Source organism: Pararhizobium sp. LjRoot238 (assembly GCF_964252955.1).
In the GTDB taxonomy this organism is placed as follows: domain Bacteria; phylum Pseudomonadota; class Alphaproteobacteria; order Rhizobiales; family Rhizobiaceae; genus Pararhizobium.
Genome location: NZ_CAXUPP020000001.1, coordinates 1,562,629 through 1,616,797 on the forward strand (window position 1 = coordinate 1,562,629; position 54,169 = coordinate 1,616,797).

At 62.2% G+C, this 54,169-nt stretch carries 55 protein-coding genes, 1 tRNA gene and 2 riboswitches (1 of these 58 cut by a window edge); of the genes, 18 read left to right on the forward strand and 38 right to left on the reverse strand.

What is annotated here, in order from left to right; translation table 11 throughout:
* From ACSQ3F_RS07715 to tesB, 5 genes are all read right to left on the reverse strand, one after another.
* Positions 1 to 354, reverse strand: the 5' portion of a protein-coding gene (locus tag ACSQ3F_RS07715) for an outer membrane lipoprotein carrier protein LolA (RefSeq protein ID WP_436099682.1). 315 nt of this gene lie to the left of the window's left edge; 354 of the gene's 669 nt are visible here — the first part of the coding sequence; it begins with the start codon at positions 352 to 354; the stop codon falls past the left edge of the window.
* Between the two features lie 137 nt (positions 355 to 491).
* Positions 492 to 3,167, reverse strand: coding sequence for a DNA translocase FtsK 4TM domain-containing protein (locus tag ACSQ3F_RS07720; protein ID WP_436099683.1), 2,676 nt, complete (start codon positions 3,165 to 3,167; stop codon positions 492 to 494).
* Positions 3,168 to 3,412: 245 nt separating this feature from the next.
* Positions 3,413 to 4,837 (reverse strand): ammonium transporter, encoded by a 1,425-nt coding sequence (locus ACSQ3F_RS07725; RefSeq protein ID WP_436099684.1) that lies wholly within the window; start codon positions 4,835 to 4,837, stop codon positions 3,413 to 3,415.
* 30 nt (positions 4,838 to 4,867) lie between these two features.
* Positions 4,868 to 5,218, reverse strand: coding sequence for a P-II family nitrogen regulator (locus tag ACSQ3F_RS07730; protein WP_037128337.1), 351 nt, complete (start codon positions 5,216 to 5,218; stop codon positions 4,868 to 4,870).
* Between the two features lie 223 nt (positions 5,219 to 5,441).
* A complete protein-coding gene (gene tesB, locus ACSQ3F_RS07735; protein WP_436099685.1) occupies positions 5,442 to 6,320 on the reverse strand; it encodes an acyl-CoA thioesterase II in 879 nt (292 codons plus the stop codon).
* 102 nt (positions 6,321 to 6,422) lie between these two features.
* Here tesB and ACSQ3F_RS07740 point away from each other — a divergent pair, with 102 nt between their 5' ends.
* The gene (locus ACSQ3F_RS07740) at positions 6,423 to 7,637 is read left to right on the forward strand and encodes a ubiquinone biosynthesis hydroxylase (RefSeq protein ID WP_436099686.1); all 1,215 of its coding nucleotides are present in this window, start codon (positions 6,423 to 6,425) and stop codon (positions 7,635 to 7,637) included.
* A 39-nt stretch (positions 7,638 to 7,676) separates the two neighbouring features.
* On the opposite strand, the gene ACSQ3F_RS07745 is transcribed toward ACSQ3F_RS07740, so the two are convergent.
* The 5 genes from ACSQ3F_RS07745 to ACSQ3F_RS07765 all read right to left on the reverse strand — a co-directional run bounded on the left by ACSQ3F_RS07745 (position 7,677) and on the right by ACSQ3F_RS07765 (position 10,618).
* Positions 7,677 to 7,907, reverse strand: a complete 231-nt coding sequence (locus ACSQ3F_RS07745; RefSeq protein ID WP_436099687.1) for a hypothetical protein — start codon at positions 7,905 to 7,907, stop codon at positions 7,677 to 7,679.
* A 142-nt stretch (positions 7,908 to 8,049) separates the two neighbouring features.
* Positions 8,050 to 8,238: a Trm112 family protein gene (locus ACSQ3F_RS07750; protein WP_018328586.1), complete on the reverse strand. Its 189-nt coding sequence runs from the start codon at positions 8,236 to 8,238 to the stop codon at positions 8,050 to 8,052.
* 9 nt (positions 8,239 to 8,247) lie between these two features.
* The gene (locus ACSQ3F_RS07755; protein ID WP_436099688.1) at positions 8,248 to 8,928 is read right to left on the reverse strand and encodes an LON peptidase substrate-binding domain-containing protein; all 681 of its coding nucleotides are present in this window, start codon (positions 8,926 to 8,928) and stop codon (positions 8,248 to 8,250) included.
* Between the two features lie 131 nt (positions 8,929 to 9,059).
* Positions 9,060 to 10,043 carry a thioredoxin gene (gene trxA / locus ACSQ3F_RS07760; protein WP_436099689.1) on the reverse strand — a complete coding sequence of 328 codons (984 nt, stop codon included), beginning with the start codon at positions 10,041 to 10,043 and terminating at the stop codon, positions 9,060 to 9,062.
* 65 nt (positions 10,044 to 10,108) lie between these two features.
* On the reverse strand, positions 10,109 to 10,618 hold the full coding sequence (locus ACSQ3F_RS07765) for a prolyl-tRNA synthetase associated domain-containing protein (protein ID WP_436099690.1): 510 nt from the start codon (positions 10,616 to 10,618) through the stop codon (positions 10,109 to 10,111).
* A gap of 243 nt (positions 10,619 to 10,861) precedes the next feature.
* On the opposite strand from ACSQ3F_RS07765, the gene ACSQ3F_RS07770 reads away from it, so the two are divergent.
* Positions 10,862 to 10,936, forward strand: a tRNA-Gly gene (locus ACSQ3F_RS07770).
* Between the two features lie 194 nt (positions 10,937 to 11,130).
* On the opposite strand, the gene ACSQ3F_RS07775 is transcribed toward ACSQ3F_RS07770, so the two are convergent.
* Both ACSQ3F_RS07775 and ACSQ3F_RS07780 read right to left on the reverse strand, forming a co-directional pair.
* Positions 11,131 to 11,703: an ImmA/IrrE family metallo-endopeptidase gene (locus ACSQ3F_RS07775; protein ID WP_436099691.1), complete on the reverse strand. Its 573-nt coding sequence runs from the start codon at positions 11,701 to 11,703 to the stop codon at positions 11,131 to 11,133.
* 4 nt (positions 11,704 to 11,707) lie between these two features.
* Positions 11,708 to 12,046, reverse strand: a complete 339-nt coding sequence (locus ACSQ3F_RS07780) for a helix-turn-helix domain-containing protein (protein WP_436099692.1) — start codon at positions 12,044 to 12,046, stop codon at positions 11,708 to 11,710.
* A gap of 428 nt (positions 12,047 to 12,474) precedes the next feature.
* Here ACSQ3F_RS07780 and ACSQ3F_RS07785 point away from each other — a divergent pair, with 428 nt between their 5' ends.
* Positions 12,475 to 12,753, forward strand: coding sequence for a hypothetical protein (locus tag ACSQ3F_RS07785; protein WP_436099693.1), 279 nt, complete (start codon positions 12,475 to 12,477; stop codon positions 12,751 to 12,753).
* 5 nt (positions 12,754 to 12,758) lie between these two features.
* On the opposite strand, the gene ACSQ3F_RS07790 is transcribed toward ACSQ3F_RS07785, so the two are convergent.
* From ACSQ3F_RS07790 to ACSQ3F_RS07830, 9 genes are all read right to left on the reverse strand, one after another.
* Complete coding sequence (locus tag ACSQ3F_RS07790; protein ID WP_436099694.1) at positions 12,759 to 13,094, reverse strand: hypothetical protein; 336 nt, start codon at positions 13,092 to 13,094, stop codon at positions 12,759 to 12,761.
* A 23-nt stretch (positions 13,095 to 13,117) separates the two neighbouring features.
* Positions 13,118 to 13,498 carry a hypothetical protein gene (locus tag ACSQ3F_RS07795; RefSeq protein ID WP_436099695.1) on the reverse strand — a complete coding sequence of 127 codons (381 nt, stop codon included), beginning with the start codon at positions 13,496 to 13,498 and terminating at the stop codon, positions 13,118 to 13,120.
* A gap of 158 nt (positions 13,499 to 13,656) precedes the next feature.
* On the reverse strand, positions 13,657 to 14,424 hold the full coding sequence (locus ACSQ3F_RS07800) for an SDR family oxidoreductase (protein ID WP_436099696.1): 768 nt from the start codon (positions 14,422 to 14,424) through the stop codon (positions 13,657 to 13,659).
* Positions 14,425 to 14,515: 91 nt separating this feature from the next.
* Positions 14,516 to 15,532 carry an aldose epimerase family protein gene (locus ACSQ3F_RS07805; RefSeq protein ID WP_436099697.1) on the reverse strand — a complete coding sequence of 339 codons (1,017 nt, stop codon included), beginning with the start codon at positions 15,530 to 15,532 and terminating at the stop codon, positions 14,516 to 14,518.
* 144 nt (positions 15,533 to 15,676) lie between these two features.
* Positions 15,677 to 16,603: a homoserine O-acetyltransferase MetA gene (gene metA / locus ACSQ3F_RS07810; protein WP_436099698.1), complete on the reverse strand. Its 927-nt coding sequence runs from the start codon at positions 16,601 to 16,603 to the stop codon at positions 15,677 to 15,679.
* Between the two features lie 73 nt (positions 16,604 to 16,676).
* Positions 16,677 to 16,754, reverse strand: a riboswitch (SAM riboswitch).
* A 77-nt stretch (positions 16,755 to 16,831) separates the two neighbouring features.
* Positions 16,832 to 17,314 (reverse strand): SRPBCC family protein, encoded by a 483-nt coding sequence (locus tag ACSQ3F_RS07815; protein WP_436099699.1) that lies wholly within the window; start codon positions 17,312 to 17,314, stop codon positions 16,832 to 16,834.
* A 31-nt stretch (positions 17,315 to 17,345) separates the two neighbouring features.
* The gene (locus ACSQ3F_RS07820) at positions 17,346 to 17,813 is read right to left on the reverse strand and encodes an SRPBCC family protein (protein WP_436099700.1); all 468 of its coding nucleotides are present in this window, start codon (positions 17,811 to 17,813) and stop codon (positions 17,346 to 17,348) included.
* Positions 17,814 to 17,833: 20 nt separating this feature from the next.
* Complete coding sequence (locus tag ACSQ3F_RS07825) at positions 17,834 to 18,307, reverse strand: SRPBCC family protein (RefSeq protein WP_436099701.1); 474 nt, start codon at positions 18,305 to 18,307, stop codon at positions 17,834 to 17,836.
* Positions 18,304 to 18,654, reverse strand: a complete 351-nt coding sequence (locus ACSQ3F_RS07830; RefSeq protein WP_436099702.1) for an ArsR/SmtB family transcription factor — start codon at positions 18,652 to 18,654, stop codon at positions 18,304 to 18,306. The genes ACSQ3F_RS07825 and ACSQ3F_RS07830 overlap by 4 nt, the downstream gene beginning before the upstream one ends.
* Positions 18,655 to 19,524: 870 nt before the next feature.
* Between ACSQ3F_RS07830 and ACSQ3F_RS07835 the strand changes: the two genes are divergently transcribed.
* Entirely contained in the window at positions 19,525 to 19,920 is a 396-nt protein-coding gene (locus ACSQ3F_RS07835; RefSeq protein ID WP_436099703.1) for an Ohr family peroxiredoxin, read from the forward strand.
* Between the two features lie 248 nt (positions 19,921 to 20,168).
* Here ACSQ3F_RS07835 and ACSQ3F_RS07840 read toward each other — a convergent pair whose 3' ends face one another.
* The 6 genes from ACSQ3F_RS07840 to ACSQ3F_RS07865 form a co-directional block, all read right to left on the reverse strand.
* Entirely contained in the window at positions 20,169 to 20,660 is a 492-nt protein-coding gene (locus tag ACSQ3F_RS07840; RefSeq protein ID WP_436099704.1) for a MarR family winged helix-turn-helix transcriptional regulator, read from the reverse strand.
* A 172-nt stretch (positions 20,661 to 20,832) separates the two neighbouring features.
* Positions 20,833 to 23,301: a PAS-domain containing protein gene (locus ACSQ3F_RS07845; protein ID WP_436099705.1), complete on the reverse strand. Its 2,469-nt coding sequence runs from the start codon at positions 23,299 to 23,301 to the stop codon at positions 20,833 to 20,835.
* Positions 23,302 to 23,381: 80 nt separating this feature from the next.
* Positions 23,382 to 24,479, reverse strand: coding sequence for a branched-chain amino acid ABC transporter substrate-binding protein (locus ACSQ3F_RS07850; RefSeq protein WP_436099706.1), 1,098 nt, complete (start codon positions 24,477 to 24,479; stop codon positions 23,382 to 23,384).
* 437 nt (positions 24,480 to 24,916) lie between these two features.
* Positions 24,917 to 26,743 carry an ABC-F family ATP-binding cassette domain-containing protein gene (locus ACSQ3F_RS07855; protein WP_436099707.1) on the reverse strand — a complete coding sequence of 609 codons (1,827 nt, stop codon included), beginning with the start codon at positions 26,741 to 26,743 and terminating at the stop codon, positions 24,917 to 24,919.
* Between the two features lie 2 nt (positions 26,744 to 26,745).
* Positions 26,746 to 27,396 (reverse strand): thiamine diphosphokinase, encoded by a 651-nt coding sequence (locus tag ACSQ3F_RS07860; RefSeq protein WP_436099708.1) that lies wholly within the window; start codon positions 27,394 to 27,396, stop codon positions 26,746 to 26,748.
* A gap of 280 nt (positions 27,397 to 27,676) precedes the next feature.
* On the reverse strand, positions 27,677 to 28,225 hold the full coding sequence (locus ACSQ3F_RS07865) for a MarR family winged helix-turn-helix transcriptional regulator (RefSeq protein ID WP_436099709.1): 549 nt from the start codon (positions 28,223 to 28,225) through the stop codon (positions 27,677 to 27,679).
* 124 nt (positions 28,226 to 28,349) lie between these two features.
* Here ACSQ3F_RS07865 and ACSQ3F_RS07870 point away from each other — a divergent pair, with 124 nt between their 5' ends.
* Complete coding sequence (locus ACSQ3F_RS07870) at positions 28,350 to 29,852, forward strand: MDR family MFS transporter (RefSeq protein ID WP_436099710.1); 1,503 nt, start codon at positions 28,350 to 28,352, stop codon at positions 29,850 to 29,852.
* A 248-nt stretch (positions 29,853 to 30,100) separates the two neighbouring features.
* Here ACSQ3F_RS07870 and ACSQ3F_RS07875 read toward each other — a convergent pair whose 3' ends face one another.
* The gene (locus ACSQ3F_RS07875; protein ID WP_436099711.1) at positions 30,101 to 31,102 is read right to left on the reverse strand and encodes a DUF2806 domain-containing protein; all 1,002 of its coding nucleotides are present in this window, start codon (positions 31,100 to 31,102) and stop codon (positions 30,101 to 30,103) included.
* Between the two features lie 329 nt (positions 31,103 to 31,431).
* Positions 31,432 to 31,549: riboswitch (TPP riboswitch) on the forward strand.
* A 41-nt stretch (positions 31,550 to 31,590) separates the two neighbouring features.
* On the opposite strand from ACSQ3F_RS07875, the gene thiB reads away from it, so the two are divergent.
* From thiB to ACSQ3F_RS07900, 5 genes are all read left to right on the forward strand, one after another.
* On the forward strand, positions 31,591 to 32,601 hold the full coding sequence (gene thiB / locus ACSQ3F_RS07880; protein ID WP_436099712.1) for a thiamine ABC transporter substrate binding subunit: 1,011 nt from the start codon (positions 31,591 to 31,593) through the stop codon (positions 32,599 to 32,601).
* 31 nt (positions 32,602 to 32,632) lie between these two features.
* Positions 32,633 to 34,252 (forward strand): thiamine/thiamine pyrophosphate ABC transporter permease ThiP, encoded by a 1,620-nt coding sequence (thiP, locus tag ACSQ3F_RS07885; protein WP_436102075.1) that lies wholly within the window; start codon positions 32,633 to 32,635, stop codon positions 34,250 to 34,252.
* Positions 34,239 to 34,961, forward strand: a complete 723-nt coding sequence (locus tag ACSQ3F_RS07890; protein WP_436099713.1) for a thiamine ABC transporter ATP-binding protein — start codon at positions 34,239 to 34,241, stop codon at positions 34,959 to 34,961. Before thiP ends, ACSQ3F_RS07890 begins: the two co-directional genes overlap by 14 nt.
* 286 nt (positions 34,962 to 35,247) lie before the next feature.
* Positions 35,248 to 36,759, forward strand: coding sequence for a M48 family metalloprotease (locus ACSQ3F_RS07895; RefSeq protein ID WP_436099714.1), 1,512 nt, complete (start codon positions 35,248 to 35,250; stop codon positions 36,757 to 36,759).
* A gap of 355 nt (positions 36,760 to 37,114) precedes the next feature.
* Positions 37,115 to 38,173: a LacI family DNA-binding transcriptional regulator gene (locus ACSQ3F_RS07900; RefSeq protein WP_436099715.1), complete on the forward strand. Its 1,059-nt coding sequence runs from the start codon at positions 37,115 to 37,117 to the stop codon at positions 38,171 to 38,173.
* A gap of 74 nt (positions 38,174 to 38,247) precedes the next feature.
* On the opposite strand, the gene ACSQ3F_RS07905 is transcribed toward ACSQ3F_RS07900, so the two are convergent.
* The gene (locus ACSQ3F_RS07905) at positions 38,248 to 39,114 is read right to left on the reverse strand and encodes an RNA polymerase factor sigma-32 (RefSeq protein WP_436099716.1); all 867 of its coding nucleotides are present in this window, start codon (positions 39,112 to 39,114) and stop codon (positions 38,248 to 38,250) included.
* A 507-nt stretch (positions 39,115 to 39,621) separates the two neighbouring features.
* Between ACSQ3F_RS07905 and ACSQ3F_RS07910 the strand changes: the two genes are divergently transcribed.
* Positions 39,622 to 40,128: an N-acetyltransferase family protein gene (locus ACSQ3F_RS07910; RefSeq protein ID WP_436099717.1), complete on the forward strand. Its 507-nt coding sequence runs from the start codon at positions 39,622 to 39,624 to the stop codon at positions 40,126 to 40,128.
* A 12-nt stretch (positions 40,129 to 40,140) separates the two neighbouring features.
* Here the strand turns inward: ACSQ3F_RS07910 and ACSQ3F_RS07915 are convergent, their stop codons facing one another.
* A complete protein-coding gene (locus ACSQ3F_RS07915; RefSeq protein ID WP_436099718.1) occupies positions 40,141 to 40,755 on the reverse strand; it encodes a hypothetical protein in 615 nt (204 codons plus the stop codon).
* A 148-nt stretch (positions 40,756 to 40,903) separates the two neighbouring features.
* Between ACSQ3F_RS07915 and ppa the strand changes: the two genes are divergently transcribed.
* The gene (ppa, locus tag ACSQ3F_RS07920; RefSeq protein ID WP_436099719.1) at positions 40,904 to 41,437 is read left to right on the forward strand and encodes an inorganic diphosphatase; all 534 of its coding nucleotides are present in this window, start codon (positions 40,904 to 40,906) and stop codon (positions 41,435 to 41,437) included.
* 103 nt (positions 41,438 to 41,540) lie between these two features.
* Here ppa and ACSQ3F_RS07925 read toward each other — a convergent pair whose 3' ends face one another.
* Complete coding sequence (locus ACSQ3F_RS07925) at positions 41,541 to 41,834, reverse strand: YggT family protein (RefSeq protein ID WP_220373665.1); 294 nt, start codon at positions 41,832 to 41,834, stop codon at positions 41,541 to 41,543.
* A gap of 133 nt (positions 41,835 to 41,967) precedes the next feature.
* On the opposite strand from ACSQ3F_RS07925, the gene ACSQ3F_RS07930 reads away from it, so the two are divergent.
* Positions 41,968 to 43,224, forward strand: a complete 1,257-nt coding sequence (locus ACSQ3F_RS07930) for an MFS transporter (protein WP_436099720.1) — start codon at positions 41,968 to 41,970, stop codon at positions 43,222 to 43,224.
* A 194-nt stretch (positions 43,225 to 43,418) separates the two neighbouring features.
* On the opposite strand, the gene ACSQ3F_RS07935 is transcribed toward ACSQ3F_RS07930, so the two are convergent.
* The 6 genes from ACSQ3F_RS07935 to hemC form a co-directional block, all read right to left on the reverse strand.
* On the reverse strand, positions 43,419 to 44,162 hold the full coding sequence (locus ACSQ3F_RS07935; protein ID WP_436099721.1) for a glutamine amidotransferase: 744 nt from the start codon (positions 44,160 to 44,162) through the stop codon (positions 43,419 to 43,421).
* Between the two features lies 1 nt (position 44,163).
* Positions 44,164 to 44,649, reverse strand: coding sequence for a TerB family tellurite resistance protein (locus ACSQ3F_RS07940; RefSeq protein WP_436099722.1), 486 nt, complete (start codon positions 44,647 to 44,649; stop codon positions 44,164 to 44,166).
* A gap of 28 nt (positions 44,650 to 44,677) precedes the next feature.
* Positions 44,678 to 46,330 carry a heme biosynthesis HemY N-terminal domain-containing protein gene (locus ACSQ3F_RS07945; protein ID WP_436099723.1) on the reverse strand — a complete coding sequence of 551 codons (1,653 nt, stop codon included), beginning with the start codon at positions 46,328 to 46,330 and terminating at the stop codon, positions 44,678 to 44,680.
* A 10-nt stretch (positions 46,331 to 46,340) separates the two neighbouring features.
* On the reverse strand, positions 46,341 to 47,666 hold the full coding sequence (locus ACSQ3F_RS07950; protein WP_436099724.1) for a COG4223 family protein: 1,326 nt from the start codon (positions 47,664 to 47,666) through the stop codon (positions 46,341 to 46,343).
* 137 nt (positions 47,667 to 47,803) lie between these two features.
* The gene (locus tag ACSQ3F_RS07955; protein WP_436099725.1) at positions 47,804 to 48,514 is read right to left on the reverse strand and encodes a uroporphyrinogen-III synthase; all 711 of its coding nucleotides are present in this window, start codon (positions 48,512 to 48,514) and stop codon (positions 47,804 to 47,806) included.
* Positions 48,515 to 48,517: 3 nt separating this feature from the next.
* Positions 48,518 to 49,447 (reverse strand): hydroxymethylbilane synthase, encoded by a 930-nt coding sequence (hemC, locus tag ACSQ3F_RS07960; RefSeq protein ID WP_436099726.1) that lies wholly within the window; start codon positions 49,445 to 49,447, stop codon positions 48,518 to 48,520.
* A 76-nt stretch (positions 49,448 to 49,523) separates the two neighbouring features.
* Between hemC and tsaD the strand changes: the two genes are divergently transcribed.
* The 5 genes from tsaD to ACSQ3F_RS07985 all read left to right on the forward strand — a co-directional run bounded on the left by tsaD (position 49,524) and on the right by ACSQ3F_RS07985 (position 53,291).
* Positions 49,524 to 50,621, forward strand: a complete 1,098-nt coding sequence (gene tsaD, locus ACSQ3F_RS07965) for a tRNA (adenosine(37)-N6)-threonylcarbamoyltransferase complex transferase subunit TsaD (RefSeq protein WP_436099727.1) — start codon at positions 49,524 to 49,526, stop codon at positions 50,619 to 50,621.
* Positions 50,621 to 51,628, forward strand: coding sequence for an NAD(P)H-dependent glycerol-3-phosphate dehydrogenase (locus ACSQ3F_RS07970; RefSeq protein WP_436099728.1), 1,008 nt, complete (start codon positions 50,621 to 50,623; stop codon positions 51,626 to 51,628). Before tsaD ends, ACSQ3F_RS07970 begins: the two co-directional genes overlap by 1 nt.
* Positions 51,629 to 51,676: 48 nt before the next feature.
* Positions 51,677 to 51,970 carry a YciI-like protein gene (locus ACSQ3F_RS07975; protein ID WP_436099729.1) on the forward strand — a complete coding sequence of 98 codons (294 nt, stop codon included), beginning with the start codon at positions 51,677 to 51,679 and terminating at the stop codon, positions 51,968 to 51,970.
* A gap of 1 nt (position 51,971) precedes the next feature.
* Positions 51,972 to 52,403 carry an EVE domain-containing protein gene (locus tag ACSQ3F_RS07980; RefSeq protein ID WP_436099730.1) on the forward strand — a complete coding sequence of 144 codons (432 nt, stop codon included), beginning with the start codon at positions 51,972 to 51,974 and terminating at the stop codon, positions 52,401 to 52,403.
* A 240-nt stretch (positions 52,404 to 52,643) separates the two neighbouring features.
* The gene (locus tag ACSQ3F_RS07985) at positions 52,644 to 53,291 is read left to right on the forward strand and encodes a class I SAM-dependent methyltransferase (protein WP_436099731.1); all 648 of its coding nucleotides are present in this window, start codon (positions 52,644 to 52,646) and stop codon (positions 53,289 to 53,291) included.
* 108 nt (positions 53,292 to 53,399) lie between these two features.
* Here ACSQ3F_RS07985 and ACSQ3F_RS07990 read toward each other — a convergent pair whose 3' ends face one another.
* Positions 53,400 to 53,972, reverse strand: coding sequence for a hypothetical protein (locus ACSQ3F_RS07990; RefSeq protein WP_436099732.1), 573 nt, complete (start codon positions 53,970 to 53,972; stop codon positions 53,400 to 53,402).
* Positions 53,973 to 54,169: the final 197 nt, after the last annotated feature.

Here is a 54,169-nt window from a genome sequence, read left to right on the forward strand (position 1 = left end):
CCAGGTCTTCATTTTCTGATTGCCGATGACAACAGACTTGCCGTCGGCGATCACGCGCATCGGCGAGGGGGCTTCGTAGTTGAAGCGGATCTTGCCGGGGCGGCTGATATAGAACTTGCCGCCCGTCTGCTCGCCACGCGGGCCGAACTGCACGAACTCGCCGCTCATCGTCTTCACGGAGGCGAAATGATCGGCGATTTTCTGAGCGACGGCCGCCTGTGCCCGGGCGGGTTCGATCGGCAGGCCGATGAAGGCGAGGGCAGCGACAATGGCAAGACCACCGGCGAAGGATCGGCGGGACAGGGGCGAAAACGTGCTTTCCTGTTCGCTGCGGCCGGTTTCGGTGTCTGTCATGGCAATCTCCTTCAATTCCAGTCTCATGTGGAGCGCAAGTGCGGCGCCTTCAAGGCGTTGCCTGCGCCCGTCTTCAATTCCCCGTGAGGTCGCGCAGGCCTTCCGTCCGGCAGGCTCGACAAGGGGCACACACGGTTTTACCGGCCGGTGATTTCGCTTTCGGTGGGCACCAGAATCTCGCGCTTGCCGGCGTGGTTGGCCGCGCCGATGATGCCTTCCTGTTCCATCCGCTCGATTAGCGAGGCGGCGCGGTTGTAGCCGATGCCGAGGCGGCGCTGGACGTAAGATGTCGAGGCCTTGCCGTCGCGCAGCACGATGGCGACCGCCTGGTCGTAAGGGTCGTCGGATTCGGCGAGATTGGAGGTGCCGGCCGGGCCGCCGCCTTCGCCGTCCTCGTCGTCATCCTCGGTGATGGCGTCGAGATATTGCGGCGCCCCTTGCGTCTTGAGGTAAGCGACCACGTCCTCGACCTCGGTGTCCGAGACGAAGGGACCGTGGACGCGCTGGATGCGGCCGCCGCCGGCCATGTAGAGCATGTCGCCCATGCCGAGCAGCTGTTCGGCGCCCTGTTCACCAAGGATGGTGCGGCTGTCGATCTTCGAGGTTACCTGGAAGGAGATGCGGGTCGGGAAGTTTGCCTTGATCGTGCCGGTGATGACGTCGACGGAGGGGCGCTGCGTTGCCATGATGACGTGGATGCCGGCGGCACGCGCCATCTGGGCCAGACGCTGGACGGCGCCCTCGATGTCCTTGCCGGCGACCATCATCAGGTCGGCCATCTCGTCGATGATGACGACGATGTATGGGATCGGGGCCAGGTCGAATTCTTCCGTCTCGTAGACGGCCTCGCCGGTCTGGCGGTCGAAGCCGGTCTGGACAGTGCGGCTGATCTGCTCGCCCTTGGCCAGCGCCTGCTCGACGCGGCTGTTGAAGCCGTCGATGTTGCGCACGCCGATCTTCGACATCTTCTTGTAGCGCTCTTCCATCTCCCGCACGGTCCATTTCAGCGCGACGACGGCCTTCTTCGGATCGGTGACAACGGGCGAGAGCAGATGCGGAATACCGTCATAGACGGAGAGTTCGAGCATCTTCGGGTCGATCATGATCAGGCGGCACTGTTCCGGTTTCAGGCGGTAGAGGATCGACAGGATCATGGTGTTGATGGCGACCGACTTGCCCGAGCCGGTGGTGCCGGCGACGAGCAGATGCGGCATCTTGGCAATGTCGACGATCACGGGCTCGCCACCGATCGTCTTGCCGAGTGCCATGGCAAGCTTGGTCTTGCTGGTCTCGAAATCACGGGAACCGATCAATTCGCGCAGGTAGACGGTCTCGCGGCGCTGGTTCGGCAGTTCGATGCCGATGGCGTTGCGGCCGGGCACGACGGCGACGCGGGCGGCGATTGCCGACATCGAGCGGGCGATATCGTCGGCCAGGCCGATGACGCGCGACGACTTGATGCCGGGGGCTGGCTCCAGCTCGTAGAGCGTGACGACGGGGCCGGGGCGGACATGGATGATCTCGCCCTTGACGCCGAAATCTTCCAGCACGCCTTCCAGCATGCGGGCATTCTGTTCCAGCGCATCGGCCGACAGGGTTGCGTCACGCGCGACATTTTTCGGTTCGGCGAGGAAATGCAGCGGCGGCAGGATGAAATCGTCGTCGTCCGAAACGAAGGAGCTTTGCGCCTCGCGCTCGACGCGCTGACCGGTCTTCGGGCGCGGGGCGGCGGGAACGACGCGTGCGTTGAGCTGAGCCGGCGGCTGCCTGCGTGGTGCGGGCACCGGCGCCCAATCGGCGGCGGCATCGATGTCGCCGTCCTCATCGTCTTCCGGCATGATGCCGGCCGGCCGGTAGCCGGCGTCGAGGAAATCATCGTCATCATCATCGTCGATCGACATGGGCGGTGCTGCGACGACGCGGCGCTCGCTGCGGTCGAGCGACGGTTCGACCCGCTCCGAGCGGGCAACGGCCTTCGGCCGCACCGGTTCGTTCAGCGTGCCGAATTCGTCGGTGTTGAAGTCATAGGGCTCGTCATAGTGGCGCGTGGCCGGCTTGCGGCGGCCGCTGAGGCCGAACAGGCGGCGGAAACGCGCCTGGGCGGTGAAGCGCATATGGGTGAGCGCTCCGGCAATGACCATGACGATGCCTTCGGAATCGTCGTCCTCCATCTCGTCGCTGACGGTGCGCGCCTTGCTTGGCGCCTGCGCAGGCACCGGCATATCGTCTTCCGGATCGGTAACCCCGATCAGGCCGGCGCTGTAGACCAGGAAATAGGTGGCCGGCAGGGCAAGCAGGACACCAAGCACCAGGCCGAACGTGCCGGACGGAAAGGCGCCGGTAAAGAGCGCCGGGAACCTCAGGATCATGTCACCGAAAACACCGCCGAGGCCGCTCGGCAGCGGCCAGGTGACGGGCGCTGGAATGCAGCCGAGAGCGGCGGAGGCGAGTACCGATCCGCCGAACCAGGAGGCGGCGCGCTTGAGGATGTGGTCGAAGGGTTTGCTGGAGATCAGCACCAGCGCCCAGGCAACGACGGGAAGCAGCGCCACGACGCTGGCAATACCGAAGAACTGCATGAAGATATCGGCGAAGGCCGCACCCGTGTAACCGAGAATGTTGGTCGGGGCGTCCGCGGTCGCATAGGAGAAGCTCGGATCGGAGACGTTCCAGGTCGATAGTGCAGCGACGGCGAAGCCGAGCGCAACGAACAGCGAAAAGCCCGCCAGCGCGGCCACCTGCCGCCAGACAAATGTGGAAAGCACAAACCGGTTGGAACGGTTGTCGAATACCGCCTGATTGCTTCTGCTCATGGTGACCTGCTGCCCGTTCGTCTGCAAAGCGCAATGCGCACATGCTTCCACCGTAAGCAGAGGAGGGTTAAAGCCCTATTAACCTTGATGCTTCGTTTACGGGAAACGCTGCAGCCGCACTGGTTTTCCACGGCCGGGGCATCACAAAAAAAGCCCGGATACGAGATCCGGGCCAAGGGCGGCTTCGCGCAAGGCGAAACCGCGACGGGACTGTTAGGGAGCCGTTTTCCCGGCTCCGCAATTTCTTAGTAGTGGTAGGCAGCTTCGCCGTGGGACGAGAGGTCGAGACCTTCGCGTTCGGCTTCGACCGGGACACGCAGGCCGATGATCACATCGACGATCTTGTAGAGGATCGCCGAGCCGATGCCCGACCACAGGAGCGTGACGATGACACCCTTGAACTGCGACCAGACCTGCGCCGCCGTTCCGGCATAACCGGCCGCGAAATCGGCGGTCGAGTAATCGACGATGCCTGCGCCGCCGAGGGCCGGGTTGACGAAGACGCCGGTCAGCAGTGCGCCGAGGATACCGCCGATGCAGTGAACGCCGAAGACGTCAGCCGTATCGTCGTAACCGAACTTGTTCTTCACGGCGGAAACGAAGAAGTAGCAGATCGGCGAAACGACGAGACCCATGATGATGGCACCCATCGGGCCGACGAAGCCGGCAGCGGGGGTGATGACGACGAGGCCGGCGACAGCACCCGATACCGCACCGAGGATCGACGCCTTACCGCGGGTGAAGGTTTCGACGACCGACCACGAGACGACGGCGGCAGCCGCGGCAACGAAGGTGTTGATCATTGCGAGCGCGGCATAGCCATTGGCTTCAAGGTTGGAGCCGGCGTTGAAGCCGAACCAGCCGACCCACAGAAGAGAGGCGCCGACCATGGTGAGCGTCATGGAGTGCGGAGCCATCATGTCCTTGCCGAAGCCGGTGCGCTTGCCGATCATGATGCAGCCGACGAGGCCTGCGATACCGGCATTGATGTGAACGACGGTGCCGCCTGCGAAGTCGATCGCGCCGAAGCCGAAGATCAGGCCGGACGGATCGGCATAGAGGCTCGGGCCGCCCCAGAACCAGACCATGTGAGCGATCGGGAAGTAGATGAAGGTCAGCCACAGGATCATGAACAGGATCACGGCGGAGAACTTCGCGCGTTCGGCGAAGGCGCCGACGATGAGGCCGGGGGTGATCGCGGCAAAGGTCATCTGGAAGATGACAAATGCCAGTTCCGGAATGACGACGCCCTTCGAGAAGGTTTCAACGACGGTTGTCGTGTCGACACCGGCAAGGAACAGCTTGGAGAAGCCACCGACGAAGGAATTCAGGCTGCCGCCGGCTGTGAAGGCCATGGAATAACCATAAGTCACCCAAACGACCATCGCGACCGAGGCGATCATGAGAACCTGCATCATAACGGACAGCATGTTCTTGGAGCGTACGAGGCCGCCGTAGAAGAGGGCAAGGCCAGGAACAGTCATCAGGAGCACGAGCGCCGAGGACACGAGCATCCAGGTGGTGTCGCCCTTGTCCGGAACCGGCGCTGCGGCCACGACTTCAGCGGCGGCGGGCGCCGTTTCCTGCGCAAAGGCAATGGCCGGGGCGAGGAAGGCTGCGGCGGCAGCGCTCACGCGTCCGAGAGAGGTGGAAAGTTTGAATGAGGACATTTGCAATATAGCTCCCTGAACGGCCGTGACTTACAGCGCTTCTGAATCGGTTTCGCCGGTACGAATGCGCACCGCATGGTCAATCGAATAGACGAAGATCTTGCCATCGCCGATCTGACCGGTCTTGGCCGCGGATGCGATCGCCTCGACGGCCTTGTCGACGATCTCGGAGGCGACGGCGATTTCGATTTTCAGCTTCGGCAGGAAGCTGACGGCATATTCGGTGCCGCGATAGATTTCCGTGTGTCCCTTCTGGCGCCCGTAACCCTTCACTTCAGTCACGGTCAGGCCTTGGATGCCAACAGCGGTGAGGGCTTCGCGAACCTCATCGAGCTTGAACGGCTTGATAATGGCCATCACAATTTTCATCTGGTTTCCCATCCTTGTTCATGTTCGGCTCGGGGCCGTCTCTCCTTGCCGCCGAGCACAAAATCCCAACGACCGCGCAATACTATTCAAGGCGCGTGCCAGTTTCTAGCGGGGCTGTTAACCCCATGAAAAGACATGGAAATGCCACATTTTTCCGGATGCGGTCGGCGAAATGTTAAAAAATCGCCAGTTTAAACGATGAAAAAATAGGCAAAAATTAAAAAATGACGCTTTTTTATTCAAATGCCTTTTTCCGGATCAAGCCTTCCTGGGCAACAGAGGCAATCAGCACGCCGGAGCGATCAAAGAGGCTGCCGCGGGTCATGCCGCGTGCACCAAACGCGCTCGGGCTATCCTGGGTATAGAGCAGCCAGTCATCCATGCGGCACGGCCGGTGGAACCACATGGCGTGATCGAGGCTCGCCACCTGAAGGTCGCGGTCGAAGACCGAGGTGCCATGTGCGTAGAGCGCCGTGTCGAGCAGGGTCATGTCGGAGATATAGGCAAGCACGGCCGCCTGGATATGGCGCTCGTTCGGGACTGCGCCGACCGCCTTCACCCAGACGTCCTGTACGGGCTCGAGTTTGTCGCGCGAGAAATAATGCTTGAGCGAGACGGGGCGGATCTCGATCGGCCGCGGGCGCTCCCAATAGCGGCGGATTGCCTCGGGCGCATTGACCAGGAATTTCTCCTTGATGTCCTGCTCGCCCATCAGGTTTTCCGGCGGCGCCACGTCCGGCATGACGATCTGGTGGTCGAAACCGTCCTCATCGAACTGGAAGGACGCCGACAGGGCAAAGATCGCCTTGCCGTGCTGGATGGCGACGACGCGGCGGGTGGCGAAGCTCGATCCGTCACGGATACGGTCGACATCATAGATGATCGGCACTGCCGGATCGCCGGGCCGCATGAAATAGGCGTGCAGCGAATGTACATAACGGCCTTCGCTGACGGTGCGCTGTGCCGCCACCAGCGCCTGGCCGATGACCTGTCCGCCGAAGACGCGCTGCCAGCCGACCTGCGGCGAGCGGCCGCGAAACAGGTTCTCCTCGAGCTTCTCCAGGTCCAGCGTCTGCAGGAGGACATCCATCGGGGCGGGGGTGGGGCGCGACATTTCGGCAATCTCCAGCGGTAGAATGGCGCCGGTGGTAGGAAGGGGCGCAGCAATGATCTATATAGGCAGCAAGCAATGCTCAAGAGCGACGGGAGATGAGAGATGATCGATGTGCTGATTGCGGGCGGCGGTTACGTCGGCCTGTCGCTGGCCGTGTCCATCAAAAAGGCAGCACCCCATCTTGCCGTGACCGTGATCGACGGCGCGCCCGAGGACGCCTGGAAGAAGGACGAGCGCGCCTCGGCGATCATCGCCGCCGCCTCGCAGATGCTCGACGTGCTCGGCATCTGGAGCGAAATCGAGCCGGAAGCAGAGCCGATCAAGCGCATGGTGATCACCGATTCGAAGACCGCCGATCCGGTCCGGCCGGTGTTTCTGACGTTTGAAGAGGGCGGTGTCGATGGGCGGCCCTTTGCCCATATGGTGCCGAACCTGGCGCTGGTCGGCGCCTTGCGCAAGGCAGCCGGCGCCCTTGGCGTCGATATCCGCCAGTCGACGACAGCAGATGATTTCAAGAGCGGCGATCATGCGGTCTCCGTCACGCTTTCGAGCGGCGACGTGCTCGATGCGCGGCTGCTCATCGCCTGCGACGGCGTGCGCTCGAAGCTGCGCGATGCCGCCGGTATCAAGACCGTCGATTTCGACTACGGCCAGTCGGGCATCGTGGCCACCGTCGAGCACGAGCGCCCGCATGACGGCACGGCCGAGGAGCATTTCCTGCCGGCCGGTCCCTTTGCGACGCTGCCCTTGAAGAACAACCGTTCCTCGCTGGTCTGGACGGAGTGGTCACACGACGCGGAACGCCTGATCGCCAGCGACGACCTCGTCTTCGAGGAAGAGCTGGAACGGCGCTTCGGCCACAAGCTCGGCACGCTGAAGGTTGTCGGCGGACGGCAGGCCTTCCCGCTCGGCCTGACGCTGGCGCGGGATTTCATCGCTCCGCGCTTCGCACTCGCGGGCGATGCCGCACACGGCATCCATCCGATTTCCGGCCAGGGTCTCAATCTCGGCTTCAAGGATGTGGCCGCGCTGGCCGAGACCATCGTCGATGCCGATCGCCTCGGTCTCGATATCGGCTCGCTCGCGGTGCTCGAACGCTACCAGAGCTGGCGGCGCTTCGACACGTTCCGCATGGGTGTGACGACGGACGTACTGAACCGGCTGTTTTCCAACGACATCACGCCGGTCAGGGCGCTGCGCGATTTCGGATTGGGGATCGTCGATCGCATGCCGTCGCTGAAGTCGTTCTTCATCCGGCAGGCATCGGGGCTTGGCGGCGAAGCCAATCCGAAGTTGCTGGGCGGGCAGCCGATCTGAACCATGGCTCTGGAAATGACCGAGCCACATGACGCAACCTCATCGACCGGCCTTGAAGTTCTTCAACCGGCGTTTCGGGTTGACGATTAGCACGACCATCGTAGCCGCCATTGCGGTGTATAAAGGGTGCAATCCGAAAGCGGCACTTATAAACGCGGAAAGCAACATCGCTGCGGAAACATAAAGGCCTGTGGCGAAGGGGCCAATCAAAAAGCTCCAAAAGAAATCGTGGAAATGCTTCTTCCAGCGGATACGTTCAAAAGTGCTCATGTCAGGCCTTCAGGCTGTGCCGACCTCCGATCGGCGGGGTACCCGAGGTTTATCGATGAAACCGCCTAAATTTACGTGAATGGGCTCTGTAAGCGGAGGGGATAAAAGGTGTCAGCGCAAACAGACTGCGCAGTTGACGCAACTAGTCCTCGATCTTGCGCGCCTCGGAAATCAGCATGATCGGAATGCCGTCGCGGATCGGGTAGGCGAGCTTTGCCTTTTCCGAGATCAGTTCATTGTCGGCGGCGTTGTAGCTGAGGCGACCCTTGGTCAGCGGGCAGACGAGAAGTTCGAGCAGTTTCGGGTCCACGCGGCTGGTCCTGTCTTCCATGGCGCTAGCCTACTGCAGAATGTTTTCGATATCGCCGAAACTGCGGGCAAGCACGATTTCGGTGATGGCGATCAACGTTTCGGCGCGGGTCTTGAGGTCCGGGGCTTCCAGAAGTGCCTGCTTCTCGGCCGGGCCATAGGGCGACATCATCGCCATGGAATTGACCAGCGTGGCATTGCTTGCCCGCTCGACGCTTTCCCAGTCCGCCTCCAGTTTGTTGGCGTCGAGATAGGCCTTGAAGGCGGCAAGCAAGGCGTTCCGGTCGACCTGGGCCTCGTCGTCCGGGCCGTTGAGATCGGTCGCGAAGGGCGCGATGCGGAAATTGCGATAGCCCTTCGTCGGATGCTGTTCGTCGAACAGGCGGAAGCGGCAGATGCCGGTGAGAGACGTCAAATAGCGGCCGTCCTCCATCTCCGCGAAGGAGGTGATTCGGCCGATACAGCCGACCTGGCAGAGTGCCTGCATATGCGCCTGCCCCGCTTCCTCGCGCGATTCACCGAAGAAGGGCTGGATCATGCCGATCAGGCGGTTTCCCGCCAGCGCATCGTCGAACATGGCAAGGTAGCGCGGCTCGAAAATGTTCAGCGGCAATTGCGAGCCGGGAAGCAGGAGCACGCCCGTCAGCGGAAATACCGGAAGCATATCCGGCAGGTCCTGTGGCCTCAGATAACGTGCATTTCCGACTTGCATTTCTGACCATACCCCGTCGCTGTCAGGCGCTTTCCTGGTAATTGCGGCGCCGCCGCCGCTTATGGGCCGCCGCTTATGGACAAGAAATGGTGCGCCAACCTGGAATCTCAAGAGTGAGCGTCACAAAGGCGTCACGAGAACAGGATCGACGACAGTTTGCGCCGCGCAGAGAGCGTCGCCGGGTCCATCGGACCCCAGACGTCGAAGAACTGCAGCAGTTCGCGCCGGGCGCCGTCGTCCTCAAAGGCCCGGTCGCGCTTCATCACCTTCAGGAGGTGATCGGCCGCCGCCTCGCGGTCGCCCTCGACATTGCGGATCTTGGCAAGCTTGATGCGCGCGGCGTGATCGTCGGGATCGGCGGCGAGCAGTTGCTCCAGCTCGTTGGGGTCACCGAGCTTGCGGGCTTCCTCGATCTGGTCGAGCTTTTTCAGCACGGCAATGATGGCGGCATCCTTGGCCAGCGCCTCTGAGAGATTGGACAGCACGTCGCGCGCCTGCTGCGGATCGCCGGCGGCGATCATGCAATTGGCAAGACCGGCGAGTGCCGCGGCATTTTCCGCATCCGCCTGCAGCACCGCGCCGAAAAGGCCGGCGGCGTTCTCAAGGTCGCCCTGGTCGAGCAGCGTCTTTGCCTCGGTGAGCGCCGCCTCGATCTCGGCCGCCTGGTCATCGACCAGCGGACCGGCGATCTTGTCGATGAACTGGCGGATCTGGCTTTCAGGCACCGCACCCATGAAGCCATCGACCGGACGGCCGGCCGAAAAGGCGATGACGGCGGGGATCGACTGGATGCCGAGCTGGCCGGCGATCGACGGATGATCGTCGATGTTCATCTTGACGAGCTTGACGCGGCCCTTTTCCTCGGTGACGACCTTCTCGATCACCGGCGTCAGCTGCTTGCAGGGACCGCACCAGGGCGCCCAGAAATCGACGAGCACAGGCTGGTGGCGCGATGCTTCCAGCACGTCGCGGGCAAAGTTGGCGGTCGTCGTCTCCTTGATCAGGTCGGCGCCAGGCGCTGCCGCGGTGACTTGAGCCGGTGCGCCGCCATAGCTCGCCGTCGCCGTCATTTGGCTGCCGTAGGAACCTGCATAGGGATTGTCGCTGCCGCTCATCGTGTCTCCTCGCGGACATCCTCGTGCCCGTCATACTGCTTCGCTTTCCCGTCAAAGATCGTATGTCAGGCCGTCACTTTCAAGACAAGCGGTTCGTGTCCTGTCGCTTCGATAAAGCGCAAGAGATCCTTGGAGGCGATCGAGGTCGTCGCGTCATTGGCGAGCGGATGGCAGTTGACGATCTCGTCCTTCATCAGGTTCTCATCGACAACGATCTTCACTTGTTTGTCCGTGTCGTTGATCACGCCGAAGGCGGTGACCGCGCCGGGAATCACGCCCAGATATTCCATCAGCTTTTCCGGCCTGCCGAAGGAGACCTTGCTGGCACCGCCGATGATCGTGTGCACGGTCTTCAGGTCGACGGTCGCGTTCTCCTCGACAGTGAGCAGGAAATAATTGTCCTTCTTGTCCTTCACGAACAGGTTTTTTGTATGTCCGCCGGGAATCTCGTCGCGCAGCGCCACCGATTCGGCGACGGTAAAGACAGGCTCGTGCCGCTTGGTCGTGTGCTCGATGCCGAGGTTGTCAAGAAACTCGAACAATTCATCCTGCGTCTTCGGCTGCACTTCACTCATGGCGCGTTCCTTCGGCTTGAAAATGGAGGTCCTCATTTACGGCGAAGGGCAGACAAGCGCAATGATTCTCCTTTTGCAGGCTGCAAAACGCCTTGTTTTCAGGGGCTTGCGACATGTGCGCAAAAATTTCTTGGTTTCTTCGTCATTTCCCTGTTGCATTTGGAAAACGGCTGGGCCATATAGCGCCCGTCGCCGCAACACAGCGACCTTCGGCCACCGACTACCCCAGGCCGTCGACGATGAGCGGGTGTAGCTCAGGGGTAGAGCACAACCTTGCCAAGGTTGGGGTCGGGCGTTCGAATCGCCTCACCCGCTCCATTTTTCCGAAGAAAATCAGCATATTGTAAGCGGTTGCCATAAGGTGACTTTGCTGTTTGAAATCTGTGTCGCACGGATGGAAATAGGCAGTGAGGGTAGTTGGCTTTCCACGGGCCGCTCTCGCGCCCTCATACGGGGTAGTGAGTGGGCAGCGGGAAGGGAATGGCTACATGGCGGACGGTGCGAAATAGAAGTTACTTATAATATTGCCCTCTTGCTTGCATCTGCCTCTCTACGCCAGTCATGCGTAGACGCCATGTTGCAAGCTCCAGACTGACGCCATATTGTCCCGCGATGTCGTCGTTACTCATACCGCGCCCCCTAAAATGCACTAGACCGTCGCGAGGCATAAGGACAGCGCCAGCAAGCCAATCTGCCTCCTCCTCAAAATCAGGCGGATAGTCGCTAAGAAGAAGCAATCCAGCTTCGGACCTATCGACCCTATTGGGCTTGTGTCGTAACTCGATGTGCGCCCACTCGTGCATTAACGTGTTGGCTTGTCGTGTTGGCGGATGCGTAGAATTTATAATAATCGCGGTGGCACCTTCCTCTCGAATGGTAACGCCGGACCAACTATCACGATCATGAATTGTCAACTGTGCCAAATGATCTGGGCCAATGCCGGGAACTTCAGCGGGTGTCCATACGAAAAAACCAAGAGATTCTAGAAAGCTCTTTGGATCGATCTTGTCACGTACGGATAGATTTAATTTTTCTCTAAGAGATTGCGAAATTTTCTCTGCCTGTGTTTTAAAACCGCGCCGCATCCTGTCACAAATTCTCGCGGTCTCGCAGTGCTTTCTGCACAGCAACAATCATCCCACCTAATGCGATCGCAGTGTCAATCGATGTCGTCTTTTTCTTTCGTAGATGGACGCTAGCAACGGAGTCGCTCGATTCCGCTGGCTGCATTCCTAAAAACTTAGACGGGTCTTCGCCCAGCCATTTGCAGATCGCAGCAAAGGTTACGAGGTCGGGAACATGGCTATTCTCGATTCGCGATAACGTAGCCGAACTGATCCCGATCTCCTTCGCAGCAGCACGCACGCCAAGTGTTCCTCGCCGAGCGACAATCATTTCGCCAAGTTTTTCAATGTTCAAGCCCATCATTCATCCAAGACGGTTTTAGCAGTTGACGAAACATCCCGAGTCGGCTTATCGTTTCACAAGTGAGACGATAAAAACTTCATATTCGAGACGTCCTATTTGTGAAACACAGAATCACGATTGGATTCGACGGTCAAGTCAAATGATTTCTGGCAATCGATCATTCAAGTTTGAATGGATCGTGTCGCACTGGAAATCGCAGCAGAACTTTGAAAGGAGGTGATTCATATGGCGAATAAGGAAGTTACGAGCGCGAAGGCGGCTTCAGCCGCCGCAAAGGTGCTCAGCAACCCCAATTCGAGCAAAGCCGCCAAGACTGCGGCAGCGTCAGCTCTCACGCAGCGTCCCAACAAGAAGTAGGGCGAATAACATGACAGGCCGGGCATTTCCGGCCTGTCATTCCAAAGATAATGGGCTCAAGGAGGCCAAACGTGATTTATGCGATTAATTACGACATGAAGCGTCCGGGGCAGAATTACGAGGCGCTACATGAGGCTATCAAGAACTGTGGGGATTGGTGGCACTTTCTTGGATCGACATGGCTCGTTGATACCGGGTTGACAGCTGAGGGTATCTGGAGCCGACTCGAACCCCATGGCGACAAGAACGACTTCTTCCTCGTGATCGGCGTGACCCGTGACTATGAGGGTTGGCTTCCGCAAGAGGCTTGGAACTGGATAAACAGCCGGTACACAAAAATGGCGGCTTAAGTCGCCTAACCCGCTCCATTTTTCCCGAGGAAATATAGCTCGCTCACACGGGTCTGCAGGTTCAGTTTTGTACCTCCTGCTGTTCCCGTGCCTCCAGCAGCAGCGGCTTGGTTTCGTGCCCGGCGCTCGTGCATTTTTGCGCGCAAATCTCTCGCGATCTCGCGCAAGCCGACCTTTCCGGCCCGTCCCAAACCGGCAATGACGAGATCGGCGGCAATCCATGGGTGGTTGCGCATGAGGCGCAGGATGATGTGGGCGACGGCTGCGGCAGCCGCGCGGTCGGCGACGGAGGCACCGAAGCGCTTTTCAAGGAAGCGCTCCAGCCGTCTTTCCTTTCTCACGGGCTCACTGCGCGGCGCCTGCCTCAGTGGACGACGGCGCCCCGGCGAGGGCCCTTGTTTGCGTCCTTGCGCACTTTCGCTTGCTTGAGCATTTTTTCTGGCATGGCCGACTGGGCTGCATCCCTGACGACCTCGGTCGCTGCATGGGTGGCGCTGCGGATGGCTTCGGTGGCGATGCCGATTGCCTTGGCGCCCTTGCGTGCGCCTTTCTTCGTCGCGTCGGCAATTTCGTCGCGTTCGGCGACGAGAACGGCGGCGGCGGCGCCCGCACCTGCGGTCAGCGCATTGGCGAGCACGTCGCGGCCAATATCGCTGGCGAGCAGCGACCGGATAACGGACGACTTGCGGATGGTTTTCGGGACCTTGTAGCCCGCAACCTTCCTCGGAATCCTGTTTTTTGCCATGTCGGTTCTCCTTCCTGGCAGTGAACGCAGGAGACGCGCTGGCTGTTCCAAAATATCTTTAGCCGGCAGTAGAGTTTTGCTGAGAAAACGCCTTGCAGAGCCGGTAAATCAGCGATCGGGCCCGGCCGCTTATCTATCGATTGCGCCGTGATTTCCGCTCAACCCCGGCCCACATACGGCATCTTCGTTGCCATGACGGTCATCGTCAGCACGTTTGCGTCGAGCGGCAGGCTCGCCATGTAGACGACGGCGTCGGCGACGAGTTTGGCGGGGATGGTCGGTTCGCTGGCGATCTCGCCATTGGCCTGCAGCACGCCGCCGCTCATGCTGGCGGTCATTTTGGTCGAGGCGTTGCCGATATCGATCTGGCCGCAGGCGATGTCGAAGGGGCGGCCGTCGAGCGCGGTGGATTTGGTGAGGCCGGTAATGGCGTGTTTGGTCGCGGTATAGGGCGCCGAGAAGGGACGCGGCGTCGAGGCGGAGATCGAGCCATTGTTGATGATCCGGCCGCCGCGCGGCGTCTGCGCCTTCATCAGCTTCATCGCCTGCTGGGTGCAGAGAAAAGCGCCGGTCAGGTTGGCAGCGACGATGGCGTTCCACTGTTCGAAGGTGATGTCTTCCATCGGCACGGCGGGCAGGCCCATGCCGGCATTGTTGACGAGCAGGTCGAGACGGCCGAAATCGTGGCGGATGGTCTGAAAAAGGGTGGCGACCGATTGCGGATCGCCGACATCGGCGGCGAATGCCCGCACCGTGCCGGTGGTATGCGCGGCCATTTCTATTGCGGTGGCCTGGAGAACGTCGGAGCGGCGGCCGGAGATGACGACGGTGAAGCCGTGCTCCAGCAGAGCCTCGGCAATTGCGCGGCCGATGCCGGTGCCGCCACCGGTCACCAGTGCGATCTTTCCTCTTGCCGTTCCCGCCATCGTTTCCACTCCTCCGCGGCTCAGGTCACCGCGGCTGCGTCAAAGACGAACGCGCCGCGAGCCTGCCATTGAGCCGTATCTGAGCAGGATGTCAGCTCCTGGTAAAGACGTAGTCTGTTTCCTGCCGCAGTGTCTCGCCGGGCCGCAGCACGGCTTGCGGGAAATTCGCGTGGTTGACGGCGTCCGGCCAGATCTGTGTTTCCAGGCAGAACCCGGCGAAGGGGCCGTAGCGGCGGCCTTCAAGGCCGGGAACGGGCACGTTCATCTTGAAACCGGTATAGAACTGCACGCCGGGCTCGGTGGTGCGGACCTCCAGCGAAACGCCGGAATTGATGCTGCGCACCAGGGCGATGGACTGCTTGGGGCCGCGCGCATCCGCCAGGCAGAAATTATGGTCGTAACCGATCCTGTCGCCTTCCATCTGGCGGCGCATCGGCGTCATGGCGCGCAGGTCGAAGACGGTGCCCTCGACGGCGCGGATTTCGCCGGTCGGCACCTGCCGCTCGTCCGTCGGCAGATAGTGGTCGGCGGCGATCATCACGTCGTGGCCGAACGTATCGGCCGTGCCGTCAAGATTGAAATAGCTGTGCTGGCAGACATTGCAGATCGTGGCACGGTCGGTCGTGCTCTCGTAGACAACATTAAGCACGCCGCCATCGCTTAACGTATAGGTGCAGGTGACGGTGCAATTGCCGGGATAACCGGCGCGGCCATCGGGATCGGCGATCTTGAGGACGAGACGATCTTCGGTCTTTTCGACGATCGTCCACAAGCGCTTGGCAATGCCATCGCTGCCGCCATGCAGGTGGGTCACGCCCTTTTCGTTGCATTCGAGCTGGTAGGACGTGCCGTCGATCGAGAAGCGCCCGCCGCCGATGCGGTTGGCGTTGCGGCCGGGCGTCGCGCCGAAATAGGGAGAATGGGAAAGATAGTCCTGAAAATTCTCGAAGCCGAGGACCAGCGGTGCTGCGTGTCCGTCGAGGCGCAGGTCCTGGATGACTGATCCCCAGGTGAGGATATGCGCCGTCAGCCCGCCGCCCCGGATGGTCATACGGTGAACCGGCTCGCCGGAGGGGAGATGGCCAAATATTTCAGTTTCTGTCTGCACGGTCATTTTCCTCCACTGGCTCGGCGGCAAACTGCGTCATTTCGGGCGAGGCGGCAACCGAAAAGTCATACAATTCACCGGGTTGATCGCAGGTCAAACACGGTGCGTTGGTGCGTTCAAGCGGCCGGATAACCAGACTTGCCGTCATTTCCGGTCTTTGCCGATATCGGCCGGATCATAAGGTGTCGTCTGGTAGATATCGTTGATCCAGTTGCCGAACAACAGATGCGCGTGGCTGCGCCAGCGGTTCTGCGGCGGCAGTTCCGGATCGTTATGGGGAAAGTGGTTGTGCGGCATCTTGATCGGCACGCCGGCATTCACGTCGCGGAAATATTCGTCCGACAGCGAGGTCGAATCATATTCGACATGGTTGAAGACGTAGAGGCGGTTGCCGGCCTTTTCATGCACGAAGCAGACGCCCATCTCGTCGGATTCCATCAGGATCTCAAGGTCCGGCACCTTCTCGATGTCGGCGCGGCGGACTTCGGTCCAGCGCGATACCGGAATCTGGAAATCATCTGAGAAGCCGTTGAGATAGACCGAGGCCGGGTTGAGATTGTGGTGGCGATAGACGCCGAAGGCCTTTTCCTTCAGCGTGTATTTCGGCACGCGGTGGAAATGATAGATCGCCGCCATGGCGCCCCAGCAGATGTTGAGCGTCGAATGGACATTGGTGTGGGTCCAGTCGAGGATCTGCTGCATCTCCTCCCAATAGGTGACGTCCTCATAGTCCAGCGTCTCGACAGGCGCGCCGGTGATGATCAAGCCGTCGAACTTGCGGTGCTTGACCTCGTCCCAGGTTTCGTAGAAGGCGAGCAGGTGCTCTTCCGGCGTGTTCTTGGCCTTGTGGCCGCCGAGACGGATGAGGGAGAACTCGACCTGCAGCGGCGTCGCCCCGACAAGGCGGGCCATCTGCACCTCGGTCTTGATCTTGTTCGGCATCAGGTTCAGGAGCCCGATCTGCAGCGGGCGGATGTCCTGACGGATCGCCGCGGTTTCGGTCATCACCCGCACGCCCTCTTTGACGAGGGTTTCGAAGGCGGGCAGCGTATCGGGAATCTTGATGGGCATGGGCAACACTCGATCACGGACAAGCCGGCAGAAAGAAAAAAACCGGCAACGAAAAATCGCTACCGGCCCGCTTGCTTGCGCATGCACGGCCCTTTAGCGATTTATTTAACGTGGCTGCAAGCCGGCCGGCCAAATCACCACGAGACGTCTAAATAGCGCCTGTCTGCGCTGGAATCAATATGGGACGCCCGGCTCTGCAAAACGGGCGCCCGATCGCATGTCCTCTGCTCAAGCTGAACGCTTCGCCGGCTCGTCGGCGGCGAGCGAGGCTGCGAGGTTGTCAAGCAGGGACTGGGTCCCGGTCTCGCGCTGGCCGACATTGTCGTGGCCGTCGAGGAAGGCGCCCTGTTCGGTGAAGACGAGCCTCGTTCCCTTGCTGCCCGGCTTGAACTCAACGGTCGCGAGCGACACCGAGAAACGCGTCTCATTGAGGTGCATGTCGTAGCTATAGACGATGCGCTCTTCGGGCACGATATCCTGATAGCGCGCATCGAACGTGTGCACGACGCCATCGGCTGCAGTGATGCTCAGGTGCTCGCCGCCGCCGGTGCGGAAATCGAAGCTATAGCTCTGCGATGTCCAGCCTTCGTGACTGCTGAACCACTGCGCCTTGCGGTCTTTTTCCGCAAAGGCGGCGAAGACGCGGGCCGGTGACGCGTCGTAGTGGCGCGTGATGGTGAAGGTGGCATGGGTTACCGAGCGTTCGGTCATGATGATCTCCTTGCCTGTTTGTCCGTCGTCGTTAGGCTGCGTTGCGCAGCACCTCGATGGCGAGGTTGTCGAGCATTTCGTTCCAGCCGGCCTCATGGTTTTCGGGCCGGTCGTGGCCGTCGAAGAAGACGCCCTGTTCGGTCAGGACGAGCCGGCAGGCCGTGCCCGCCACGATGAACTCGACCGTCAGAAGGCCGGCGAAAAGGCGTTTTCCCTCCGACGTCATGTTTCCGGCCGAGACGATGCGGGCGTTCGGCACGATGTCCTGGTAGACCGTCTCGTTGACGAAGACCGGTCCGTCCTTCGGACCGAAGCGGCTGATGTCGCTGCCGCCGGTGCGGAAATCGAAGCGGTCGTAGGAGACGTCCCATCCCTCACCGGGCGAGCCCCAGCGCAGCAGCGCTTTCGGGTCCGACCAGGCGGCGAATACCCGGAAAGGAGAGGCGTCGTATGTGCGTTCGACGACGATGGTGGAATGTCTGGTGGATCGTTCGGTCATGACAGTTTCCTCCTCTCCGCTCAGGCGGCTGCCGCGTCGCGTTCGAGTTCGCGGGCGAGATGGCCAAGGAGTTCGCGCCAGCCTTGTTCGCGGTCTACCACCTGGTCAAGCCCGTCGAGAAAGGCGCCCTGCTCGGTGAAGACGAGCCGTGTCCGCTTGCCTTCGGGCTTCAGTTCCACAGTGGCGAGCGAGGCGGAAATGCGGTTTTCGCCGATCGTCATCGCGTAGGCGAAGATCATCCGGCTGTCGGGCACGATGTCGTGATAGACGGTGTCGTTATAGATCATCGTCGTGCCGTCCTGGCTGAAACGGCCGGTCTCGCGGCCGCCGACGCGGAAGTCGAACGAATATTCGGCGATCGGCCAGCCATCGGATTTGACGAACCAGCGGTCGCGGGCGGCCGGGTCGGAAAAGGCCTGGAAGACGCGGGCGGGCGCGGCGTCATAGACGCGCTCGATGATGAATGTGGCGTGGGTAACGCTGCGTTCGGTCATGTCTTGCTCCCTTCGGTTTCTTTATTGTCTTCGGCGAGATACTCCCCCAGCGCATCGAGGCGGCGTTCCCACAATGCGCGGCGATCGGAGATCCATTGTTCCGCGAGGCTTAAGACCTGGCGGTCGATCGTGCAGGTCCTGACCCGCCCGATCTTCTTCGACTGGACGAGGCCGCTCAGTTCCAGCACCTGCAGGTGCTGCATCACCGAGGGCAGCGACATGGTGAGCGGTCCGGCAAGCTCGCTGACCGAAGCCGGTCCGCGGCAGAGCCGTTCCACCATCGTGCGGCGCGCCGGATCGGCAAGCGCCTGAAACATGAGATCGAGCTGGTTCGAATGGTTAAGCATATACCTAAGTATCACGATATGGCGAAACGTGCAAGGGATAGTTAAGTGGATTGCTAACTATTGTCAGACGGGACGCGGCCGCTGGCGGGACGTGGTTTTTGCGTGGGAGGTCGCAGCGTAGCTGCGGGTGGGGGTGAACCATTAGATGTCTCGGAGGGTCACCCCACCCCGGACCTGCGGTCCGACCCTCCCCCTCAAGGGGAGGGTGTTCGCCCTCGATCTCTGTGCATGCGCCTGCGATCACGCGGCGCGAAACGTCCGTGTCTTTTCGGAATTTCCAACCATGCCGGCCTTTCGGCATGGGTATCGGCCGGGGCACATCGGGTGCCTCAGTAAGTAAGTGTAGGTGACACGCGACGTGCCCCGTCTCGGCGGTTTTTACCTGCAACTGCGGTTTCTCTGCGCGGATGATCGGCACCTTTACCAGGGTGGGGCTCGCGGGCCTTCGTTATTGTTTACCCGCCGCGCCACGAAAGATCGGCCTTTCGGCAGACCAGTCGCCGGTCCTCATGTGTGCCTCACAGGCACGCCCCGCCCTGTTTCAGGCGAGAGGGAAACCATTTTCTGCAGGCCCCTGCGGCCGCGCCTGCGTTTCAAACACAGACCGAAGGCACCGGCCCCGCCTCGCCGGCAACGCTTTCCGGTGTATCCGATGGCGGGACGAGAGGAGTATGGCACGGGTGCAAAGGGCGGGGATTTGCGGGGATGGAGGAGGCGCCGGTTTCCAAATCGATCTCACGTCAGCGCGCCCGAATATAAATCGTATCCGATTAAATCGGAATAGTATTGACAAGGGTTCGCGCTGAGCGTATTTAGCTCGCATCCGATTAGATCGGATACGAGAAAAAGCGAACGGAAAAGGATATCGCTATGACTGAGAAGCTTCTCTTCACCGGAAAGACCCACAACAAGGGTGGCCGCGACGGTTTTGCACGCAGCAACGACGGCAAGCTGGACCTCAAGCTGACGCAGCCGCACCCGGCCGCCGAAAACCTGTTCGGCGCCGCCTGGTCGGCCTGCTACATGGGAGCGATCGAGGTCGCCGCCGCCCAGCGAAACATCAAGCTTCCGGCCGGTGCCGAGGTCCATGCCGAGATCGATCTGAACGTCGACGACGGCTCCTACTTCCTGCGGGCGCGCCTCAATGTCAGCCTGCCGGGCATCGAGCCTAAGGTCGCGCGCGAACTGCTCGAGGCCGCACACGGCATCTGCCCCTACTCCAAGGCGGTACACGGCAACATCGACGTTACGACCAACCTTCTCTAAAACCGGATCGGCCGGGTCTGCCTGCCGGCCGGCAGACCCGACGCTCTTCGGGCGAGGCGTTGACCTCGCACCGGCAGGCCGGGTGCATTTTCCGGACGGAATGGGCGGCGGCTATGCCATGGCCGCGGACATGATCGAGACGCGGCCGTTTGGGCACAGGCTCGATCGATCTCCCATGCGGCGCACGGCGTCGTGGCGTCTGGAAGCCGCTGCGCAAAATTTCAGGAGAGACGAGAACGCCCTGTCGATCATGCCTTCTGCCGCTGGGTGGCGGCCCGCAGGAGATTGTCGCGCAGCCTTGCCACGGCCTGCTGCACCACGGCAAAGTCGTCGCCGAGCCCGGTCGCGTCGACCAGGGATGCGGCGGGGTCCGTTTCAAGAAGACTGCGCCCGGCCGGCGTCAGGCTTACCCGCACCTGCCGTTCGTCGGCGGGATCGCGCTTGCGCTGGAGATAGCCGGTCTGCTCCAGCTTCTTGAGGATCGGCGTCAGCGTATTGGATTCCAGGAAGAGCTTTTCGCCGAGCGCCCCGACGGTCTGATCGTCCTCTTCGGACAGCGCCACCATGGCGATATACTGGGTGTAGGTCAGGCCGAGCGCATCCATGATCGGCTTGTAGGCGCGACCGAAGGCCAGGTTCGCCGAGTAGATCGCAAAGCAGAGAAAATTCGAAAGCTTCTTGCCGCCGGTCTGCGAGGAAGGATCGGAGCTTGTCTTTGTTTCGAATGCGGTCACGGGCATGATCCTTTGAAGGGCCTTTGCTGTTATATAGATCGCATCCGATTAAATCGCAATAGTGGAGTTAGGCGGGCCGCCCGGCGAGGTGACCGCCCGTGGCATGCCCGGCACGCCATCTCCGAGTCGGACGAGAATCGCCTTTCACGCAGACCCGCGCGCGTGGCTGCGAAGCCTGCTACCCTGGCTTGTGACAAAGTCGATCGAGCGCCTCGCGAAGCGCGGTTGCGGCCTGGTTGCGTTCGTCGACAGACATCAGCTCGGGTTCAGCCTCCAGCCTGAGATGCGGCAGCTCGGTTCGAACGGCGCTGCGGGCGGCGACTAGATTGGCCTTCAGATCGAGGACGCGAAAGGTGGCGACGGGATAGGCGATGCCCCTGATCTGGACGTGCCCCAGCTCCACGCAGGCGATCGTGTCCTTCACTTGCGCAAACGTCTCATAAGAAATGAGCACGGCGCCCGGCGGTGCCTCCTGCTCGAGGCGCGAGGCGAGGTTCACGGCGCCGCCGATGATCGTGTAGTCCATCCGATCCTCACTGCCAAAGTTGCCGACAGTGCAGTAGTCGGTGTGGATGCCGATGCGGCATCGCAGCGGTGCTTCAATTCCGATGTCGCGCCAGATTTCGGCAAGTTCGCTCATCCGCTCCTGCATGGCGAGAGCCATCTGCACGCAGGCGAGCGCATCCTCCCTGACGCCGCGGGTCTCCGGATCGCCGAAAAACATCAGGATCGCGTCGCCGACATACTTGTCGATCGTGGCGCCGTGTTCCAAAGCAATCTTCGACATTTCCGTCAGATAGTGATTGATGAGCTGGGTGAGATCCTCGGACTCCATCTTGTCGGTGGTCTCGGTAAAGCCGGCAATATCGGAAAAGCATATTGTCAGCTTCTTCCGCTGGCTGGCGATCCTGACGTCCTGACGGCCGGTGAATATCGAGTTGTATACTTGCGGCGCCAGATACTTCGCCAGCTTGCTCGAGAGCGCCTCGAGCGCTGCGGATTTCTCGGCGAGATTCTGTTCCCGTTGCTTCAGCTCCGTGATGTCCGAATAGACGGCGACGGTGCCGCCGCCGGTGATCCGCCGCTCGCTTATCAGGACCCACCGCCCGTCGCCTCGCCGCTGCACCCACGGTTCGCCGGGATTGCTGTGCCGGGAGAGGCGCTCGGCCACCCATTCCTCGAACCGGCCCTCAGCATCCCTGATGTAGCCGCGCTCAGCGGATCGGCGAATGATGTACTCGAATGTCGTGCCGGGCGTCAGTTCGATCGCAAGGTCGCTATAAAGCAGCTCGCGGTACCGGCTGTTGCTGAGGACGAGCCGGTCCTCCTTGTCGTAGAGAGCAAACCCCTCGGAGATGCTCTCGATGGCATCGACGAGCCGTTGGCGCGCCTCGGCAACCTCGCGCAGGTTTTTTTCCTCGACCTCGACTGCGGTGTCCCGGAACAGCCTGAGCGCCTCGGCCATGCGGCCGATTTCGTCACGGCCCGCGGCAGGCAGCGGCGCACGAAGATTGCCGCCGGCGATTGCGAACATGCCTTGGCTCACCGCTCCCAGACGCGCGAGAAGGCTACGGTCGACATAGAGCCAGACAATCAGAACCGAGCTCAGGAGGCTGAGAAAGGCGGAGCCAAGGACAACTCCCGTGCCGTAGCGCTGGACGACCGCGGCTTCGAGACCGGACGCGGCGATCTCGCGATCTGCCGTGGCGACCAGGTGATCGACGGCAGCGGTGAGATTGCGGGACAGCCGATTGTTTTCGGCCAGAAGCTTTTCGCCCTCAGCCAGGACGGCAAACTCGTCCTGTCGCGCCTTTGGGATGCTGTTGTCACCATCGATCAACGCCTTGAACTCGCCCACCCGCAGTTGAAAGCGGGTCCGTAGCTTCTCGTCGATCTCAGTTGAAACCGTTTCGAGGACGGCGAGCGACCGGCGCAGCGGAAAGAGCATCAACGCAAGATCGCCTGGCGTCGGTGCGTTCGCCAACTTGACCAGAGCGTCGTTGACGGCGGATATCTCCTGGTGTGCCCTCTGCTGGGGGATGTAGGCCGTAATCGCCTCGACCAGGTTGGCAGTCGCCGCCGCGCGTCGGTCTGGGGCGAGCGACGCGTCGGCCGCGACCGTCCTCGATTGCGCAAGTTTGGAATTCATCACTAAGATGCCAGCCGCCAGGAGGCGCTGGCCTGCAATTGTCGTAGCCGACAAGCGGCGTAACAACTCCTCCTTGCGCGCGACCACGGTGAGGCGGGTGGCGACAAGGCCGTCGAGTGCGTCGAGGTTGCGCCGCAGACCAAGCACCGCCGCCTCGATCTCGGCCACCGCCGCCGTGCCAAGCGTGGCGCCCTTGAGCGCGGCAAGCAGTTCTTCGAGGCGCGTCATCTCGACCCCGATCGCAGCCGAGACCTCGTTGTGTCGTGCCTTGCTCGTCGAAGTCAGTACAGACGGCGCAGTTGCCGCGACCCGCTCGGCCTGGCGCGACAGCTGGAGGGACGCCAGCGCCGACGGCACCCGACCCCTGGTTATGCCGTCGACGACCGCTCCTACCTGGAGGAAGGCATAAAGAGCAGCTGCCGTCGCGAGCACCGCGAAGGTGCTGATGCCGAAGAAAGCCAGCAGCAGGCGGCCGCGTATGCCTAGGCGTTCAAGCATCGCAGCGACGCTTAATCTGGACGATCGCGCTGACTTGATCTGCAAAAGATGCCTCAAGCGACGCGTGTGGCTGGCTCCTCCTATTCAACCGGCACATACTCTCCACCCCGCCAGACGTACCACACCCAGCTTTGGTTCGTGAGGTCGCCCTTGTCGTCGAAATCGACCGGGCCGAGCACAGTGTCGAACTCCTGTCCGCGCAGTGTCGTGATGACCGCCGGCAGCTCGAGCGAGGCTGCCTTCTCGACCGCCTGCGCCCAGAGCTGGACGGCAGCGTAGCTCAGCAATGTGTAACCTGCGGGCTCGAAGTTTTCGGCACGGAACCGCTCCACGACCGGGGCCGCTTCGGGGTTTCGCCGTGGGTCCGCGGAGAACGTAAAGCGGGTCCCCTCGGCGGCGGGACCGGCGATTAGGGCAAATTCTTCGGTCGCCAGGGCGTCGCCCGAGATGACCTGAAGCGCGTGGCCGCGGTCGCGTGCAGCACGAGCGATCAGCGCAACCTCGGCATGATACCCGCCGACATATAACGCGGCGATGCCAGCCGCCTGTAACGTAGCGATCTCCGCCGAATAGTCGTTCTTACCAGGGGTGTATGCGTCGTAGACAGATTCGGTCACGCCCCGCTTGTTCAACTGCTTTCTGGTCTCATCGGCGAGCCCCTTACCATAGATCGTGCCGTCGTGAAGGATCGCGATTTTCTTGTCGCCCCATTCATCGGCCAGGTAGTTGCCGGCCACGATCCCCTGCGTATCATCGCGACCTATGACCCGAAAAACGTTGTCACGGCCCTGTTCGGTCAACAGCGGATTGGTCGATCCTGGTGAAATTTGCAGAACTGCCGCCGCCTCGTACACCTTGGATGCCGGGATCGAGGCCCCGGAGCAGTAATGTCCGACGACGAACACCACTCCGTCAGCCACCAGCTTCTGGGCTGCCGCCACGGCCTGCTCGGGCTCGCAGAAATCGTCGACGTTGATGAGCCGCACCTGCTGGCCAAGGACGCCGCCCGCCGCATTGATGTCGGCTACGGCCATCTCTGCCCCACGCTGCCCCTGCTCGCCGATCCAGGCGAGCCGTCCGGTCATCGCGGCCGAAACCCCGATCACTACCTCCGCCTGCGCGGGGCAGATGATTAGGGCCGCGAGCGCGGCGATAGCAATGGTGACCACGCGGTGCATGACTACATCCCAACCTTTAGCTTACGCTAATCCAGCCGGCGCCGACAGTCCTTTCCGCAAGCGCGGATACCTCGGCTGGTTCTGCGGCTGGTTCTGCGGCGCACCCGGCTCTTTTCTGCACGAGCGACCAGGGACCAGGATTCGCCATCTGGCGTTGTGCCGTACGAAATTCCTGACGACTGGCTGAAGCGCTGGCTTGCTGAGCTCTCAACAAAATCGGTGACCGAGCGGTGGTTCCTGCCTCTCACGACAAGCCGAATTGTCCCCCTTTGCAGACCTTCCGGCCTGACCTATGAAGGTCGCCTACGGGTCAACTTGAGCCGTATCGTTGGCGAGCCTGGGCGGCCGCAACGGGTCGAGACGCGACCTTTGCGACATCATTGGCAAATGCCCGGATGCGGCGCGAACCGGCCGCTTCCTTAGCGGCCCGGCTTCAGCTACCCCTCCAGTTCCTCCCGCAGCATCTCCAGCTCCAGCCATTCCTCTTCCATCGTCGTGATCGACGCCCGCAGCTTTTCGAGTTCGGCGGCCAGCGTCGAGAAGCGGGCGGGGTTCTTGGAAAACAGGGTGGGGTCGGCCATTTCCTGTTCGCGCCTGGCGATTTCGAGTTCGGCCTTTTCCATGTCCTTCGGCAGGTTTTCCAGCGCGAATTTCTGCTTGAAGGAGAGTTTTCCCCTGGCGGTCTTCGGGGCGGCGGAGGAGTTGCCGTTGTCGGCGGACCTGGCTTTCTCGGCCTTCTCAGTGCGCTTCTTTTCCTCCTGGGCGCCCTTGCGCTGCGCCATCATGTCGGAATAGCCGCCGGCATATTCGATCCAGCGGCCGTCGGGGGCGTCCGGATTGGCGGGGGCGATGGTCGAGGTGACGGTGCGGTCGAGGAAATCGCGGTCGTGGGACACGAGGATGACGGTGCCGGAGAAGCCGGCGACGATTTCCTGCAAGAGGTCCAGCGTCTCGATGTCGAGGTCGTTGGTCGGTTCGTCGAGGATCAGCAGGTTGGTCGGGCGCGAGAGGATGCGGGCGAGCATCAGCCGGGCGCGCTCGCCGCCGGAAAGATTCCTGATCGGCGTGCGGGCCTGCTCCGGCTGGAACAGGAATTCCTTCATGTAGCCGGTGACATGGCGCTGCTCGCCGTTGACAAGCAGGTTTTCGCCGCGCCCGTCGGTCAGGTAATGCGCCAGCGTTTCCTCGAGGTTCAGGTCCTCGCGACGCTGGTCGAGCGTGGCGATTTCGAGATTGGTGCCGAGCTTCACCGTGCCGTCGTCCGGCTCGATCTGGCCGGTCAGCATCTTCAGAAGCGTCGTCTTGCCGGCGCCGTTCGGGCCGACGAGGCCGATGCAGTCGCCGCGATGGACGCGGATCGAGAAGGGGGCAACGATGGCGCGGTCGCCATAGGCCTTGGTGATTTTTTCCGCCTCGATCACCAGCTTGCCGGATTCGCGCGCGTCGGAGACCGTCGCATGCACCGAGCCTTGCGGGCCGGAATGGCCGCGATGTTTCGCGCGCAGATCCTGCAGCGCCCCGAGGCGGCGCATGTTGCGCTTGCGCCTTGCGGTGACGCCGTAGCGCAGCCAGTGCTCCTCGCGCTCGATTTCCTTGCCGAGCTTGTGCTGTTCGATCTCTTCCTCTTCCAGCACCTTGTCGCGCCAGGCCTCGAAAAAGGCAAAGCCCTGGTTGAGGCGGCGCGACTGGCCGCGATCGAGCCAGACCGTGGCGGTCGAGACCTTTTCGAGGAAGCGGCGGTCGTGCGAGATCAGGATCAGGGCCGAGCGGCTTTTCAAAAGCTCGCCTTCCAGCCATTCGATTGTGGGAAGGTCGAGATGGTTGGTCGGTTCGTCGAGCATCAGGATATCCGGTTCCGGCGCCATGACGCGGGCAAGGGCGGCGCGGCGGGCTTCGCCGCCCGACAGTTGCGTCGGGTCCTCGTCGCCGGTCAGCCCGAGATGCGAGAGCAGATAGGCGACGCGGTAGGGGTCGTCGCTCGGCCCGAGACCGGCCTCGGCGTAGGCGCGAACCGTGTCAAAACCCTCGAAATCCGGTGCCTGGTGCAGATAGCGGACGGTGACCGACGGATGGCGGAACACCTCGCCGGTCTGTGGCTCGGCAAGGCCGGCGGCGATCTTCATCAGCGTCGATTTGCCCGAGCCGTTGCGGCCGACGAGGCAGATGCGGTCGCCGGGCTCGACCTGCAGGTTGGCGCCGGCAAGCAGCGGCGTGCCGCCGAAGGAGAGGAAGATGTCGTCGAGTTTCAGAATGGGCGGCGCCACGGTCAGGCTCCCGAAAGATCATAGGGTCGGGCAAGGATGATCGCCCGGCCGGAGGAAAGGGTGAAGCGGACGGTGCCTTCGGCGACATTGGAAATCGTGCGCGAGGAACCGAACGGCAGATGGAAATCCGTGAGCGGATAACGGGCGCCTTCGATGGAGAGGCCGCTCAGCGTATCGAGGCCGAGAATGGAAAACAGGCTGCCCTTCGGCAGGTCGATGTCGCGGGTGCCCGGCAGCAGCGGATAGGCCTCTTCCTCGCCGGAGGTGAGCAGCACGTCGAGGCCGTCCTCGGCCAGCTTGATGGCGTAGAGCAGATGCATGAAGGCATGGTCGCTGCGTTCGCCGCCGAGCGCGCCGGCAAAGACCAGGCGTTTGCCCCCCCGCGCCAGGGCTTCCGCCGTGGCGATCTCGCCGTCGGTCTCATTCTTGGCGGCGGGGTAGGGCTCGCGGACGACATCCGGCCATTCGTCGATCAGCGTCTGCGGAGCGGAATCGAAATCGCCGACCCAGAGCTCCGGCGTTAGGCCCAGCATCTTCGCATGCCGCATGCCGCCATCGGCGGCGATGACGCGCGCGCCTTTCAGATGGCCGGTCAGGCGATCCGTCGGCGTCAGCGCGCCACCCATCAAGATTACAAAAGCCTGTTTGTTCATGGCGCAAGGCCATAGCTTAAACAGGGGCCGAAGGGGAAGAGGCAGCTCGCGCATTTGCTGGGCGACCGCTTGGAGTCCCTGAGGCGCATCGTGTCGACGCGGGGTTCACAGTATACGGAAGTGGCCTTTTAACCCCCTTCTGCCCTGTCGGGCATCTCCCCCTCAAGGGGGAGATCGGCGCGGGGCTGGCCTCTCGCTTCCGATCTCCCACTTGAGGGGGAGATGTCACGAAGTGACAGAGGGGGGTGCTTTCAAAACCGTCGTGTACTGCGACGGACTCTCATGCGCCGGATGCCCGGTTGTCGTCATGCCCGGCGTTTTCGCGGTTTTGATGGATGCGCTCCATGCCGGTGACGAACTTGTCGAAGAGGACGGAAAAGGCCGCCACCTCCTCCTCCGGCCAGTCGGCAAGGATGGTTTCGATCACCGCGCGTTTGACCGCCTGCACCTCGAGCATCAGCTTTTTCCCGAGGTCGGTCATGACGACGATGATGCGGCGGGCATCGGCCTGCGAGGCTTCCCGCCGCAGGACGCCGCGCGCCACCATGTCTGCGACGATGCGGCTGGCGCGCGAGGGGTCGATGCGCATCAGCTCGGCGATCGTCCCGACCGTGACCTCGTCATCGGGCTCGGCTCGCCTGACGGCATCGAGAACGTCGAGATGCGAGATTTCGAACCCCGGCGCGACCTTGTCAATCGCCAGCCGGGCGAGAACGCGCCGGCCGACTAAGAGCCGCCAGCGGCCCATCGTGCGGCCGATCGAGGCTCGGATTTCCTGCGGGTCCTCGTTGCCGTCCGTCGGGTTGTTGGTGAGCGCTGCCTGTTTCATGGCTTGATCATAACAAGGTTTCGGGCGTCCGGACAATCGCGGAAGTGAGATTCGCATAAATATGCCATTGACAAATATATGCTAACAGCACATGAAATTCTTCACCGCAACTGGAACCCACATCATGGACATGCACGCCGCCCCGGCGCCGCTCGTTTCGAGCCACGCGCTGCGCCTGACGCTTTTCTTCTTCCTGATGACCGCGCTGTTCATGGCAACGCTGGACAACCAGATCGTCGCGACGGCGCTGCCGACCATCGTCGGCGAGTTCGGCGAGATGGAGCGCTTCGGCTGGCTCGGCTCGGCCTATCTGCTGGCCACCTGCGCGGTCATGCCGCTCTACGGCAAGCTCGGCGACCTGTACGGCCGCAAATATGTGATGCTTGCGGCGGTGACGATCTTCACGCTGGGCTCGGTCGCCTGCGGTCTGGCCGTGTCGATGAACACGCTGATTGCCGCCCGCGTGCTGCAGGGGCTTGGCGGCGGCGGCATCATGGTGTCGATCTTCTCCATCACCGCCGACCTTTTCGAGCCGCGCGAGAGGGCCCGCTACCAGAGCTATTCCAGTCTGGTGCTGATGGCGTCCGGGGCCGTCGGCCCGGTGCTCGGCGGGACGATGAGCGACCTGTTCGGCTGGCGGTCGATCTTTCTGGTCAATATCCCGATCGGTCTGATCGTGCTTGCCGGCCTGTTTTTCTTCCTGCCCTTCCGGCGCCCGACGCGTCAACCGACGATCGATTATGCGGGCGCGCTTCTGCTTGCGGGCGCGGTCACCAGTGTCGTGCTTCTGGGTGACGGCGCGGAACTGTTCGGTTCGCTGTTTTCGCTTGGGAGCCTTGCCGTTATTGCCGCCGGTGTGCTTTGCGTGATCGCCTGGGTGCTGGTCGAACGGCGTGCACCGGAGCCGATCGTGCCGCTGACCCTGTTCCGCAACCCGACCTTCAGCCTGATGCTGGTGATTTCGCTCGCAAGCGGCGCCGTCGGCATCGGCATGGTCAATTATTTCGCGCTGTTCCTGCAGACGACGACGGGCCTCACGCCGTCGGTGGCCGGACTGCTGTTCATCCTGCTGACGGGCGGCATCGTCGCCGGCTCTTTGACGGCAGGGCGGCTGATATCGCTCTTTGGGCGCTACAAGCCGTTTGCGATCACCAGCGCCAGCCTGACGGCCCTGGCCTTGCTGATGTTCACGCAGATCCAGCCCGGTACGCCGCTCTTCATCATCGGCGCCGTCATGACGCTGCACGGCATTGGCATCGGCTTCGGCCAGCAAGTGCCCGTCATCGGCGTCCAAAACATTGCCTTGCGCGGCGATGTCGGCGCGGCGACCGGCGCGGTCACCCTGTCGCGCATGGCCGGCGCCTCGATCGCCATCTCGATCTATGGCGCGACGATCGCCGCCGGGCTGGCACGCGGTGCGGCCTCGATCCCGGGCGTCGAGGACATCGAAAAGCTGACGCCGCTGATGCTGTCGGCGCTGCCTGCGGAAACCCGCCGGCTCGTCGCCGAAAGCTATACGGCCGCCTTCCAGCCGCTGTTCCTGACGGCCGTCGGCATGACGCTGGTCACGCTCGTCTCGGCGATCAGCCTCAAATCCGTCCGCCTGCCGCAAAAGCCGGCGGCGTGAGACCCTCACCCGATCCGCAGGTGATGGGAGGCCGGACTTCCACCGGCTGGCACTGTTCGCCTGGTCATTCGGCTCTCATTGATCCGCGAAGCGATCGGGCCGAGCTGCTGAAGCGCTAGACAGAAAAAGCGGGTGACGAATAAACTTCCCCGCTTTTGAACTCGAACCGAGGGGCAGCCTCGGGTTTTTCTTTGCCCCTCTACTCCCTCCCAAGGCGGCCGGGACGGAGGCTGTTAGAAGGCAGAAATTCACTGTTGTGGCACGTCGTTTGCCGTTCGCTCCCAAACTCGCTGCAGATCAGAAGCAAAGACCTTATTACCATCGCGCACGATTCGACCTCGCTCGATAGTCTTAATCACGGGCTTCCCCTTAAGTTCTTGAATAAATAACTCTATCGCCGCTTCAGAGGGCTTGGGCCGGACGATTGGGTATACTTGCATGGCTGTGGTGGAAATTGTCGTGCACTCAAATTTATACTGGCTTCCGGGGTCTGCTCTCGCCACGATTGCAACATCGCCCATGGCATGTATTCTTAATCCGTCCTCCCGAACGTCTACTGTCACTATAGTGTCAATGTCTAGCTGACCTATAAGGCCAGCCTCACGGGCTTTCTGCATCATCATAAATGTTTCGCCTGATACTTCCCCGATGAGGGCCCCATTAATATCTACAACCCTTGAAAGCAAAGCCTCCGCGGCTAGCGCCGTTTCTTTGTCTAAGACAGACAAAAACTGCAATGTCTTCAGTGAGAATGCGTTTGGTTTTCTGATTTCACCGGCCAATACGCGTGCCCAAGTCTCCCTCAACTCTTCGGAACTTGCTTTCGCCGCGTGCTGCTCGAACACATTCAGCCAATCATCCGACGGTCCCTCGCTTCCCGGCTGGGCTGGTTCTTCAGATAGCTGTTCGACCACTTTGACAGCCACGGCCTCTCGGTTTTCCTGCTCCCTAAAGGCGCGGCCAAGAAGATTGTCCAAGCCTCGGCCAAGTAGCCTTTCATCTTGAATACCGAGCTCCGCGGCTTTTTCGCTAAGGACTTGCATCACCTTCGATCGAGCCTCCGTTTCATCGCGGATAGTCTGAGCTTTTTGCTCAAGCCAAGCCGCTGGGATTTCAACTGCGGCGCCAACCAGCCGGCTAATCGCCTTGCCGGCTGGGCCTGCTATAAGTTGAGGTAAACCGCCCTCTGCGACGCCAGCCAACGCGTCCTTCCAGGTAGTTGGCAAATTTTGCTGCTCGTCTCCGGTCATCTCTATCTCCCCCTAAAGGGAAGATCAAAGCATGATTCTCCGAAAACGCGAGTCCTTATCGGTGATGACTCGACTCTCCCCCGCGTTCCGGGTGCTGGGCCTAAGTACAGATAGACAACCTCTGTCGAACCGTGAGAGCCTGCCTCGGCAATGCACTTACGCCTGCAATATCGCGGCTCATGTAGTCGCAGCCGATATAGTCGATCGTGTATTCCGCTGGTGGCTCTCCCTGCTTTCCCCCATAGGGAAGGGCCCGACCGCGCAAGAGGCAGCCCCCGGCGTTTCCCTCGCCCCTCTTGCCAAGCATTTCACTCAAGTCTAAATCTCCTTCTGCTCTAACGGGGTGCCGTTTGTCCTACCTGGACGATCGGCTGAGAGGCTTCAAACAGCCAACCCGCGGAACCTGATCCGGTTTGCACCGGCGGAGGGATTAGACGGCACATTTCAGCGCCCTATTCCCCATCCACTTGGATTTAAAGGAGGCGCTGATGCGCACGGCATTGATTTCCCTGATTGCGGCCCTTGCCGCCCTGACGCCGCCTGTCGCGGTCTCCGCGCAAGACAAGACGCTGACCGTCTACACCTATGAAAGCTTCACCAGCGAATGGGGACCAGCGGCCAAGGTCGCCGAGGCCTTCGAAAAGACCTGCCAATGCAAGGTCGAGTATGTCAGCGTTGCCGACGGCGTCGAGCTTTTGACCCGGCTGAAGCTCGAGGGGGCCGCCTCCAAGGCCGATATCGTTCTCGGTCTCGACACCAATCTCGTCTCCGAAGCCAAGGCGACCGGCTTTTTCGCGCCGCACGGTGTCGATACGTCCGCCGTCAAGGTTCCCGGCGGCTTTTCCGACGACGTCTTCGTTCCCTATGATTACGGCCATTTCGCCGTGATCTATGACACTGAGACACTGAAGGAACCGCCGAAGAGCCTGAAGGAACTGGTGGAGGGCGATCCGAGCCAGAAGATCGTCATCGAGGACCCGCGCACCTCGACGCCGGGCCTTGGCCTGCTGCTGTGGGTCAAATCGGTCTATGGCGATCAGGCCGGTGCCGCCTGGGCCAAGCTCAAGGATCGCGTCCTGACGGTAACGCCCGGCTGGTCGGAGGCTTACGGCCTGTTCACCAAGGGCGAGGCGCCAATGGTGCTGTCCTATACCACCTCGCCCGCCTATCACATGGTCGCGGAAGGAACCGACCGCTATCAGGCGGCCGCCTTCTCGGAAGGCCATTACATCCAGATCGAAGTGGCCGGCATGACGAAAAGCGCCAAGGACCCGGCTCTTGCCAAGGACTTCCTTTCCTTCGTCACCGGGCCGGAGTTCCAGTCGATCATTCCGACGACCAACTGGATGATGCCCGTCGCCGCGACCAAGGAGCCGCTGCCGGAAGCCTTCGGCAAGCTGGTCAATCCGCAAAAGACTTATCTGATGTCTTCCGACGAGGTTGCCGCCAACCGCAAGGCCTGGATCGACGAATGGCTCGCCGCCATGAGCAAGAACTGAGTTTCGATTGCCCGGCGGTCTTGAAAAGCGTCTGACCTTGGCTGCCGGGGCGCTCTGCCTCGGCGGTATCGTCCTGTTCGTCTGTCTCGCCGCCTATGCCCTGCTTGCCTTCGATGCGCCGGGTACATCCGGGCAAGGCGGTCTCTTCGACGCCTATATCTGGCGTGTGATGCGGTTCACGCTGCTGCAGGCCTCGCTCTCGACATTCCTGTCGATCGTGCTCGCCATTCCCGTTGCCCGTGCTTTGGCGCGGCAACCGTCCTTTCCCGGCCGCGTCTGGATCATTCGGCTGTTGGCGTTGCCGCTCGGCCTGCCGGCGCTGGTTGCGGCGCTGGGTCTGATCGGCATCTGGGGGCGGCAGGGCATACTCAACACAGCCTTCGCCTGGCTGGGGCTGGATCAGCCGATCAGCATCTACGGACTTTCCGGAATCCTGCTGGCGCATGTCTTTTTCAACCTGCCGCTTGCCGCGCGGTTGATGCTCGGCGGACTGGATCGTATCCCCGGCGAATATTGGCTGGTCGGCGCCAATCTCGGCATGCGGCCGCTTTCGATCTTCCGCTTTGTTGAATGGCCGGCCATTCGCGGTCTGCTTCCGGGCATCGCCGGCCTCATCTTCATGCTCTGCGTCACCAGTTTCACCCTGGTCTTGACGCTCGGCGGCGGGCCGGCGGCGAGTACCATCGAGGTGGCGATCTATCAGGCGCTGCGCTTCGATTTCGATCCGCCGCGTGCGATCGCCCTGTCGTTGCTGCAAATCGCTCTTACCGCGGTCTTGCTGGTGGCGATGCGCCTTTTGACGCCGAGAGCCGAGGAAGGTCATGGCGGCGGTCGCGAGGTCAGGCGCTTCGATGGCCGAAATCTCTCGGGCAGGGTGGGCGACGGCTTGGCAATCGCGCTCGCCGTGCTGTTCCTTGCACTGCCGCTCGGTTCCGTCATCGCCTCCGGTCTGCGGGCCGATCTCTGGAAGCTCGTGGGCGATCCGATGGCGCAGCAGGCCCTGTTCACCAGCCTTGTCATAGCACTTGTGTCAGGCACGCTCTGCGTCGCGGCGACGGCGCTGATGATCCGTTCGCGGCAGATCGCGCTCGCGCCGAGACACCCACCGAAGCTCCATCGCGGTTTTGCCAGCTTTATTTCGATGAGCGCGTCTCTGGTGCTGCTCGTGCCGCCGGTGGTTCTGGGCGCAGGATGGTTCCTGCTTCTGCGGCCGCTCGGCGATGTCGCCGCCTTTGCGCCGCTGCTGGTCATCCTGATCAACATGCTGATGGCGCTGCCCTTCGTCTATCGCGTGCTGGAGCCGGCCATGGTCACCCATTCTGCCCGCACCGGCAGGCTTGCGGCAAGCCTTGGGCTCGGCGGCTGGCATCGGCTGCGGTTCGTCGATTGGCCGGTCCTGCGCAAGCCGCTCTTGATGGCGCTGTCCTTTGCCTGTGCGCTGTCGCTTGGCGATCTCGGCGCGGTTGCTCTGTTCGGCTCGCAGGATATGGTCACGCTGCCCTGGCTGCTCTATAGCCGCATGGGCAGCTATCGCTCCACCGACGCGGCGGGGCTTGCGCTGTTTCTCGGCCTCGTCTGCCTCGTGCTGACCATTGCCGGCACACCATCTGCGGGCAAGAATGACCAGGGGAGCAAAGATGCCGCCGCTTGAAACGGAGACTGCCATTCGTCTCGGCGGCGTGAGCGTGCGGTTCGGCAAGACGGAACTGCGCTTCGATTGCGCCATCAAGAAAGGCGAAATCGTTGCCGTCACCGGCGCCTCCGGCTCCGGCAAGTCGACCCTCCTCAATATTGTCGCCGGTTTCGAGATGCCGGACGCGGGCACTGTCGAAATCCTTGGAGAAAATGTTACCCGCCGCGATCCGGCAGAGCGGCCGGTCTCGGTGATCTTCCAGGAACATAATTTGTTTTCGCATCTCGATGTCGCCACCAATATCGGGCTCGGCATCGATCCGGCCCTGAGACTGGGTGTGAAAGACCGTGGAAAGCTTGCCGCAGCGCTCATGCGCGTCGGGCTCGACGGCTTCGGCAAGCGGCTGCCGCCGACGCTGTCGGGCGGCGAGCGTCAGCGGGTGGCACTGGCGCGCGCCTTGGTCCGGCGCAAACCCGTCCTTCTTCTTGACGAACCCTTCGCGGCGCTCGATCCGGGCCTACGCTCTGGCATGACCAGCCTGCTCATCGATCTGCACCGGCAGGAGGGCAATACGATGTTGATCGTCACGCACCATCCGGATGACGTGCGGGCGCTGGCCGACAGCGTGATCTTCCTCGACGAGGGCCGCGTCCTGCTGCACGAATCCAAGGCGCAATTCCTCGACCACACCGATATTCCGGCTGTTGCGCGTTTTCTCGGAAAATGAGCATCGCCTGCGATGCTTGCCACAATTTGAACGTTGGCCTATGCGACGGCCAAGCTCGAAATCCCCGCAGCGACCATCTTCGCGTGTCCGTTGCAGGGATATCACGGGGCAACTATTTCTATGGGCATATGCTAGGCACGCGTGGCGCGAATGGGTTACAGCAGTCCTATTGCTGCAACGGTCGCCTGACCTATGTACACGGCTGTAAAGAATACCGAATTTCCGTGGGGGCGGACCACGGAAATATTTGCGGGGCTGGCCTGAAAGACTGGAAACGAGCTGAGGCATGAACAGAACGACAGGCACGGATCCGCAGTCTCCGGAGAAAAGCTTCGGCGTGTCCTTGCGTGCCGCAAGCGCGCTCGCCGGTATCGTGCTTCTCTCCAGCTGTCAGTCGGTGATCGAACAGACCTATGAGCCGAAGGTCGCCCCGTCCTCGACACCACAAATTGTCGAGGAGGTGCAGAAGAACGATCCGCGCGCCCAGGTTGGCGCCCGCGAGCATCCGCGCATCGTCGCAAGCTATGGCGGGGAATACAAGGACGAAAGGACCGAGCGTCTGGTTGCCCGGATCACCGGCGCGTTGACGGCGGTGTCGGAAAATCCGAACCAGTCCTACCGCATCACCATCCTGAATTCGCCTGCGATCAATGCCTTTGCGCTGCCCGGCGGCTATCTTTACGTCACGCGCGGCCTTTTGGCGCTCGCCGATGATGCGTCGGAAGTGGCAGCGGTGCTGTCGCACGAGATGGCGCACGTGACGGCCAACCACGGTATCGAGCGGCAGCAGCGCGAGGAGGCGGAGGTCATCGCCAGCCGCGTTGTCTCCGAAGTGCTCTCCAGCGATCTCGCCGGCAAGCAGGCGCTGGCGCGCGGCAAGCTGCGGCTGGCGGCGTTCTCGCGAAACCAGGAACTGCAGGCCGACGTGATCGGCGTGCGCATGCTCGGTGAAGCCGGATACGATCCCTATTCCGCCGCCCGTTTCCTCGATGCGATGGCCGCCTATAGCCGCTTTTCCTCGGTCGATCCCGACAGCGACCAGAGCCTCGACTTCCTGTCGAGCCACCCGAGCGCGCCGCAGCGCGTCGATCTTGCCCGCCGCCACGCGCGGGCTTTCGGCGCGGAAGGAACCGTCGGCGATCGCGGCCGCGACTATTATCTCGCCGGCATCGAAGGGCTGCTCTACGGCGACAGCCCGCAGGAAGGCTACGTCCGCGGCCAGACGTTCCTGCATGGCAAGCTCGGCATTCGTTTCGACGTGCCGGCCGGCTTCCAGATCGACAACAAGGCGGAAGCGGTGCTGGCGACCGGACCGGGCGAGGTTGCCATCCGCTTCGATGGCGTTGCCGATACGCAGCGCCGCAGCCTGACCGACTATATCGCCAGCGGCTGGGTCACCGGCCTGCAGCCCGACACCATCCGGCCGATCACCATCAACGGCCTTGAGGCCGCGACCGCGCGTGCCTCGGCCGAGCGCTGGGATTTCGACGTCACGGTGATCCGCATCGATACGCAGATCTACCGTTTCCTGACGGCGGTGCCGAAGGGTGCGCCGAGCCTCGAGCCGACGGCCGAAGTCCTGCGGGCCTCCTTCCGCCGCATGACGCCGCAGGAAGCGGCCGCGCTGAAGCCGCTGCGCATTCGCGTCGTAACGGCCAAGCCCGGCGATACGCTGGCAACGCTCTCGGCACGGATGATGGGCACGGACCGCAAGCTCGACCTCTTCCGCCTCATCAACGCGATGCAGGTGACCTCGACCGTCAAGCCGGGTGACAGGGTCAAGATCATTTCGGAATAAGACCAGAAAGAGCGGCGCTGGACGTCTGATCCAGTTACCGAAGGCGCCGATCAATCGGGATGGTGAGGGACCAGGCGCTTGGCCGGCGAACGCGAAGCCGAGGCAAAGGCCCCGCGCAGGCAGGCGGATCCCCCGGGGTCGGATAACGCGGGTCGCCCCAGCGATCATTGTAGATGTCCTTGAACAGGCAGGCTATCGGGATCATGGCTTTCTCCATATTGAATCGATTCAATATTTATGCGATGAAGTTTTGAACCGATTCAAAATCTACCCCCTCACAGGGAAATGTCAAGGGATTTGAATCGATACAATCTTCTGATAGGTTGAGGCTGGTTCGCGTGGCGCAGGAGCTATTTTGACAAAAGGGCATGTAAGACTGGCTGACGTCGCCAAGGCGGCCGGCGTATCACAGGGGACGGCGTCGAATGTTTTCAGCCGGCCAGAGGTGGTTCGCGAAGAGGTGCGGGAGCGTGTTCTCGAGGTCGCACGAGAGCTCGGCTACAATGGACCGGACATGAAGGGGCGCTTGCTGCGGGCCGGGCGGGTCAACGCCATCGGCGTTGCCGCGATCGAGCCGCTGGCGTATTTCTTTGACGATCCGTGGGCGCGGGCGGTGATGACGAACATTGCGGCGGTGTGCGACGCGACCGGCACCGGCATCGCGCTGGTGTCGGCGCAGAACCAGCAAAAACTGGCCTGGAACATCAATAGCGCGCTTGTCGACGGTTTCATCCTGTTATGCGTGGAAGGCGGGGAAAAGCTCGTCGAGCTGACAAGACGGCGGCAGCTGCCGTTCATCGCCCTGGCCTTCGATGACGGAGACGCTTCGATCCCGACGATCGGAATTGACAATACCGCGGGCGCCGCCGCGGCAGCGCGCCACCTGGCGGAGCTCGGGCACCGGCGGTTCGCCATACTGGCCATAGGACATTCTGATGATCATGTCGGGGCGGTAACGCCCGAGCAGGCAATTCGGTCCTTGAAATCGACTTCGCGCGATCGTGCACGCGGCTATTGGCAGGCATTGGCGGAATTCGGCATCGAGCGCGAAAACGTGCCCGTGCACGGTACGCGTAACGACAAATCGAGCGTCGATGCGGCGCTCGAGACCCTGTTTGCAACGCCGGAGCCACCAACGGCGATCCTGGCGATGTCCGACCGCATTGCTCTCTTTGCCATGCAATGGCTTGCCGGACATGGCTTCGCGGTGCCAGGCGACGTGTCCGTCGTCGGCTTCGACGGCGTGCCCGAAGCCGCAACGGCCAAGCCGGGACTGACGACCATTGCACAACCGCTTGAAGAGATTGCGCGCAGGGCGGCAAGCGCCATCCTTGATGACGCATTACCTAACGCGCAGGAAACGCTCGGCGTGACGCTGGTCATCCGAGGCAGCACCGCGCGCCCACGGTTATAGTAGATTTCGCGGGTCGCGACTTTGACCCGAATGCCGCACTTCGGTGCCTGGCGCTGGACGTCCTGTGTTACCGCTCAGTGCGGCAGCGTTGCCAGTACCGGTGCTTCCGCGACGAGCGCGATCCGCAATTTTTCCAGCGCCCGGGTTTCGATCTGGCGGACGCGTTCCTTCGAGATGCCGAGATCGGCGCCCAGCTCTTCGAGCGTGGTGCTGTCTTCCGAAAGGCGGCGGGCGCGGATGATCTTCATTTCCCGCTCGTTCAGCTGGCAAAGCGCGTGGCTGAGCCAGATGCGCCGCCGCTCCTGATCGATTATCTCGGAGACCTGCTCGTCCGGCAGCGGCGCGTCGCAGGCGAGAAGATCGAGCCGTTCGCCGCTGTCGCTATCACCTTGCGAGATCGGCGCCTGCAGCGAGGCATCGTTGCTGGACAGGCGGGCATCCATGGTCTGCACGTCGGCAAGGCTGACGCCGAGTGCCGAGGCGATTTCCTCGTGCACGGCGCGGGCCGTCAGTTGCCGGTCGCCCTGGGCGAGCTTGGCGCGCAGGCGGCGCAGATTGAAGAACAAAGCCTTTTGCGCCGAAGACGTGCCGCCGCGCACGATCGACCAGTTGCGCAGAACATAGTCCTGCATCGAGGCGCGGATCCACCAGCTGGCATAGGTCGAGAACCGCACCTCGCGGCTCGGCTCGAAGCGGGCAGCGGCTTCCAGGAGGCCAATATGTCCCTCCTGCACCAGATCGCTCATCGGCAGGCCGAAATTGCGGAATTTCGATGCCATCGAGATGACCAGCCGCATATGGGCCATGGCGATCTTGTTGCGGGCCTCCTGATCGTGATGGTCCTTCCACGCCAGCGCCAGCGCCTGTTCCTCATCTCTCTCGAGATAGGGAGCCGCCATGGCGATCTTGATCATGCGCCTGTCTGCTGAGAGGTTTTTCATCGGCTACTCCATGACGGGCACACGGGGTGTGCCGCTGAACGATAAGTCGATCGTGTTTCGGGATTTCCGCTGCCTAAGCTTGACCAGCATTCGAACCGCCCTACTTCCCTGCCTAGAAGCCGAGGCCGGAAGAGAGGCCGCGGTGGCAGTCCCGACCCGCAACGACACGCGCAGGTCCAGACTGAACGTGCCTCAACGCGCGGGGAACGAATAAGTTCCATGCTGCACTGCCGTATTTTGCGGCCGTGTGCGTTTTTTTGCGTGTGAACCTCCCAAAAATTCAAAACGGATGCCGCGCCGGTCCAGGTGTCTCGCGCATGCCGCGGCAATGGCGGCGCCCAGGGGCAGGACGCGTCATTTGTTGTGCGCCGCATTTTTTGCCGCTTGCCGGAAAAGTTAAAAAAGCGTTAACTTTTGATGGTCGTCCCCATAAGTTGCCTGTGAGTTAGTTAAAGACAGGGCTTCGGCGGGATTCCTGTTTGCATGGCACCGGTCTAGAGTTGCGTTATGAAAACACTATCCATCGAGGTGCGGCCGGGTGAGCCGAGGGACGCAATGTCCATCTCGGACGTGCACCGCGTCTCCTGGCTTCAGGCCTATGGCGGGCTCATTCCGCACAAGCCGCTGAACCAGATGGTCGACCGGCGCGATCATACGTGGTGGCGCAAGGCGACGCGGGGGCCTTCAACACTTCTCGTCATCGAGGTGGCCGGCGTGATTGCCGGTTATGCGACGCTCGGTCTCAATCGCGCCCGCGCCCTGCCGCAGGAAGGCGAGGTCTACGAGATCTACCTGCGTCCCGAATATCAGGGCATCGGGCTCGGCCGGATCCTGTTCGGCGAGGCGAAGAACCTCCTGAAATCCCTCGGCTGCCAGGGCCTCGTCGTCTGGTGCCTGGAAGACAGCCATCACGCCGACCATTTCTTCCGCATGGCCGGCGGCCGCGATATCTGCGAGGGCGTGGAAGATTTCGGCGGCAAGAGCCTCAAGAAGATCGGCTACGTCTGGGATTGAGTTGCGGCTCTCCTATTCGGGGAAATAGCGCGTCGGATCAGCCGCCCGCGGACCCCGGACGCCGGTAAAATCGGCCTTGTCCTTGCCACAGATGAACCCGCCGGTCTTCGTGTCGGCGATCTGCCGGGCCAGTATGTTGGGATCCGGATTGGCAAGCGCATCGACGTAGCCGGCGACGCACCCCTTTCCGTCCTCGCCTGCCACTTTCGAGACGACCAGCACCTGACCCTTGAGCTTCGGCGCCGGTTCGCCGGTGGCCGGATCGGCATTTTCGATGAACCAGCGCAGAATGGTCGCCACCGGCTTGCCGTCCGGGCCGATCCGCCACTCGATCTTTCGTCCGGCATGGTTGAACGGGCCGAAACTTTCGAAAACGCCGTCGATATAGGCCTGATTCACGTGACCGTAGAGGATGCTCTGCCGCAGGTCGCCTTCCTTGTAGTAGACCGCGTAGTCCATCAGCCCCTTGCATTGCAGCGAAATGCCGCCGCCCTCGGCGTCTTCCGGCGACAGCGTTTTGCAGTGATCCGTGTCGAAATCGGTATAGGTGCTGTCATTGGCCCGGGCGGCGGATGGGGCTGCTGCCAGGAGAAGGATCAGCGGAATTGTGCCTGCGTGCGATATCATGAGCGCTCCTCATACCGGGGACGTTCCGGCACCCGCGATTGTTCGTTCAAACCTCGCATTTTTCCGCTCATGACGAAAGTAATGTTGCGCCGCGGCATGTTTACCGTTATCGGACTCGCCAGCCAAACTCAGACCCCTGGGAGAAAACATGCGTATTGATGCAATTTCCATCGGCAAGAATCCGCCTGAAGATATCAACGTGATCGTCGAGGTTCCGGTTGGCGGCCATCCGATCAAGTACGAGATGGACAAGGAAGCCGGCACGCTGGTGGTCGACCGTTTCCTCTATACGCCGATGACCTATCCGGGCAATTACGGCTTCGTTCCGCATACGCTGTCGGATGACGGCGACCCGATCGACGTTCTGATCGCCTCGACCCGTCCGCTGGTTCCAGGCTGCGTCATCAATGTCCGCCCGATCGGCGTGATGATGATGGAAGACAATTCCGGCAAGGACGAAAAGGTCATTGCCGTGCCGAATTATCACCTCACCAAGCGCTACGACAAGGTGAAGGACTATACCGACCTGCCGGAAATCACCCTGCAGCAGATCGAGCATTTCTTCGAGCACTACAAGGACCTGGAGCCCGGCAAGTGGGTGAAGATCTACGGCTGGAAGGATGCGTCCGTCGCCAAGCAGTTGATCGTCGAAGCCATCGAGCGTGCCAAGACGGCGAAGTAAGCGACAGCTGAACAGCGCACGCTTCCCAAATGAAAACCTCCGGATCGGGTCGCAATCCGGAGGTTTTTTGTTGCCTATGGGAACCCGCAGGTTTGACCCAATGTCAGCTGAGCAGGGCTGCGGCCACGGTCGTGTTCAGGAAATACCAGATGAAATAGAGGATGACCAAAACCACCAGCGGCGACAGATCGACACCGCCCATGTCCGGCAGCATCCGGCGGATCGGCCGGTAGAGCGGCTCGGTCAGCTGGTAGAGCGAACGGCCGATCATGTTGATGGCGTTGTTGTTCACATTGATCACGTTGAATGCGTAGAGCCAGGAAAAGATGGCCGAGGCGATGACCAGGAACCACGCAATGTTGATGATGAAATTCAGGGTCGCAATAACAGCAAGCATGCCGGTCTCCAATTCGTTGTTGACAGACATGTAGACATTGACGACTAAACCGGCAAGTCCGTGCTTCGTGCGGGGCTAAACATGTTTAATACGGCAGGGTTATTATTCCGGCCGCCATCGGAAAGATCGCCGCATGTCCGCCATAAACGGTGCAGACCGGTTCGCCGCGTTCCGGCATGTCTCCTACGCCCGTTTCTTCTTCGCCCGCTTCCTCGCATCCTTCGCCATCCAGATCGTCAGTGTCTCGGTCGGCTGGCAGATGTACGCGCAGACGCAGAACACGCTCTATCTCGGCCTGATCGGCCTCTTCCAGTTCCTGCCGTCGCTCGTTCTCATCCTGGTAACGGGCTCGGTCGCCGATCGTCACAGCCGGCGGGCCATCGTTTCCATCTGCATGATCATCAGCGCCCTTTGCGCGGCAGCACTGCTGGGGTTGACGATCGCCGATGCGTTCTCGCCCTGGCCGGTCTTTGCCATCCTCGTCGTTTTCGGCATCGAGCGCGCCTTCATGGCACCGGCGGTGCAATCCCTGGCGCCGAACCTCGTGCCTGCCCATGACCTGTCGAATGCGATCGCCTGGAACTCGTCCTCCTGGCAGACGGCTGCCATCCTGGGGCCGGTCGCCGGCGGTCTGCTTTACGGCGTCAGCGCCATCGTTGCCTATTCCGCCGCGCTCGCATTCCTCGTTCTCGCGGCCATCCTTGTCTTCATGATCGAAAAACCGGCGCAGCACAGCCTCAGCGCGCCGCGCGACTGGACGTCCGTTCTTGCCGGTTTCAAATTCATCCGCACGGAAAAGGTTGTGCTGGGTGCGATTTCGCTCGATCTCTTCGCCGTGCTTCTGGGCGGCGCCGTCGCACTGATGCCGGTCTTTGCCAGCGAAATCCTGGTGCTCGGTCCGCTCGGCCTCGGGCTGTTGCGGGCAGCGCCTGGCATCGGCGCCATCCTCGTCGCGGTGACGCTCGCCGCCTATCCGATCCGCCACAATGCCGGTGTGCTGATGTTTGCCGGCGTCGCGCTGTTCGGCATCGGCACCGTGATCTTCGGTCTGTCCGAAGTCACGTGGCTGTCGATCGCATCCCTGATGCTGATGGGCGGGGCGGATATGATCTCGGTCTATGTGCGCGAGACGCTGATTGCGCTCTGGACGCCGGACGCCGTGCGTGGCCGCGTGAACGCCGTCAACATGGTCTTCGTCGGCGCCTCCAACGAGCTTGGCGAGTTCCGGGCCGGGACCATGGCGCACGTCATCGGCGCGGTTCCGGCAGTCGTGGTCGGCGGTATCGGTACGCTTGCGGTCGCCATCATCTGGGCGCTCGGCTTCCCGCAATTGCGCGAGATCGATTCGCTCAACGCGCCGGACCGCGACGGCGCCGCGCGCCAAACATGACGCCGGTTTTGAGAATACCCCCCTCTGTCACCTCGTGACATCTCCCCCTCAAGGGGGGAGATCGGGAGTAAGAGGCCCGCCCAACACCAATCTCCCCCCTTGAGGGGGAGATGCCCGACAGGGCAGAGGGGGGTGAAAGGCCACTTCCGTGTACTGTGGCGCGCGAAAAGGATGCTCTAGCGCCTGCTCGCTGATCAGGCCGAGACCGTTTCACCTTGCCGCTGGAAGATATGGGAGAGGAACCGGTCCACCCAATCGCGCAGCGGTCCGTCATAGTCCATCCGGCCTTCCAGATGTGCCCTGCCGACTTGCGCGCCGGGCAGTTCGAACCGGTGCGCGCCGTGCACGACCCAGCGGTGCATCATCGCCCGCGTCAGTTCGCCATGGAACTGGATGCCCCAGGCGTTCTCGCCATAGCGGAAGGCCTGGTTGGGATAGGTGCTGCCTGAAGCGAGCAGTTCAGCGCCGGCCGGCAGATCGAAGCCTTCCCGGTGGAACTGGTAGACCATGGATGGCCATTCCATCAGTGCGCGGCCCTTTTCGGTCGCCTCCAGCGGATACCAGCCGATTTCCGTCATGCCGTCGTGGTGGGGGCCAACCGCGCCACCGAGATGCCGAACCAGCATCTGGGCGCCGAGACAGATGCCGAGGAAAGGCTTGTTTTCCGCCAGCGGCACGGAAAGCCAGTCAGTCTCGCGACGGATGAAATCCTCGTCGCCATTGGCGCTCATCGGTCCGCCGAAGACGACGGCGCCGGCATGATCTTCAAGCGTCGTTGGAAGCGGATCGCCGAGCGCCGGGCGCCGGATGTCGAGGCTGAAGCCTTTTTCCAACAGCAAATGTCCGACCCGCCCGGGGCTGGAGCGTTCCTGATGCAGGATGATCAGAACCGGTTTTCCGGTGGTGCGCGTGTAGAACGTGCGGTCGTCGAAAAGCATCTCACTTTTCCTGTTGCGCGACTGTCTCCTCCGCGACTTCGAACTTGGCGGCCACCTCCTGCCGCTTGATGATCCTGTCCCTGCCCGAAACGCCGAGGAGATCGGCGACGCGCCAGATGACATGATCCTCCATTTCACTGCGTTTGCCATCGGCATAGACAATCTCCCACAACATGCCGATCAGGTCGATCCGCTGTTCCTCGGAAAAATGCCGTTTGATATCGGATGTGAAGCGGAAATAGTCGATAGCCTCGCTTTCGGCCGTCTCGCCGGCGGCGATCAGGGCACTGAGCGCCGCATCGTCCAGCTTGTAGTGATCCTTGATCATCGCGCGCGCCTTTTTGCGCTCCTTCTCGTGGATGTGGCCATCGGCCTCCATCACCTGAAAGCAGAGCGCAACGATGGCGATGCGCGGATCGCCGGGCTGGATGGCGGACGGCCCGCTCCCGGTCAGGCTGTCGAGGAAAGTTCGAAATCGGTCAAACATGCTTTTCCGTCAAAAATCGGGTTTCTTCTCAAAACAGGCGGAAGTTCGCTTTTGCCAGCGGCTTGTCGCCGTCGTCGCGCACGCCCGGGTCATCCGGCGGGCGTCCGAAGAAGGGTTCGACGACGGCCTCTTCGGTCTTGGCCGGCGCTGGCTTCTTTTCGACCTTCACGGGTTGCGGCACGATCACCGATTCGCTCGGTGCCGGCACGGCGATGGTCTTGACCTCCTCGGTTTTCTCCGGGGTTTCGATTACATGCTTCGGCTTTGCCGGCGTCTCGGCCCGCTCGGGCTGCGGCTCCGGCTCGGGGCGCTGATGGGCGATGGCGACCGGCGGCAGGCTGCGGATCGCCGCCTCGGCCGCTTCCAGCGTGCCCTCTTCGACCGGTCCGACAATCTGCCCGACCGGCTGCTTCCATTCGAAGGCGTCGAGACGGCCGCTGACCGGCGAGACCGGCAGCCACTCGGGCGATGTCACGCCGTCCGCCGTCCAGGCGGGATCGCGCGGGCTTTTCAGCGCCTGGTTCATCCAGTGGCGGATGCGGCCGTCGTCGCCCGTGTCGGCTTCCTCGATATCGGCGAGCAGCAGGAAGATGCCTTCGTTCGGCTGGATGCGGGCCGCAGCCTCCGCCTTGGAGCGCGCCACGGACAGTTCGCGTGCTTCCAGGGCGGCCTCGGCGACGGCGGCGAGCGCAACCGCATTGTTCGGCCGCAGGGCTTCGAGCTTGTTCGCCCGCTTCAGCCTGTCGATCGCCGAATCACCGCTGCGGGCGCGGACATGGAGCCTGGCGACGTCCGGGTGCGGCTCCTGTTTCCAGAGCTTTTCGAGGATGGAGGCCGCCTTGCGCAGGTTGTCCTCGCGAAACAGCGCCTTGGCTGCGACGAGGCCGGCCGGCACCAGATCCTCGGCGAGCTTCAGGGCGGCCAACGCATCGTCGCGCGCGCCTTTCGGATCGGCTTCCAGCTTCTCAGTGGCGCGGGCGGTCAGGAGCACGGCCTTCTTGCGGTCGGCTTGCCTGCGGTCGATGACGTGGCTGGCGCGGCTCTGGTCGAGAAGCCGGATGGCTTCGTCCCACTGGCCGGTCTGGCTGCGATAATCGAGCGCCGCCAGCGTTGCCCAGGGAAGATGCGGCGCCTTGTCGGCGGCGCGTTCGGCAAATTGCCGTGCCGCCTCGTTGGCGCCCAGCCGCTTGGCTTCGAGATAAAGGCCGCGCAGGCCGAGCTCGCGCGTCTCCGGGTCGTCGGCCATCAGCTCGAATTTCTTGCGGGCGTCGTCGTATTTGCCTTCGATCAGCGCCGTCTGCGCTTCCAGGAGGTGGATCAGCGGTTCCTGGTCGGAACTCAACAATCCCCGCGTGCGCACCGTCATCTTGCGGGCAAGTGCTGAATCGCCGGCACCGGCGGCGATCAGGCCGGTGGACAGCGCCTGATAGCCGCGGTCGCGCTTGCGGGCGCGGAAATAGCGGGAGATCGAATGGGGGGAAAGCCAGACGACGCGGATCAGCCAGATGGCGATCAGGACAGCAGCGATCAGCGAGGCGAGCAGCGTTGCCGCCACCATCAGGCTCATTTCGATGCGGCTCCCCTGCCAGATCAGCGACAATTCGCCGGGGCGGTCGGCCAGCCAGGCAAAGCTGGCGCCGAGGGCAAGGACGATGAGAACGTAGAACAGAATACGGATCATGAACTCTTCCTTAGCCCTGGTTGGCCGTCATGGCGCCTGCAACCGCCGCATCGATCAAACCTTCGACGCGGATGCGCTGGTCGAGCTTGGTCTTGAACGCGGCACCGGCGGTTTTCGCCGGCTCCGGCAGAGCCTGCCATTCGAGGCTCGCGCCCTTCAGGTCGCCATTGGTCAGCTTGTCCTCGATGCGGGCGATAACCGCTTCCGGGTCGTCTCCCTCGACGCTGCCGACGGGGCGGATGCGGATGGCGGACGACGCGCTGTCCATCAGCCGCGCGAAAATGCCCTGGTTCGGGTCGCTGTGCTGGGTCGCTTCCAGCATGGCATCGGCCACGCCCGGGAATTCGCGCACGAGATCGGCGCGCGGTGAAACGCCGAGTGCCGCGTCGCCGGCAAGGCCGGTGACGGCCGGATCGGTGGCGGCGATGCTTTTCAGGGCGTCGAGTTCGGCGAGGAACGGCCCGCCGCGATCGATCGCCGTCTTCAAGGCGGTGACGGCCACGGCGCGGGCGAGCTGCACGTCGCTGGCCGGCTCGTCGATCTTCTTCTCGGCCGCTTCGATGCGGGTTGAAAGCTCGGATTTCGCCGTTTCAGTCGATTGCTGGGCATCCGCAAGGGCTGATTTCAGCGTTGCGATCTCGCCTGTCAGGTTGGTGATCTGGGCATCGAGACCGGAAACATCTGCGGTCGCGCCGTTTCCTGCCGCGGCCGTTTTCTTTTCAAGCTCGGCGATGCGAGCCTCAAGCGGGCCGAGATCGACCACTGCTGCGGGTGAAGGTGCCGCGGCAAGCTGTGCCTTGATGGCTTCGATATCGCTGGCAAGGCCCTGTTCAACGGCTGTATCGCCGCCGCCTGGGCTAAGAGAGGGCAGCACTCCGGCATATTGCAAGCCGCCGGCGCCGAGAAGCGTGATCAGGCCGCCGAGAATGCCGGCGGCGAGGGCGCCCGAGTTGGAGGTGCGGCGCGGTTCGGCATGGATCGGCTGTTCTGCCGCCGTGGCGGCCGAGGTTGGTTCCTCGGCAAAGACAGCTGCTGCGGCTTCCGCGCGCGCATCCTCTTCATCCGATTCGGAGCTGCGAATGTCTTCGGAAATACGGGTGTCTTCGGAAATACCCGTGTCGGATTCCGGAATGTCTGTCGGCTCGGGAATGTCCGCGCGCACGGTGTCGTCAGGTTCACCCGCCCGGATTTCCGCCGCCTCGTCGATGACCGCTTCGCGTTCGGCCGCAGCATCGGCGGTTTCCGCGTCGGTTTCCGGCGCCGCATTGGCTCCCAGGTCGATCGTCACCGGCTCCTGATCGGACTTCGAGCGGCGCGGAGGATTTTCCGGTCCCATGATGATCTCTTCCCGTTATCGCATGAACTTAAGGCACTGCCTTAAACCTAGACACGGAGCACGGATAGGGAAAGCCCCAATGCGACAATTCCTTGACCGGGTGCTGATGACGCGCGGGGCGCCTGCAAACGGCCCGATCAGAGCAGGGCGAAAAGGCTGGCTTCGTTTGGCTCGGCCGCGATGGCGATATGCCCGATACCCCGCGGTACCGCTTCGGCGACATGTTCGCTCAGGCAGAGCAGGCGCATGTCGTGAAATGCGGTTTTCGTTGCCAAGGCATTCAGGGCGAAGAAATGCCGGGCGGTCTCGTGGGAGTAAAACAGAACGGCCTCCGGTTTGCGCGAGAGAAGCAGGTTTTCGATCGTCTTCGGCGCATGGACGATAGGAGACATTCGATAGACTTCCGCCAGGCGGCACCGGATTCTCGCCCCCTGCAGGGCCGTTTCGAAGCCAGGCGATCGCGGTACACCCGCCAGGTAGACAAGGCCTTCTTCAAGGTTCGTCGGCGTGCTGGCAATGAAGTGCGCAAGTCCGGCGCCTGTGCCGGGGCCGACGATAACCGATTGGAATCCCAACTGCCGTGCCGCGTCCGCCGTCGCTGCCCCGACGCAGAACACCGGCGTTTGCAGATGCGGCGTCAGTTGATCCCTGATGGCAGACAGGGCGCGGAACGTCTCCGAGCTTGTGACGGCAATGGCGCTGTGGGGAAGAGCCAGGACATCCATTGCCGCTTGCGGCAGATGGACAGCTTCCATCATCGGCAGAACGATCGCTTCATGGCCCAGCGCTTCGAGCCTTGCCGCCGTTGCCGCCGCTGAAGGTTGCGGCCGGGTGACAAGGATGCGCATGGCTCAGGTCCAGCTCGAGAAGAAGTCCGCTCCGGCCTCAAGGCGGATATCCTCGCCGGCTTTCGCGCCGATCTGCTCGGCATCCGCGGCCTTGCCTTCTGCCGTCACCTGGAAATGCTGGCTGCCGTCGGGCGTCAGGATCAGGCCGGAGAAGCGGATGGTTTCGCCGTCCGATACCGCATAACCGGCGATCGGCGTGCGGCAGGAGCCGTCGAGCGTCGCGAGGAATGCCCGTTCGCACGTGACGGCCTGATGTGTCCTCACGTCGTTGATCGCTTCCAGAAGGCCGTTGACACGGTCGTCGCCAACGCGGCTTTCGATGCAGATCGCGCCTTGCGCTGGTGCTGGAGGAAAGATTTCGGGGTCGAGGATTTCCGTCGGCACGTCGTCCTTGCCGAGGCGCTTCAGGCCGGCGAAAGCGAGCAGCGTCGCATCCACCTGGCCTTCCGCCAGCTTTCTCAGCCGGGTATCGACGAGGCCGCGAAAGGTGATGACGTCGATATCGGGCCGCAACCGTTTGATCAGCGCCTGGCGCCGGAGCGACGAAGAGCCGATGGTGGCGCCCTGCGGCAGGTCCATGAGTTTCGCGGCGGTGCGCCCGATGAAAGCGTCGCGAGCGTCCTCGCGCGGCAGATAGGCGGAGAGGTACAGCCCGTCAGGCAGTTTCGTCGGCATGTCCTTGGCGGAATGCACGGCGAAATCCAGCCCCCCGGAGGCGAGCATGTCCTCCAGTTCCTGGGTGAAAAGCCCCTTGCCGCCGATCGCTGCCAGAGAGCGGTCGGTGATGCGGTCGCCCATGGTCGAGAGCACGACGATTTCGAACATCTCGGACGACAGGCCATGCGCGGCCATCAGGCGGTCCCGCGTTTCGTGGGCCTGTGCCAGCGCCAAGGGACTGCCCCGCGTGCCGATCCGGAAAGGTTTTGTTTGCATCCACTGCGATCCGTTGTTACCGGAGTTCCATGTATCCGCCTTTCCCCGCGACCGCAATATTCGAGTAAAATGGCCCATGTCCTCGCCTCTGCGCATCCTCGGTATCGAAACAAGCTGCGATGAAACTGCGGCGTCCGTGGTGCTGCGCGATGCCCACGGCCATGGCGAGATCGTCAGCGACGTGGTTCTGAGCCAGCTCGAAGAGCACAGCGTCTATGGCGGCGTCGTACCGGAAATTGCCGCCCGCGCCCATGTCGAGGCGCTCGATACGCTGGTGGAGGAGGCGCTGTTGCGCGCCGGCGTGACGCTCTCCGACATCGACGCGATCGCCGCCACCAGCGGACCGGGCCTGATCGGCGGCCTGCTCGTCGGGCTGATGACCGGCAAGGCGATCGCGCGAGCATCCGGCAAGCCGCTCTATGCGGTCAACCATCTCGAAGGCCATGCACTGACGGCGCGGCTGACGGACGGGCTGTCCTTCCCCTATCTGATGCTGCTGGTTTCCGGCGGCCACACGCAGCTCATTCTGGTGAAGGCCGTCGGCGTCTACGAGCGCTGGGGCACGACGATCGACGATGCGCTGGGCGAAGCCTTTGACAAGACGGCGAAGCTTCTCGGGCTTCCCTATCCCGGCGGGCCAGCCGTCGAACATGCGGCAAAAAGCGGCAACCCCGATCGCTTTTCCTTCCCGCGCCCGCTGGTCGGCGAGGCGCGCCTCGATTTCTCCTTCTCCGGCCTGAAAACGGCCGTGCGCCAGGCGGCTCAGTCGATCCAGCCGGTGACCGAGCAGGACATCGCCGATATCTGCGCTTCCTTCCAGAAGGCGATTTCGCGCACGCTGAAGGACCGCATCGGCCGGGGCTTGGCCCGTTTCAAAGAGCAGTTCGCCGGCACCGTCGACGATCCGGCGCTGGTCGTGGCCGGGGGGGTCGCGGCCAACCAGACGCTGCGGGCGACGCTGCAGGAACTGTGCGACAAGAACGGCTTCCGCTTTGTTGCGCCGCCGCTGCAGCTGTGCACCGATAACGCGGCAATGATCGCTTGGGCCGGGGCCGAGCGGATGGCGGCGGGGTTGCCAGCCGATGCTCTCGATGTGTCGCCGCGCTCGCGCTGGCCGCTTGATGCCGACGCGAAAACCCTGATCGGTTTCGGCAAACGGGGAGCGAAGGCGTAATGACTGAGGCCGTCTTGCAGACAGATCGCATCGTCGTCGTTGGTTCCGGCGCTTTCGGCACGGCGCTCGCGGCCGTTGCTGCCGCATCGGGCAAGGCGCCGGTGACGCTGCTCACCCGCCGCGAAAGCATTGTCGAGGACTTCAAGGAAACCGGCCGCAACGATTCCGCGCTGCCGGGTATCGATCTGCCCGAAACATTGACAGTGTCCGACGATCCGACGGTCCTGGAAGGTGCCGGCATCGTGCTCTTTGCCATGCCGTCGCAGGCACAGCGCGAGGCGGCCCGTTCGCTGCACGGTTTCATCGACAAGGGCGCGGATGTCGTCATCTGCGCCAAGGGCATGGAGCGCTCCAGCGGACGCTTGCTGACGGATATCGTCGAGGAGGAGCTGCATCTGCAAAATGTCGCCGTGCTTTCGGGGCCGGGCTTCGCCGCCGATATCGCCAAGGGCCTGCCGACGGCGATGGTAATCGCGGCCGATAGCGTCGAGCGCGCGGCTCGTCTCGCCGAAGCACTGTCCGGTGCGACATTCCGCCTCTATCCCTCCGCCGACCGGATCGGCGTGCAGCTTGGCGGCGCCTTGAAAAACGTGCTGGCGATCGCCTGCGGCATCGTCGAAGGCGCGGGGCTTGGCGATTCCGCCCGCGCGGCGCTGATTTCCCGCGGCCTCGCGGAGATGTCGCGTTTCGTGGCGGCGTGTGGCGGCGAGGCTGATACGGTGCGCGGGCTCTCGGGCCTCGGCGACCTCGTGCTGACGGCGACAAGCCATCAATCGCGCAATCTTCGTTATGGCATTGCGCTCGGTGCGAGCGGCAGCGCCAGGGGGCAGACGCAGACGGCAGAGCTTGTGGAGGGCGCGTTCGCGGCCTCCGTTGCGGCCGATGTCGCCCGGCAGTTGGGCGTCGATATGCCGCTCACCGAGGCGGTCGCGGCGATCATCGACGGAAAGACGGATGTGAAGACGGCGCTGGAACGGCTGATGTCCCGCCCGATCACGCAGGAATAGTCAATCCCAGGATAGTCAATCCCAGGATAGTCAATCAAGGAGAACACAATGCTGTTTGCCGTTTTGTGCACGGACAAGCCGAACGCCCTGCAAGTGCGGATGGATACCCGTCCGGAACACATCGTCTTTCTCGACGATCTCAATGCCAAGGGCGGACTTGCCTTCGCCGGACCGTTCCTTGACGATGCCGGCAAGCCGAATGGCAGCCTGGTGGTGATCAAAGCGGAAACCATCGAGGAAGCGCGCATGATCGCCGCTTCCGACCCCTATGCCAAGGCGGGCCTCTTCGCCCATGTCGACATCAGGCCCTGGAACTGGGTTTTCAACAAGCCGGAGGCGTAAGATGGCCTACTGGCTTTACAAATCCGAGCCATTCAAGTGGTCCTGGCAGATGCAGAAGGACGCTGGCGACAAGGGCACCGAATGGACCGGTGTGCGCAACTATCTGGCACGCAACAACATGCGGGCCATGCAGATCGGCGACAAGGGCTTCTTCTACCACTCCAATGACGGGCTGGAGATTGTCGGCATTACGGAAGTCTGTGCCCTGTCGCACCCGGATTCGACCGCTGAAGGCGATCCGCGCTGGGACTGCGTCGACATCCGTGCGGTCTGCGATCTGCCGAAACCGGTGTCGCTGAAGGAGATCAAGGCGAACCAGAAATTCGAGAAGATGGCGGTCGTCACCTCGATGCGGCTTTCCGTCCAGCCGGTCACGGAAGCGGAATATCTCGAGATCTGCCGTCTTGGCGGGCTGGAGAATCCGCCTCGCTGATTTGTGTTTGCTTAGGTTGGATTGGTTTGCGGCACCCACGATCTCCGTCATCCCTGTGCTTGTCACAGGGATCCAGCCACGCGACGTCCGTCGCGTGAAAGAGTCCTTTTAGCAGCGCAGACGCGCTGCTGCTGGATCCCCGCCACAAGGGCGAGGATGACGGGGAGATGGGGAACGCCGTCTACCAAATTCATGCCCTTACCAATGCACCAATGCACGTGCCCGGAAACTGTATCACTCGTGAAAACCGATCCCGAAACCTTCATCCGCGCTAATACCGGCATCATGGCGCCGCCGCATGTTCCGGAAATCCGGCTCCATCTGGCAAGCGAGGCGCATGATCTCTGGCTGAAGACGGAGGAGGAACTGGAAGAAATCGGCCTGCCGCCGCCGTTCTGGGCCTTTGCCTGGGCGGGCGGGCAGGGGCTGGCGCGGCATATTCTCGATCATCCGGCGCTGGTCGAAGGCAAGCGGGTGATCGATTTCGCCTCCGGATCAGGACTTGTGGCGATTGCGGCGATGAAGGCCGGCGCGGCTTCGGTGCTTGCCGTCGATATCGATCCCTGGACGGCAACCGCCATTCGGCTGAATGCAGCACTCAACGGCGTGGCGGTCTCCTTCGCTTCCTCCGATATCATCGGCAATGAGCGCAGCGCAGACGTCTATCTTGCCGGCGATGTCTTCTACGACAAGGCTTTTGCCGACCGGCTGGCGCCATGGTTCACCGCGCTTGCGCAGAAGGGCGCCGCCGTGCTTGTTGGCGATCCCGGCCGCGCCTATTGCCCGCGCGACAGGATGCAGATGCTTTCGACCTATCAGGTTCCGGTGACCCGCGCACTGGAGGACAGCGAGGTCAAGAAGACCACGGTCTGGCGTTTTACTGCATAATTCCTTAAATCGGAATCGATTTAAGGAAAAAATTATGCAGCAAGTTCAATGTGCTACAGCGTCCTTTGCGCGTCATTTTTGACGCGCGGCGCTGTAGCGGACCGGGCGTCAGCGGCGGATGACGCAGACGCCGGCTTCCCAGGAGCAGGCGCTGCTGGCAGTCGATGGGGTCACGTGGATGATCTTGGCACGGGGAGCGCGATAATCACTGTCGGTAGCGCCGCTATAATAGCCGTAGCCGCCGCGTTCGGAGTAGAAATACATGCCGTTGCCCGGATCGCTCCAGGCCGACAGGCCGCCGAAATAGGTGCCGCCGCTTGTAGCGGAGGGAAAGGCGTTGCCGCCATAAGCCGATTCCCAATAGTTCCGGTCAGGCCGACGATATTCGCGCACGACGACGGGGCGGCGATGGAAGCCGAATCGGCGCTCGAAATAGCGGCGATCGGCGTTGATGCCGGAAAGACGCACATTGCGGTCGCGACGGTTGAAGTGGAGGAGACGGCTATCGACGTTGATGCCGGACAGGACTTCCCGGTCCCGGCGCTCATGGTGATGGCGGCGGATAAAATGCCGCTCGCCGTCGTAACGGTCGCGCGCTTCGGCGAAATCGGCCAACGGGAAACTCAGGGCAAAGACGGCGATCAAGACTTTCGTCGCATTCGATAGGGTGATTGGACGCATTTCGGGCAGCCCTCCGCGCAACGCTTAACAAATCCTTAACAGGCAATGTGCGGCAGTTACCGGCAAAAGTCACGGAATGCGTTGAATTTTCGCGTTCTATCGTTAACGCGGGCGCCTTTTCGATTCGACTGCTGCGCCGCATTTTCGTCTAATCGATTAAAATGATTTTGCACTGCAAACACACTTGTCGTTAATCA

What these genes read in the sequence shown, in the direction of transcription:
- ACSQ3F_RS07720 (WP_436099683.1), bottom strand. Translation starts at nt 3,167, where the DNA reads ATGAGCAGAAGCAATCAGGCGGTATTCGACAACCGTTCCAACCGGTTT.
- ACSQ3F_RS07725 (WP_436099684.1), bottom strand. Translation starts at nt 4,837, where the DNA reads ATGTCCTCATTCAAACTTTCCACCTCTCTCGGACGCGTGAGCGCTGCC.
- ACSQ3F_RS07730 (WP_037128337.1), bottom strand. Translation starts at nt 5,218, where the DNA reads ATGGGAAACCAGATGAAAATTGTGATGGCCATTATCAAGCCGTTCAAG.
- tesB (WP_436099685.1), bottom strand. Translation starts at nt 6,320, where the DNA reads ATGTCGCGCCCCACCCCCGCCCCGATGGATGTCCTCCTGCAGACGCTG.
- ACSQ3F_RS07740 (WP_436099686.1), top strand. Translation starts at nt 6,423, where the DNA reads ATGATCGATGTGCTGATTGCGGGCGGCGGTTACGTCGGCCTGTCGCTG.
- ACSQ3F_RS07745 (WP_436099687.1), bottom strand. Translation starts at nt 7,907, where the DNA reads ATGAGCACTTTTGAACGTATCCGCTGGAAGAAGCATTTCCACGATTTC.
- ACSQ3F_RS07750 (WP_018328586.1), bottom strand. Translation starts at nt 8,238, where the DNA reads ATGGAAGACAGGACCAGCCGCGTGGACCCGAAACTGCTCGAACTTCTC.
- ACSQ3F_RS07755 (WP_436099688.1), bottom strand. Translation starts at nt 8,928, where the DNA reads ATGCAAGTCGGAAATGCACGTTATCTGAGGCCACAGGACCTGCCGGAT.
- trxA (WP_436099689.1), bottom strand. Translation starts at nt 10,043, where the DNA reads ATGAGCGGCAGCGACAATCCCTATGCAGGTTCCTACGGCAGCCAAATG.
- ACSQ3F_RS07765 (WP_436099690.1), bottom strand. Translation starts at nt 10,618, where the DNA reads ATGAGTGAAGTGCAGCCGAAGACGCAGGATGAATTGTTCGAGTTTCTT.
- ACSQ3F_RS07775 (WP_436099691.1), bottom strand. Translation starts at nt 11,703, where the DNA reads ATGCGGCGCGGTTTTAAAACACAGGCAGAGAAAATTTCGCAATCTCTT.
- ACSQ3F_RS07780 (WP_436099692.1), bottom strand. Translation starts at nt 12,046, where the DNA reads ATGATGGGCTTGAACATTGAAAAACTTGGCGAAATGATTGTCGCTCGG.
- ACSQ3F_RS07795 (WP_436099695.1), bottom strand. Translation starts at nt 13,498, where the DNA reads ATGGCAAAAAACAGGATTCCGAGGAAGGTTGCGGGCTACAAGGTCCCG.
- ACSQ3F_RS07800 (WP_436099696.1), bottom strand. Translation starts at nt 14,424, where the DNA reads ATGGCGGGAACGGCAAGAGGAAAGATCGCACTGGTGACCGGTGGCGGC.
- metA (WP_436099698.1), bottom strand. Translation starts at nt 16,603, where the DNA reads ATGCCCATCAAGATTCCCGATACGCTGCCCGCCTTCGAAACCCTCGTC.
- ACSQ3F_RS07815 (WP_436099699.1), bottom strand. Translation starts at nt 17,314, where the DNA reads ATGACCGAACGCTCGGTAACCCATGCCACCTTCACCATCACGCGCCAC.
- ACSQ3F_RS07820 (WP_436099700.1), bottom strand. Translation starts at nt 17,813, where the DNA reads ATGACCGAACGATCCACCAGACATTCCACCATCGTCGTCGAACGCACA.
- ACSQ3F_RS07825 (WP_436099701.1), bottom strand. Translation starts at nt 18,307, where the DNA reads ATGACCGAACGCAGCGTTACCCACGCCACATTCATCATCGAGCGCGTC.
- ACSQ3F_RS07830 (WP_436099702.1), bottom strand. Translation starts at nt 18,654, where the DNA reads ATGCTTAACCATTCGAACCAGCTCGATCTCATGTTTCAGGCGCTTGCC.
- ACSQ3F_RS07835 (WP_436099703.1), top strand. Translation starts at nt 19,525, where the DNA reads ATGACTGAGAAGCTTCTCTTCACCGGAAAGACCCACAACAAGGGTGGC.
- ACSQ3F_RS07840 (WP_436099704.1), bottom strand. Translation starts at nt 20,660, where the DNA reads ATGCCCGTGACCGCATTCGAAACAAAGACAAGCTCCGATCCTTCCTCG.
- ACSQ3F_RS07845 (WP_436099705.1), bottom strand. Translation starts at nt 23,301, where the DNA reads ATGCTTGAACGCCTAGGCATACGCGGCCGCCTGCTGCTGGCTTTCTTC.
- ACSQ3F_RS07850 (WP_436099706.1), bottom strand. Translation starts at nt 24,479, where the DNA reads ATGCACCGCGTGGTCACCATTGCTATCGCCGCGCTCGCGGCCCTAATC.
- ACSQ3F_RS07860 (WP_436099708.1), bottom strand. Translation starts at nt 27,396, where the DNA reads ATGAACAAACAGGCTTTTGTAATCTTGATGGGTGGCGCGCTGACGCCG.
- ACSQ3F_RS07865 (WP_436099709.1), bottom strand. Translation starts at nt 28,225, where the DNA reads ATGAAACAGGCAGCGCTCACCAACAACCCGACGGACGGCAACGAGGAC.
- ACSQ3F_RS07870 (WP_436099710.1), top strand. Translation starts at nt 28,350, where the DNA reads ATGGACATGCACGCCGCCCCGGCGCCGCTCGTTTCGAGCCACGCGCTG.
- ACSQ3F_RS07875 (WP_436099711.1), bottom strand. Translation starts at nt 31,102, where the DNA reads ATGACCGGAGACGAGCAGCAAAATTTGCCAACTACCTGGAAGGACGCG.
- thiB (WP_436099712.1), top strand. Translation starts at nt 31,591, where the DNA reads ATGCGCACGGCATTGATTTCCCTGATTGCGGCCCTTGCCGCCCTGACG.
- ACSQ3F_RS07890 (WP_436099713.1), top strand. Translation starts at nt 34,239, where the DNA reads ATGCCGCCGCTTGAAACGGAGACTGCCATTCGTCTCGGCGGCGTGAGC.
- ACSQ3F_RS07895 (WP_436099714.1), top strand. Translation starts at nt 35,248, where the DNA reads ATGAACAGAACGACAGGCACGGATCCGCAGTCTCCGGAGAAAAGCTTC.
- ACSQ3F_RS07905 (WP_436099716.1), bottom strand. Translation starts at nt 39,114, where the DNA reads ATGAAAAACCTCTCAGCAGACAGGCGCATGATCAAGATCGCCATGGCG.
- ACSQ3F_RS07910 (WP_436099717.1), top strand. Translation starts at nt 39,622, where the DNA reads ATGAAAACACTATCCATCGAGGTGCGGCCGGGTGAGCCGAGGGACGCA.
- ACSQ3F_RS07915 (WP_436099718.1), bottom strand. Translation starts at nt 40,755, where the DNA reads ATGATATCGCACGCAGGCACAATTCCGCTGATCCTTCTCCTGGCAGCA.
- ppa (WP_436099719.1), top strand. Translation starts at nt 40,904, where the DNA reads ATGCGTATTGATGCAATTTCCATCGGCAAGAATCCGCCTGAAGATATC.
- ACSQ3F_RS07925 (WP_220373665.1), bottom strand. Translation starts at nt 41,834, where the DNA reads ATGCTTGCTGTTATTGCGACCCTGAATTTCATCATCAACATTGCGTGG.
- ACSQ3F_RS07930 (WP_436099720.1), top strand. Translation starts at nt 41,968, where the DNA reads ATGTCCGCCATAAACGGTGCAGACCGGTTCGCCGCGTTCCGGCATGTC.
- ACSQ3F_RS07935 (WP_436099721.1), bottom strand. Translation starts at nt 44,162, where the DNA reads ATGCTTTTCGACGACCGCACGTTCTACACGCGCACCACCGGAAAACCG.
- ACSQ3F_RS07940 (WP_436099722.1), bottom strand. Translation starts at nt 44,649, where the DNA reads ATGTTTGACCGATTTCGAACTTTCCTCGACAGCCTGACCGGGAGCGGG.
- ACSQ3F_RS07945 (WP_436099723.1), bottom strand. Translation starts at nt 46,330, where the DNA reads ATGATCCGTATTCTGTTCTACGTTCTCATCGTCCTTGCCCTCGGCGCC.
- ACSQ3F_RS07950 (WP_436099724.1), bottom strand. Translation starts at nt 47,666, where the DNA reads ATGGGACCGGAAAATCCTCCGCGCCGCTCGAAGTCCGATCAGGAGCCG.
- ACSQ3F_RS07955 (WP_436099725.1), bottom strand. Translation starts at nt 48,514, where the DNA reads ATGCGCATCCTTGTCACCCGGCCGCAACCTTCAGCGGCGGCAACGGCG.
- hemC (WP_436099726.1), bottom strand. Translation starts at nt 49,447, where the DNA reads ATGCAAACAAAACCTTTCCGGATCGGCACGCGGGGCAGTCCCTTGGCG.
- tsaD (WP_436099727.1), top strand. Translation starts at nt 49,524, where the DNA reads ATGTCCTCGCCTCTGCGCATCCTCGGTATCGAAACAAGCTGCGATGAA.
- ACSQ3F_RS07970 (WP_436099728.1), top strand. Translation starts at nt 50,621, where the DNA reads ATGACTGAGGCCGTCTTGCAGACAGATCGCATCGTCGTCGTTGGTTCC.
- ACSQ3F_RS07975 (WP_436099729.1), top strand. Translation starts at nt 51,677, where the DNA reads ATGCTGTTTGCCGTTTTGTGCACGGACAAGCCGAACGCCCTGCAAGTG.
- ACSQ3F_RS07980 (WP_436099730.1), top strand. Translation starts at nt 51,972, where the DNA reads ATGGCCTACTGGCTTTACAAATCCGAGCCATTCAAGTGGTCCTGGCAG.
- ACSQ3F_RS07990 (WP_436099732.1), bottom strand. Translation starts at nt 53,972, where the DNA reads ATGCGTCCAATCACCCTATCGAATGCGACGAAAGTCTTGATCGCCGTC.